The organism is Kitasatospora sp. NPDC056446 (genome assembly GCF_042796115.1).
In the GTDB taxonomy this organism is placed as follows: domain Bacteria; phylum Actinomycetota; class Actinomycetes; order Streptomycetales; family Streptomycetaceae; genus Kitasatospora.
In genome coordinates this window covers 1-57,133 of sequence record NZ_JBHTRF010000015.1, presented here as the reverse complement: position 1 = coordinate 57,133, position 57,133 = coordinate 1, and the positions used below count along the sequence as shown (strand labels likewise).

Here is a 57,133-nt window from a genome sequence, read left to right as displayed (position 1 = left end):
GCGGCGGCCCGCCGTGCCGGGGGCCGGGGCGCCGGGGCCGGGGCGGTGAACGGCGGGCTCCGGCGGGCCTCAGCGGGCCCCGGTCACACCAGGCAGCGGCCGATCACCAGCTCCGGGCGGATCCGGATCCGTACCGCGTCGGGGGCGGTCGCGGTGGCGGGGCGGACCTGGGCGCGGCCGAGGACGGTGACGAACCAGCCGGAGCCGTCCCGCCCGTCCACCTCGTCGGCCTCGAAGGCGATCACGGCGCCGTCGACCGCCCGGGCCAGTTCGGAGTCGGCGGGCGCGGAGACCAGCACGCCGCCGGGCACCAGCCGGAACGGCACCGGCAGCACGGCCGGGAGGGCGTCGACGGTGTAGACGACCCGTCCGACGGCGGCCCGGCCCAGCAGCTCCATGGCCCGCTTCCGGTCGAGTTCGCGGAGCCCGGGCAGCTCGGCCGGGACGGCCGGCTCGGACCGGACGGACAGTCGGGGCCGGCCGGAGGAGGCGGGCCCGGCGGACGAGGAGGGCCGGGGGGACGGGACGTGATCGCGGTTCATGCGAGCGATGCTCACCCGGGGCGCGGCCCGGTCACGAGGGCCGATGGTCCCGCCGGGGGCCCCGGGTGCGCCCGGCCTACGGGCCGTCGGGCCCGGGCCGGTCGGCCGGGCCCACCACCGGGCTCGATCCTCAGTCGGCGGGCCTCAGCCCCACCCGCCGCGCAGCGGGGACGGCTGGGCGGCGCTCTGGCGCAGTTCGGTGGCGATCAGGGCCGCCTGCACCCGCCGCTCCACGCCGAGCTTGGCGAGCAGCCGGGAGACGTGGTTCTTCACCGTCTTCTCGGCGAGGTAGAGCCGTTCGCCGATCTGCCGGTTGGTCAGGCCCTCGCCGATCAGGGCCAGCACCTCCTGCTCGCGCGTGGTCAGCCCGGGGCCGGTGGTGACCGGCTGGGCGGGTTCGGCGTCGCTGCGCAGCCGGTTGAGCAGGCGGGTCGCCGCGCCGGGGTCGAGCATCGAGCGGCCGGAGGCCACGGTGCGGACGGCGGCGACGAGGTCCGTCCCGCTGATCTGCTTCAGCACGTACCCGGCGGCGCCCGCCATCACGGCGTCCAGCAGTGCTTCCTCGTCGTCGAAGGAGGTCAGCATCAGGCAGGCCAGGCCGGGCATCCGGGAGCGCAGCTCGCGGCAGACCGAGACGCCGTCACCGTCGCCCAGCCGGACGTCGAGCACCGCGACGTCCGGGCGCAGCGCCGGTACCCGGACCAGCGCCTGCTCGGCGGTCGCGGCCTCGCCGACCACCTCCAGGTCCGGCTCGCCGTCCAGCAGGTCGTGCACCCCACGGCGCACCACCTCGTGGTCGTCCAGCAGGAACACCCGGACCGGCGCCGTGGCGTCGGCACCCTCCGTCTTGGTCGCCATCACGCGGCTCCACCTTCGTCACCCCCGCACACTCCCAGCGGGGCCCAGGGCATCATCGCCCACCTCGCGTCCCGGTCCCAGGGCCGAACGGCCCCATTGCGCCGGGCCGGGGGGTGTCTAACGCCCCTGCCGCCGCACGTTCCCCAGTCCCACCAGCAGGAACCCGAGCGCGACGGCGGCCCCGCTCACGCCCGCCAGCACCGCGCGCGGGCCGACTCCGCCCCCGCCGGAGAGCAGGATCGCCACCGCTCCGAGCGAGGCGACGGCCGAGCCGACCACCAGCCAGCCCGCCAGCGCGACGGCGAGCGGGCGGCCGGTGCGCGGCAGGGGTCCGGCGTCCAGCGCGGCCCACCGCGCCGCCGTGTCCCGCACCTCCCGCCGCCGGTCCAGCAGCGCCCGGACGCGCAGGGCCGCGCCGCCGACCAGTCCGGCGAGCGCGATCTGCGCGGCGGGCCGCCAGTCCGGTACGACGAGGAGCAGTCCGCCCGCCAGGGCGAGCGCCGCCCACCACAGCACGCAGGCCGCCGCGGCGGTGCGGGTGGAGCGGGGGCGGTCGGCGCCGGCCTGGAGGTCGGCGATGGCGGGCAGGTACCAGACACAGCCGCTCGCGGTGAGGGCAGCGGTGCCGATGGCGAGAACGGTGTGGTTCACGACCCGGCCTTCCTGGTCACGAAGGGGTGAGGGGGCGGAGCAGGGCTGAACGGAGGGGCCGTCCCCGCCCGCCCGGGGGCAGCGGCACGGGCGGGGACGGCGTTCGGGGGGCGGCCTCAGCCGCCCGAGGGGGGCGGGTCGGCGGGGCCCGAGGGAGCCGAGGAGGCCGAGGAGGCCGACGCCAGCCGTGCCCGGTCCGCCCGGCTCAGCGGCCGGTCGTACTTCGCCGGCACGACGTCGCCCAGGTGCGTGGCCGGCTTGCCGCTGTTCTGCAGCACGTCGAGGGCGGCGATGTCCGGGTGGTGGAGGTCGAAGGCCGGGGATTCGGAGCGGATCCGGGGCAGCTTGACGAAGTTGTGCCGGGGCGGCGGGCAGGAGGTGGCCCACTCCAGCGAGCGGCCCCAGCCCCACGGGTCGTCCACGGTGACCTTCTCGCCGTACTTGGCGGTCTTCCAGACGTTGTAGAGGAACGGCAGGATCGACAGGCCGAGCAGGAACGAGCCGATGGTGGAGACGGTGTTCAGGGTGGTGAAGCCGTCCGAGGCCAGGTAGTCGGCGTAGCGGCGGGGCATGCCCTCGGCGCCGAGCCAGTGCTGCACCAGGAAGGTCGAGTGGAAGCCGATGGTGAGCGTCCAGAAGGTGATCCGGCCGAGCCGCTCGTCGAGCTTCTTGCCGGTCATCTTCGGCCACCAGAAGTGGAATCCGGCGAACATCGCGTACACCACGGTGCCGAACAGCGTGTAGTGGAAGTGGGCGACGACGAAGTACGAGTCGGTGACGTGGAAGTCGATCGGCGGGGCCGCGAGCAGCACGCCGGTGAGGCCGCCGAAGAGGAAGGTGACCAGGAAGCCGACGGTCCACAGCATCGGCGTCTCGAAGCTCAGTGAGCCCTTCCACATGGTGCCGACCCAGTTGAAGAACTTCACGCCGGTCGGCACGGCGATCAGGAAGGTCATGAAGGAGAAGAACGGCAGCAGCACCTGCCCGGTGGCGTACATGTGGTGCGCCCACACCGTCACCGACAGGCCCGCGATGGCCACCGTCGCGGCGATCAGGCCCGCGTAGCCGAACATCGGCTTGCGGCTGAACACCGGGATGACCTCGGAGACGATGCCGAAGAACGGCAGCGCCAGGATGTACACCTCGGGATGCCCGAAGAACCAGAACAGGTGCTGCCACAGCATCGCCCCGCCGTTGGCCGGGTCGAAGACGTGCGAGCCGAACTTGCGGTCGCACTCCAGCGCCAGCAGCGCGGCGGCCAGCACCGGGAAGACCAGCAACACCAGCACGGAGGTGAGCAGCACGTTCCAGCAGAAGATGGACATCCGGAACATGGTCAGTCCGGGGGCGCGCATGCAGATGATGGTGGTGATGAAGTTGACGGCGCCGAAGATGCTGCCGAAGCCGGAGAGCGTCACGCCCATGATCCACATGTCGGCGCCGACGCCGGGCGAGTGGATCGCGTCGGACAGCGGCGCGTAGAGGAACCAGCCGAAGTCCGCGGCCCCCTGCGGGGTGGCGAAGCCGGCGGCGGCGATCAGCGAGCCGAACATGAACAGCCAGAAGGACAGCATGTTCAGGCGCGGGAACGCGACGTCGGGCGCGCCGATCTGCAGCGGCATGATCCAGTTGGCGAAGCCGGTGAACAGCGGCATCGCGAACAGCAGCAGCATCACCGAGCCGTGCATGGTGAACGCCTGGTTGAACTGCTCGTTGGAGAGGATCTGCGTCCCCGGACGGGCGAGTTCGGCGCGCATGACCAGGGCGAGGATGCCACCGATCAGGAAGAACGCGAACGACGACACCAGGTACATGGTGCCGATCGTCTTGTGATCGGTGGTGGTCATCAGCCTGACCAGGGCCGAACCGGGCCTCCTGGCCCGAACCGCCGTGGCCGGCAGGGCCGTCGGCGGTCGTGTGGGGTCGCCCTGTGCCTGGGTGGCGCTCAAGGACCCGCTCCTTAGGAACGTCGTGCGAATGGATGGCGATCCATGATCCGAACAGGGCCGCCTCCCGCCCCAGGGCCCTTGGGCCCGCCCGGCCGGGGCCGCTGGGCCCGAGTTCCCGGGCCCCGACCGGGACCTCCCGACCGCCCGACCGGGGCCTCCCGTCCCGGCCGACGCCGCCGCCGCACCGCCCGTCCCGACCGCTCGGGCGCCGCTCACCCGGGCGCGGAGGCCCGGTCGAGAACCGCCGGAACCCGCCCCTCCTCCTGCCTCCGGGCGCCCGGGCGGCGGGCCCGCGCGCACCACCTCCGGACGGCGTCCCGTCGCCGCCGCCCACCCCGTCCGACCTGCCACGACGCCGTCCGCACACCCGTACGAGACACCCCGGCGATCCCACCACCCGGGGCCCGGAATGTGGCGGTGGCGTGAGCGAACCCGGACGATTCCGTGCCCTTCAGTGCCGATCCGCCGTCAAGTAGCCTGCGCCCACCGACGAACCGACGACGAACCGACGACGAGTCGCCACCGCCGCGCCGAAGGTCCCGCACCGCCGAAGGTCCCGCCCCGCCCTCGCCCCGGAGGTACGCCGATGCCCCTGGCCCCCACCGCCGCCCCCACCCGGCTGCGCCTCTCCGTCCTCGGCCCGCTGACCGGCGGGGCCGACGGCCGCCCGCTGGCCCTCGGACCGCTGAAGCAGCGACTGGTGCTGGCCGTCCTGCTGAGCCGCGCCAACACGGCCGTCCCGGTCGACCTGCTCACCGACGCGGTCTGGCCCGAGGAACCGCCGCGCACCGCCCGCAAGAACCTCCAGGTCTACATCTGCACCCTGCGCACCCTGCTCGGCCGCGGCGACGGGCCCGACCGGCTGGCCCACTCGGCCGGCGGCTACCTGCTGCGGGCCGCCGAATCCGAGCTCGACCTGCTGCAGTTCCGCGCCCTCGCCCGGGCCGGCCGGGCCGCCGCCGACGGCGGAGCGCTGGCCCCCGCCGCCCGGCTGCTGCGCCAGGCCCTGGACCTGTGGCAGGGCCCGCCGCTCGCCGACCTGCGCTCCTCCCCCGCCGTCGACGCCGAGGCCCGGCGCCTGGAGGCCCGCTGCCTGGGGGTCCACGAGGACTGGGCGGAGACGGAGCTGGAGCTCGGCAACGCCACGGCCGTGGCCGAGGAACTGGCCGAGCCCGCCGAGCGCCACCCGCTGCGCGAGCGGCTCCAGGCCGCCCGGATGAACGCCCTCCACCAGTCCGGCCGGCAGGCCGAGGCGCTCGCCGTCTACGACACCCACCGGCAGCTGCTCGCCCGCGAGTTGGGCCTGGAACCGAGCCCGGCCCTGACCGCCCGCTACCGCGAACTGCTCGCCCGCGGCCGCACCGGGCCGAGCACCGCCCGGCCGGAGCGGGCCGGCGCCGCGCACGGCGTCCTGCTGCCCGCCGACACCGCCGACTTCACCGGGCGGACCACCGAACTACGGGAACTCATCGACGCGTTGGGGGAGGGAGCCGGCCGCGTCGCGGTGCTCTCCGGCCCGGCGGGCAGCGGCAAGACCGCGCTCGCCGTGCACGCCGGGCACCTGCTCGCCGACCGCTTCCCGGACGGCCGGGTCCTGGTCCGGCTGCGCACCGGCGACGGCGCGCCGCGCCCGCTGCCCGAGGTGCTGGCCGAACTCGCCTCCCTCACCGGCAGACCGGACGCGGCCCCGGCGCCCGCCCCGGCCGACCCCGGCCGGGCCGCCGCCCTCTGGCGGGCCTCCCTCGCCGGGCGCCGGATGCTGCTGGTCCTGGACGACGCGCCGGACGAGGCCGCCGTCCGCGAGCTGCTGCCGGGCCACGGCCCGAGCGCCGTCCTGGTCACCTCCCGCAGCCAGCTGGCCGGCCTGGCCTCGGTGCACCGCGTCACCGTGCCCCCGCTCGCCCCCGGGGAGGCCCTGGACCTGCTCGGCCGCATCGTCGGCACCGGCCGGATCGGCACCGACCGCGCCGCCGCCGCCCGGATCGTGGACGCCTGCGGGCTGCTGCCGCTCGCCGTCCGGGTCGCGGGCACCCGGCTGGCCGTGCTGCGCCACCTCCCGCTGGCCGAGTACGCGGCCCGGCTGGAGGACCCGGCGGGCGCCCTGGACGAACTGGTCGCCGGGGACGTCACGGTCCGCGCCCGCCTCGACTCCGGCTGGGGCGACCTCACCGACCAGGGCCGACTCGCCCTGGCCCGGCTGGCCGCGCTGCCGCTGTCCCTGCTCTTCACCCTCCCCGAGGCCGCCACCGCCCTCGGCCGCCCCGAGCGGCTCGCGCTGCGCACCCTGGAGTCGCTGACCGACACCGGGGCGGTCACCTCGCCCAGCGGCGAGGTCACCGCGCACGCCGCGCTGTACGCGCTGCCCCGGCTCACCCACCTGCACGCCCGGGAGCGCGCCGCCGGGGCCGTCGACGACGGGCCCTTCGGCACCGCCTCCTGACGCCCTGCCGTGCCGTGCCCGGGGCCGGGCCGCTGCGGTGGGGGTGGGGCCGGGGCCAGGGCCGGGGCTGGGGCTGGGGCTGGGGCTGGGGCTGGGGCTGGGGCTGGGGCCGGGAGGTGGGTCAGCCGAGGGTCAGCAGGTCCAGCAGGTTCCCGCGTTCCTCCTCCAGCCCCCACAGCCCCAGCAGCACCCCGGCCGCGCCCGTGTGCAGGTCGGCCGAGAAGCGCCGCAGCCGCATCCCCGGCACCAGCAGGCCCTCCGGCCGTGCCACCAGGTGCCACTGCAAGCGCTCGACCTGCCCGGCCACGGCCCCCGGCCCAGCCGGACCGGCCGGCCCGTCCAGCCCGTCCAGCCCGTCCAGCCCGTCCAGCCCGTCCAGCCCGTCCAGCCCGTCCAGCGCCAGCGTCAGCCCGACCCGCCCGCGGAACAGCCCCGGCTCCCGGACGAACCCGGGCGCGCAGACCTTCCGGACGTCCGCCAGGAACGCGTCCCCGCCCGGCAGTTCGGCGATCTCCAGGTACTCCCGCAGCACCAGCGCGATGCCGCTGCTCCCCCGGTCCAGGTACGCCAGCCGCCGTCCGGCCTCCAGCACCTGCAGCGAGCCGTCGGGCACCCGGACGCACTTCGCCATCGCCCGTTCCAGCGCGACCCGCGCCGAGTCCAGCAGCCAGGGCTCTCCGGTCCGGCGGTACAGCCGCAGCTGGAGCAGCGCGATGCCCGCCAGCCCGTACAGCAGCCCGGCCGCCGAGGGCGCGTCCAGCCCGTCCACCGTCTCGCCCCGGACCACCGCCGCCAGTTCGCGGGCGTCGGCCAACGCGTCGGCCAACGCGTCGGCCGGCGCGTCCGCCGGCTCCCGGGGGCCGCCCACCGTTTCCGCGAGCCGCAGCCGGGCCAGGGCGGCGCCGGCCCGGCCGCCGAACAGTCCGACCTCGCGCGCCGGGCGGGCCGCCCGCGCCCGGGCCAGCAGTTCCTCCGCCGCCTCCGGCCGCCCCAGCCGGGCCAGGACCACGGCCACGCCGAGCGGACCGTCGTACAGCCCGCCCGTGCCCGGCCGGGCCCCGCGCCGGCGCATCGCCGCGACCAGCCAGTCCGTGTACTCCTCCGGCCGCCCGGCGCCCGCCCGGTCCAGCGCGTACAGCACCCCGGCCGCGCCGTGCGCGACGCCCGTCCCGCCGTCGGCGAACCCGGCCACGTCCCCGGGGAAGAGCCGGTCCGGCCGGTCCGGGGTGGCGCCCGCGTGGATGCCCGCGACCAGTTCGCGCCGCGCCGGGGCCCAGCCGGGCCCGCCCAGCAGCTCCCGGCCGCGCCGCTCGCTCGCCGACTCCGTCGGCAGGGTCCTCGTCCCCGGCCGCACGGGCCCCTCCTCCGGTCCGAGCCCGAACCACTCCCGTGCCCGCCGCTCCAGCGCGGGCAGCTTGCCCGGGTCGCGGTCGGCCAGTTCCAGGACCGGCATCAGCAGCATCAGCCAGGTCGTCCACAGCATGAACCGGTCCGCCTCGGCCCCGTCCAGGCCGGGCGGGATCCGCAGCCCGGCCGCACCGGCCGTCGGCACCCGCCGGTCGTCCAGCGGCGCCGCGTACTCGAAGTCGACCAGCACCACCGAGCCGTCCGGCCGGAGCACCACGTTCGCCGGGTGCAGGTCCCCGAACCGCACGCCCCGCCCGTGCAGCGCGCCGAGCGCCTCCGCCAGCCCGGCGACCACCCCGGCGACCCACCGCGCGTACTCGGCGCGCTGTTCGGCCGTGCAGTCCTGGTGCACCAGCGGGTAGCGGCGGACGGCCTCGTCGAACAGCTGGACGCCCTCGATGTGCTCCTGTACCAGGAAGGTGTGCTCCCACACCGTCCGCACCTCGTGCAGCCGGGGCACGCAGTCCAGCCCGGCCAGCCGCTCCAGCGCCCACTGCTCGCGGCGCAGCCGGGCCGTCGCGTCCGCCCCGGCGGCGTCCAGCCCGGCGTACGGGCGGGCCTCGCGCAGCACCACCCGCTCGCCGGTGCCCGGGCGCTCGGCCAGGTAGATCCCGCCCGCGTTGGAGAACTGGAGCACGTCGAGGATCCGGTACGGCAGGTCCCCGGCGGCCGCCTCCCGCGCGGCCAGGTGCGGGCGCAGCACCTCGGGCGGCTCGACCCACCCGGGCAGCCGGAACACCGGCTCGCGCGAGTCGGGCACCAGCGTCCCGGCCGGGTCGCGCAGCGCGGGGACCGGGCGGCCCGTCCCGTCCTGGCACCACAGTTCGACGAACGCCCCGTAGCGGGCGTACACCGGGGCCGTGCCGATCCGCAGGTCGGTCAGCACGTACGGCCCGGGGCGGCCGTCCAGGGCCTGCGCCAACTCCTCGGCCAGGAGCGCGAACTCCTCCTCGCCGGCCGGGTAGACGGTGATGAACTTGCCGCTGCTCCCGCGCCCGGTGAACTTGCCGTCCACCACCCGCAGCGCCGCCGCGCTGCGCTGGAACTTGAACGCCGTGCGGTGCGCGGCGCAGATCCGCGCGACGACGGCCAGCGTCTCCTCGGCGCCGTCCTCGACGGCCGACACGTGCAGTTTCCAGCCCTGCTCCGGCAGCCGGACGCCCTCGGGCCGCAGCACCGTCCACAGGCCCCGCTGCTCCCGCCGCCAGCCCTCGGGGGGCTCGCCGAGCCCGAGGGCGTAGCGGCTCGCCCGGTCGCGCAGCCGTCCGGGGGTGTCGTAGTACAGCGGGTCGGCGAGGCAGTACAGCTGGGTCTCCTGGGCGCCGGCCATGGCGCGCCTCCTCTTCCGGGGCGAGGAATGCCTGGGGGTGGGTCAGACGGCGGCGGGGACCGGCGCCGGTCCGCGCCGGACCGGCGGCGCCCAGGTCACCACGGCCGCGCAGAGCGCGATGGCGAGCGCCAGCAGGGCGAAGGTGCGGCTGCCGCCGAGGGAGCCGAGCAGGGTGCCGCCCACCAGCGGGCCGAACGGCTGGATCAGGGTGGAGAGGAACCCGGCGGCGCTCTGCACCCGGCCGATCCGGTCCGGCGGCGCGGCGAGCAGCATGCCGGAGACGAAGCCGATGCTGGCGACGGTGGACAGGCACATGCAGACCGCGCAGAGCAGGCCGATCAGCAGCGGGATCCGGGTCAGCACCAGCACCCCGGCGGTCAGCGCGGAGGCCCAGCAGGCGATCGCGACCAGGCTGCCGTCCCGGGCCCGGGCGCCGAGCCTCGGGGCGAGCAGCGCGCCGGCCAGCGCCCCGGCGGCGGTGCAGGAGACGACCGTGCCGCCGCCGACCCCGGAGTGTCCGCCGTCGGAGGCGACGGCCAGGGTGGCGAACATCATCGCGCTGAACGCGAAGTTCATCCCCAGGCCGAAGATCAGCAGCAGGGTCCGCAGGTAGGGCTGCCGCCAGATGAAGGCCAGTCCGGCGGTCAACTCCTTGCGGCTGAACACCGATCCGCTCTTCTCGGCGGGCACCGAGCGGGTCCGCATCAGCGCCACGCAGATCGTGGACAGCAGCAGTCCGACGCCCTCGGCGAGGAACGGCAGCACCGGGTGCCAGGCGAACAGCGCGCCGCCGGCGAGCGGTCCGATCAGCCGGGCCGCCGCGCCGCGCGCCTGCATCCGGGAGGAGGCCTCGCGGGCCTGTTCGCGCGGTACCACCGCGCGCAGCAGGGCGCCGGTGGCGGGCCCGTAGACGCTGGAGATCAGCGCCCCGGCGGCGGCGACCAGCAGGACCAGGGGCAGCGGGGTGTGTCCGCGCAGCACGGCGACGACCAGGGCGGTGACCGCGAGCAGGCTGCCGACGTCGCAGACCCGCATCAGCCGGCGCCGCTCGATCCGGTCGGCGAGCACGCCGCCGGGCAGCATGGTGAGCAGCAGCGCGCCGACCGACACGGTGCCGATGGCGCCCGCGCGGGCGGCCGAGCCGGTCTCCCGCAGGACCAGCAACGGCAGGGCGATCGACGCGAGTTGGGAGCCGAGCGAGGCCAGTAGGCCGCCGACCCAGAGCAGCCGGAAGTCCCGGTTGCGGGCGAGCGGGGTGGGCTCCATGGCCGTCCTCCGTGGTGGGATGGGCTCCGGGGTGGGGTGGGCTCCGGGTGGGTGGAACACCGGGGCCGGGCGGTGGCATCGGGCCGGGGCGGCCCCGCCGTGTCGGCGGGACCGCCCCGGAAGCCGTGCTCCTCGGCCGGCGGCCGGGGGCGGTGGTGCGCCCACCCCCGTGCACGGCCGGGCGACCGGTACCGGTCAGGCGGAGGTCTCGGCGCCGGCGACGTAGCTGATCAGGCTGAAGCAGTTGCCGTCCGAGGCCTCGGAGAGGACCTTCATCGACTGCAGGTCCAGCACGTTGGCGGCGTGCGCCTCGACCTCCGGGGTCTCCTCGCCGTTCTCGCCGATGTTCTGCTCGATGTTCTCAGCCATGGTCGAACTCCCTTCCACACGTGGTCCGTTACGGTGGGAGCGGGCGGCTGCCCGTCCTGCCGAGAATGCTGCCGGGCCCCGGCTGCGCACGGCTTCGGCCCCGGTTGGCGCCCGGTATGGCCGCAGGTCGGGACGGTTGCGACGGCGCCCGCCGCCCCGCGCCGGCCGCCGCACCCCGCCGCCGCACCCCGTCCGGCCTGCGGCCATACCGATCGCAGGGCGTTCCCGAACCGGCCCCGAAGCCCCGCCCGGGACCCTGGCCCGAAGCCCCGCCCGGCCCCGGACCCCCGGCCCGGAACGCCCGCGCCCCGCGCGCCCCCGTACGCCCCGCACAGCGGAGGACGACCGAAGGACGGCCCTCATGCCCTGCCCACTCTGCGCCCAACTCGTCGCCACGAACGACCAGTTCTGCCCCTCCTGCGGCACCCCCCGGGGCGCCGCCCTCGACCTGGCCGGCGAGGAGCGCAAGCTGGTCACGGTGGTCTTCTGCGACCTGGTCGACTCCACCGCCCTGTCCGGCGCGCTCGACCCGGAGACCCTGCGCGAGGTGATCCTGCGCTACTTCGAGCGGATGCACCACCGGATCGAGGCGCACGGCGGCACCCTGGAGAAGTTCATCGGCGATGCCGTGATGGCCGTCTTCGGCGTCCCGGTGATCCGCGAGGACGACGCCCACCGGGCGCTGGCCGCCGCGCTCGCCATGCTGGAGGACCTGGAGGACCTCAACACCGAGCTGGACGCCACCCTCGGGGTCCGTCTGGACGTCCGGATCGGCGTCAACACCGGCCAGGTGGTGGCGGGTTCGGACGCCTCCGCGCGCCAGGCGCTGATCTCCGGCGAGACCGTGAACATCGCCGCCCGGCTGCAGACCCAGGCCGCCCCCGGCCAGGTGCTGATCGGCCCGCAGACCCTGCGCGCGGCCGGCCCGGCCGCCCAGGTGGACGAGGTCGGCCCGCTGCGGCTCAAGGGCAAGGCCGAGCCGGTGACCGCCTACCGCCTGGTCGGCCTGGACGAGGACGACCCGGAGCTGCTGCGCCGCTTCGACGTCCCGCTGGTCGGCCGCGAGCGCGAACTGGCCGGGCTGGACGCCGCGTTGGCCCGGGTGGCGGGCGGCTCGGGCGCCGAACTGCTGCTGGTGGCCGGCGAGGCCGGGATCGGCAAGACCCGCCTGGTCCGCGAGTGGCGCGAGCGGGTGGGCCGGCGCTCGGCGCGCTGCGGCACCGCCCGCTGCCGCAGTTTCGGCGAGCAGGGCGCGCTGGCGCCGCTCGCCGAGGCCGTCCGCACCCTGCTGGACGACCCGGAGGGCGCGGCCCCGGCCGAGGCGCTGGCCCGGCTGGACGAGGCGACCGCGCCGGGCCTGGGCACCGGGCAGTCGCTGGAGCTGCTGGCCGCGATCCTGCGCGGACGCACCGTGGAGCGCCCCGCCGTGCTCGTCCTGGACGACTGCCAGTGGGCCGGCCCGGCCCTGCTGGACGCCGCCGAGTGGCTGACCACCGCGCTCGGCACCGCCCCGGTGCTGCTGCTCTGCCTGGCCCGCCCCGAGCTGCCGGCCCTGCGCCCGGCACTGCCGGTGCTGCCGGTCGGCGGCCTGTCCTGGGACGAGTCCGCGCTGCTGGCCGCCCAGTTGACCGAGCTGAGCGCCCACCAGGACACGGTGCCCACCCGACTGCTGGAGCGCGCCGAGGGCAACCCGCTGCACCTGGAGGAGCTGCTGGCCGCGCTCACCGAGGCCGAGGGCCCCGCCCTGGCCGACGAACTCCCGCCCACCGGACGGGCGCTGCTCAGCGCCCAGATCGACGGGCTGGAGCGCGACGAGCGCGCCACGCTGGACCTCGCCGCCGTCCTCGGCCGTGCCTTCACCGCCGCCGAACTGGCCGAACTCGCCCACGGCGGCGCCGACCAGGACGCCTTCGCCGATCCCGAGGACGACGTCTTCACCGGCCCGATCGACGGCCTGCCGGTCGGCCCGCCCGCCGCCGGCGACACCACCCCGCCCCGGCTGCACGCCGCGCTGGCCCGGCTGGCCGAGCGCCGCCTGGTCGAACCGGCCGGCCTCGGCTACCGGTTCAGCAGTGGCCTCGTCCAGGAGTCGGTCTACCAGTCGATGTCCAAGCGGGCCCGCGCCGAGCGCCACGAGCGCGCCGCCGACCTGCCGGCCGTCCGCTCCGCCGGGCCCGCCGCCGTCGGCGGCCACCTGGAGCGCGCCCACCGCTACCGGCTCGAACTGGGCCTGCTGGACGCCCGCACCGACACCCTGCGCACCCGCGCGGCCGCCGCCCTCGGCGCCGCCGGGGCCCGCACCCTGGCCCGCGCCGACCTGCCCGCCGCCACCGACCTGCTGGAGCGCGCCGTCCGGCTGCACTACCCCAACGAGCGCGCCGCCGGCCCCGTGCTGCGCCGCCTCGGCGAGGCCCGGCTGGCGCTCGGCCGCGCCGACGAGGCCCTGCCCGTGCTCGCCCAGGTCCGCGACGGGGCCGCCGACCCGCTGGACGCCGCGCACGCCCGGCTCGCCCTCGCCGCCCGCGGCCTGCCGCCCGGCCAGGACCAGCCCGCCGCCACCGCCCGCGCCGTCCTGCCGCTGTTCACGGACAGCGGGGACGAGCTCGGCCGGGCCCGCGCCCTGCTGCGGCTGGCCGAGGAGCACCTGCTGGCCGGCCGGCACACCGAGACGGAGCGGCTGCTGGACCAGGCGCTCGGCCATGTCTCGCGCACCGACGCCGAACTGGACCGGGCGGCCGTGCTGGCCGCCCTGGCCGCCTCGCTGCTGGCCGGCCCCGAGCCCGTCCCCAACGCCACCTTCCGGCTGCGGGCCCTGCTCGCCGAGCACGGCGCCGGCCGCCGGACCGTCCGGGTCGCGCTGAACGGCCCGCTGGCCGTCCTGCTGGCCCTGCGCGACCGCCCCGAGGAGGCCGAGCTGCTGCTCGCCGAGGCCAACGGACTGGCCGGGGAGCTGTCGCTGGCCGAGGCGATGGTCGCGCTGCCGGCGCTGACCGCCCAGGCCGCGGCCGCCACCGGCCAGTCCGGCCAGGCCCTGGACCTGCTGGCCGACGCCGCCGAGATCGCCCGGCACCAGGGCAGCGCCGCCCCGCTGCCCCGGCTGGCCCTCACCACCGCCCGGGTCCTGCTGGACACCGACCGCCCGGCCCAGGCCGCCCGGCACCTGGACGGCGCGGACGCCGCCGCCGCGCTGCCGCCGGTGCTCGCGGTCGAGCTGGACGCGCTGCGCGGCCGGCTCGCCGCCGCCCGGGGCGAGCGCGCGCCGGCGCTGGACCTGACCGCGGCCGCCCTGCGCGCCGCCGAGGCCACCGAGTCGCTGCTGCTCCAGGCGCTGACCGCGCTCGACCGCGCGCACGCCCTGCTGCTGCTCGACCGCCCCGCCGAGGCGGCCGAGGCCGCCGCGACCGCCCGGGACCGCTTCGCCGCCAAGGGCCACCTGCCCGGCGTGCGGCGGGCCGAGCGGCTCGGGGGCACCCGATGAGCGGTGCGGCCGACCTCACCTGGAGCCTGCGCGACCGCGGCCCCGCCGACCTCCCGGTGCTCGCCGACGCCGTCGGGCCCGACTCCGGGGGCACCGGCAAGGGCGTACGGGTCTGCGTGGTCGACTCCGGCATCGAGCCCGACCACCCGCTGGTCGGCCCGCTGCAGGGCTCCTGGGCGGTGGTCAGGGACCCGGCGACCCGGGAGCTGACCGTCCGCCCGGACAGCGCCGGCGACACCTGCGGCCACGGCACCGCCTGCGCCGGCATCATCCGCCGCACCGCCCCGGACTGCGAGCTCTACAGCGTCCGGGTGCTGGGCGAACGCTTCACCGGCACCGGCGACATGCTGATCGCCGGGCTGCGCTGGGCCGTGCGGCAGGGCTTCGACGTGATCAACCTCAGCCTCTCCACCACCCGGACCCGCTTCCTGGAGGAGCTGCACTCGATCGCCGACGACGCCTTCTTCGGCCGCACCGCGATCGTCGCCTCCGCCCACAACACCCCGGTGGAGAGCTACCCCTGGCGGTTCTCCTCGGTCATCTCGGTGGGCAGCCACCAGGAGGACGACCAGGAGCTGCACCTGTACAACCCGACGCCGCCGGTCGAGTTCTTCGCCCCCGGCCAGAACGTCCGGGTGCCCTGGCTCGGCGGCACCACCATCCGCACCACCGGCAACAGCTTCGCCACCCCGTACGTGGCCGGGCTCTGCGCCCGCATCCTGTCCCGGCGGCCGTTGCTGACCATCTTCCAGCTGAAGAGCGCGCTCTACCTCACCGCGGCCAACGTCCAGGTCCCGACCACCCCCACCCCGGAGGCGCCCGATGACCCTCAGCACTGACCCCGCCGTCGACCCGCTGGCCCGCGAGCTGCTGCAGTCCGTGGTGGACGTCGCCCGGGCGATCTTCGGCGCCCAGGCCGGCTCGGTCTGCCTGCTCGACGAGGCCGCCGGGGAGCTGGTCTTCCAGGCCGTCTCCGGGCGCGGCGAGGAGTCCCTGGTCGGCCGCCGCTTCCCGGCCGGGCAGGGCATCGCGGGCTGGGTCGCCGCCTCGGGCGAGCCGATGGTGGTCGACGACCTGGGTGCGAACCGCACCTTCGACCGGGACTTCGCCGAGTCCACCGCGTACGTCCCGGACGCCCTGATGGCCGCGCCGCTCACCCACGGCAGCCGGGTGCTCGGCGTCCTGGAGGTCCTCGACCCGGCCCCGCAGGCCCGGGCCAGCCTGCCCGAGCTGGACCTGCTGGCGATGTTCGCCCGACAGGCCGCCGCCGCCCTCCGGATCGCCGAGCGCTCCCCCGCGCCGGAGCCGGTGCCCGACCGGGCCGCCGCCCTCGGCCTGCTGGCCGACCTGGAGGAGCTGCTGCGCCGTCAGCCCTGAGCGCCCAGCCGGGCGATCTGGCCGCGCTCCAGCGCCGCGTACACCGTGCCGTCCGGGGCGACCGCGATGCCGTGCGGCTCGGCGCCCCCGCCGGGGACGGGGTACCCGTCGAGCCGTCCGTCCGGGGTGAGCACGCCGATCCGGCCGGCGCCCCACTCGGTGAACCAGAGCCGGCCGTCCGGCCCGGCCGCGATCGCGTGCGGCCGGGCCGCCCGGTCGGCGAGCGGGTACTCGGTCACCGCGCCGTCCGGGGTGATCCGCCCGACCAGTCCGCCGCCGATGCCGACGTACCAGAGCGCGCCGTCGGCCCCGGCGGTGATCCCGACCGGCGCGGTGCCGCCGGTCGGCAGCCGGTGGACGGTCGCCTCCCCGTCGACGGTGACCCGGGCGACGGCGTCCGCCTGGTTGAGCGTGCACCACAGGGCGCCGTCCGGCCCGGCCGTGATCAGCGAGGGGAAGGCCCCGGCGACCGGCAGCGGGTACTCCGTCACCTCCCCGTCCACGGTGATCCGCCCGACCCGGTCCGCGTTGAGCTCGGTGAACCAGAGCGCCCCGTCCGGCCCGGCGGCGATCCCGTACGGCCCGGCGTCCGCGGTCGGCAGCGGGTACGAGCGCGCCGTCCCGTCGGCGTCGATCCGCCCGATCCGGTGGTCCCGCATCCGGCTGAACCACATCGCCCCGTCCGGCCCGGCCGTGATCACCGCGGGGCCGCACCGCGGCGCCCCGAGCCCGAAGCGCCGGACCGTCCCGTCGGCGGCCAGCCGTCCGACCTCCCCGGCGTGCACCAGGGTGAACCAGACGCTCCCGTCGGCCGCCAGGGCGACCCCGTACGGGCCCGCTTCCCCGTCGGCCACGTCGAACAGTTCCACGCACACCCTCCCCGGCGCTATTGCGACTAATTTCGCATTAGTGATGCTGCCATGCCCGCCCGGACCCCGACAAGCGCTTTACGCACCGCGCCCCGGCACACCGCGCAGCACCGAGACGACGCCCATGCCCGCCGCGCAGACCGGGACGGCGAGCAGGGCCCCGATGATCCCGGCGATACCCGAACCGGCCACCACGGCGACCATGATGGTGGCCGGGTGCAGCTCGACCGTGCGGCTCTGGATCACCGGCTGCAGGATGTTCCCCTCGATCATCTGCACGGTGAGCACCACCCCGAGGGCCCACAGGGCCGTACCGAGGCCGCCGTCCGCCAAGGCGACCAGGACGGCGACGGTGCCGGACAGGAAGGCACCGACGAAGGGGATGTAGGCGCCCATGAAGACCAGCGCGCCGAGGCCGGGCGCCCCGGGCACGCCCAGCGCGATCAGGCCGATGGTGATGAAGCCCGCGTCGATCAGGGCGATCAGGGTGGTGCCGCGCATGAAGCCGGCCATCCCGTCGAAGGCCCGCTCCAGGCAGGCGATGACGGTCTCGGCGCTGCGCCCGGGCAGGTAGGAGCGGATGGCGTCGCCGGTGCGGTGGCCGTCCCGGAGGAAGAAGAAGACCAGGGCGAGGGCCAGCACCCCTCCGGTGATCAGCTGGGTGAGCAGGCCGAGCCCGGACAGCACGCCGCTCGTCAGCATCGAGACCAGCGAGTTCGTCTCACCCTTGGCGTTGTCCAGGGCGTGCCGGATCTTCACCCCGACCGGCCCCAGCCAGTCGGCCAGCCGCTGCCCGGCCTCCTGCAGCGAGGTGGCGATCTGCGGGGCGCTGTGCACCAGGGAGTTGACCAGCAGCGCGATCACCCCGGCGACCGCGACCACCAGCACCGCGCAGGTCAGCCCCGCCGCCAGGCTCCGGCTCACCCCCCGCCGCACCAGCCACGGCACCACCGGGTACAGCAGCGAGGCCCCGAGCAGCGCGAGGACGATCGGCACCGTCGCCGCCCGCAGCTCGACCAGGGCGAAGACCGCCAGCGAGGCCACGGCGATCAGCAGGATCACCGCCGCCGACCAGGCCGCCGTCTGCCGCAGCGCGGGCGGCAGCATCTCGTACGGCCTGCGCTGGTCGGCCTGTCCGCCGGGCGGGCGCTCCACCGACACGGTCACCTCCGCCGGGGGTCGTCGGGTCCGAACCGCCCCAGCTCAGCAGAGCGTCCGACGACGCGCCCGTCGAGTCACCGCCAAACACCCGAACGGCTCAGCGGGCGGGCCCGGCGCTCCCGCCGGGCGCCCCGGTCCGACGCGAGGTGCCGGACCCGCCCTACCCCGCCGCCTCGATCCGCACCGACCCGCCCGCGCCGGCGCGGGCGAAGGCCAGCACCCGCTCCGCCTCGGCCTCCGCCGCCTGCCGGTCGGCCCGCCGCAGCGGCGCGAACGGCCTGACTACGACCTCCCGTTCGTCCGTCAGCCGCCAGACGCCGGCCACCAGCCCGTCGACCAGCAGCGTCCCGAGCACGATCCCGTTCTGCGACATGACCCGCCCCCGGTACTCCTCGGGCAGCACCCGGGTGCGGTCCGCGTGCGAGAGCAGCAGGTTGTCGAACGGCGCGACCAGCCGCACCGGCGCCGGCACGGACTCGTCCGGCCGGGGCGCCTCCGGCAGGTCGTACAGCGGCCGGCCCCGCTCGTCCCGGAAGGTCAGCAGCCGGGGCGCGAGCCGCCCCAGCACCGGGCCGAGCCGGCTGAGCCCGCACCATTTCTGCAGGTCGGCGACGGTGGCCGGGCCGAAGGCCGCGAGGTAGCGCAGGACCAGGCCGTCGGCCGCGGGCGCCGGGTCGAGCGGGCGGCCGAGCCAGGCCTCGGCGGTGGTGTGCGCGGCCGGGCCGCCACGCCCCCACAGGCCGCGCGGCGGCACCTGCACCAGCGGAAGCCGGCAGCGGGCGGCCTGGGCGAGCGCGGCCGGGTCGCGGTCCGGGCGGGCCGCGGCGAGCAGCGCGCCGAGCTGCTGGAAGGTGCGCGGCTCCTCCTCGACCAGGGCCCGGGCCTCGGCCGCCAGTGCGTCGAGGTCCAGCCCGGCGAGCCGTCCGCCGTAGGTGGTGCGCAGCGCCCGGTCCAGTACGGGCTGGAGCAGTGGGCGCAGCGTCAGGCAGTCCTCGGCGGTGACCAGGTGGATGGTGCCGCGCTGGAGGGCGATCCGGACCGCCGCCCGTTCCTCGAGGAGGACGCTCAGCCGCTCGGGCGTGAAGCCGTCGAGCCGGGCGAGCAGCCCCAGGTAGGGCGGCTGGGGCGCGGCCTGGGCCTGGAGGCCGCCGAGGTGGTGGATCAGCGCGGCGGGCTCCAGGCGGGTGCGGGCGAGCAGGTGCTGACGGGCCAGCAGGGCGCGGCCGAGCGCCCGCTGTCCCAGGACGGGCGGCGTCACCGGCCGGGCTCCGTCACCGGTGGCCGTCCAGCACCGAGCACAGGACGCCGATCCGGTTGGTGGTGATCGAGGCGACCCCGGTGTCCCGCAGCCGGCGCATGGTGCGGCGCAGGTCGGCGGTCCAGGTGGAGACGGCGAGCCCGGCGTCCGCCGCGGCGGCGGTGAACTCGGGGGTGACCAGGCCGAACGGCGGGTTGAGGTAGCGCGGGCGCAGGTCGTCGAGGAGGGCGCGGACGGGCAGCCGCGGCTGCTTCCAGGTGAGCGCGATCTCGGCGTCCGGGGTCAGCTCGCGGACGGCGAGCATCGCGGTGGCGGGGCCGCAGAAGGCGACCAGCCCTTCGGCGCCGAGCCCGGTGACCGCGGACCAGGTGGCGGCGGCCGGCCCCGGATCGTCCAGGTCGATCAGCAGCCGGCGGCCCTCGACGGCGGCGACGGCCTTGACCGCCTCGGCGAGCGTGGGGACGGCGAGCGGGCCCCGGCGCAGTTCGTCGAGCTGCCCGGCGGTGACCCGGTCGATCGGGCGCGGGTCGCCCCAGAGCCGCTCCAGGGTGCTGTCGTGCAACAGCACGGGCACCCGGTCGCGGGTGAGCCGGACGTCCACCTCGACGGCGTCGGCCCCGGCGGCGAGCGCGGACTCGACGGAGGGCAGGGTGTTCTCGCGGTACCGGTACGGGTCGCCGCGGTGGGCGACGGCCAGCACCGGACGGCGGTCGGCGGGGATACGGTCGGCGGGGTGACGGTCGGCGGGGTGACGGTCGGCGGGGATACGGTCGGCAGGGTGACGGTCGGCGCTCATCGGATCAGTCCAGGAAGGCGGGGGACGGGGGCGGTCGGCGTGGTGGTCGGCAGGTGCGGCGGTGGCATCCGGGCCTCTCGTTCCGTTCCGGTCGTTCGGTTCCGGGTCTCGTCGGTGGGGCGTCAGCGCCGTTCGATCATCACATTGGTGGACTTGATGACCGCCGTGGCCGGTGCCCCGGGGACGAGGCCCAGCTCCTCCGCGGACTCCCGGCTGATCAGCGACACCACCCGGAACGGCCCGGCCTGGACCTCCACCTGCGCGGCCACGTCGCCGAGCACCACATGGGTGACGATCCCCGGGAAGCGGTTGCGGGCCGAGGACGGGCGCCCCTCGGCCTCGGCGCTCTCCGGCCGGGCCAGCTCCCGGGCGAAGGCGGCGAGTTCGGCGCCGGGGATGATCCGGTGCCCGTGCTCGTCCCGGACGGCCGCGACCTTCCCGGCGTCCACCCAGCGCCGCATGGTGTCCGCGCTGACGCCGAGCAGCGCCGCGGCCTCGCCGATCCGGTACGGGTTGACCGGTGCCTCGGCCTGGCCCATGTTCGACTCCTGACGGTGGTTCGAGGGACGGGGGTGTCCGCGGTGCGCGTCCCCGCCGCCATCCTGCCGTACCGGGGGCGGCGACGGGAAAGCCGAGCGGGCCAGGCCCGAAAGTCAGGGCCTACGGCTCGCCGAACAGGTCGCGGCGCACCGCGTCCCCGGCGGTCAGCACCGCCCCGGCGAGCACCGCGCCGCCGCCCGCCGTACCGGCCCGCACCTCGGTGCTGAGCGGGGACAACCGGGACAGCCGGCGCTCCACCCGGCCGGCCAGCTCGGCGCCGCCGGCCCGGCCGATCTCGCCGCCGAGCACCACGCAGCCGGGGTCGAGCACCACGCAGACGCTCGCCGCGCCGATCGCGATCCGCTCGGCCAGCTCGTCCAGGAAGCGCCCGGCCGCGCCGCCCGCCTCGCCCTCTTCGCCCTTCTCGCCCGCCTCCGCCGGTACGGCCGCCACCGCCGTCACGGCCGCGCGCACGGCGGCCTCGGCGGCGGGGGCGTCACCGGCCGGGCCGGCGGGCAGGCCGTGCGCGCGGGCCAGCGCGCAGATCGCCGCGCTGCCGACCAGGCCGTGGAAGCCGCCCTCGCAGCTGTCGGCGCTGGGCAGCCCGACGGTGCCGGGGACGGGCAGGAAGCAGATCTCGCCGCTGCCGCCGGAGAAGCCGCGGCGCAGCCGCCCGTCCAGGATGACGGCGGCGCCGACGCTGTGGCCGAGCCACAGCAGGACGAAGGTGTCCCGGTCGCGCGCGGCGCCGACCCGGTACTCGGCCCGCCCGGCCAGGTTGACCTCGTTCTCCAGGATCACCTCGGTGCCGGGCAGCTCACGGAGCGCGGCGAGGAGTTCGGCGTGCCAGGCGGGGAGCTTGCCGGTGCTCTGGAGCCGGCCGGTGGCGGGGTCGACCAGTCCGGGGGCGCCGACCGCGACGGTGTGCAGCCGTTCGACGCCGGCGCCGCGCGCGGTCTCCAGCAGGGTGGCGGTGATCGCCGCGGCGGTGCCGGGCCGGCCGCCGCCCTCGACCGGGACGTCGGCGGCGGCCAGGCCGCGTCCGGCGAGGTCGGCGACGACCAGGCTGACGCCGCCGGAGCGGACGTCGAAGGCGGCGATGTGCGCGCGGGAGGCGACGAGTGCGTAGACCCTGGCGTTGGGGCCGCGCCGCTGTTCGCCGCGCTCGCCGGCCAGGGCCACCAGGCCGGTGCGCTGGAGGCGGTCGAGCAGGTCGGCGACGGTCGGCCGGGACAGGCCGGTGAGGTCGCGCAGCTCGGTCGCGGTCAGGGGTCCCTGTTCGAGCAGGAGGTTGAGCGCCAGCCGGTCGTTGATCGCCCGGGCCGTGCTCGGCGTGGCCGTACGCGCGGTGGTCATGGCCGTCCATCCTTCCAGAGTGTTTCTATCAGGGTCCCTTCCTGATAGTTTATCGAACCGTCCGCCGGACAACCGCCTCCGCCGCGGGCCGGTCCAATCGCACCCGACTGCGCTTGACTACCGGCAAGGCCACCCACAGGGCACTGTCGCGCCGCGCCGCGCGACCGGGAGGGAACGCCGATGAACCGCACCACCGCACCGCCGCCGGAACCGCTGGCCTCACCGCGCCGGGCCAGGGCCGGCATCGCCCTGGTCTTCGCCGTCCACGGCGCCGTCAGCGGCAGCTTCGTCACCCGCATCCCGTGGATCCACGACCGCCTCGACCTGTCCGCCGGCCAGCTCGGGCTGGCCCTGGTCATGCCCGCCGTCGGCTCCTCCCTCGCGATGCCGCTGGCCGGCCGCTTCGTCCACCGCTACGGCGGGCGGGCCGCCGTCCGCGGACTGATCGCCCTGTGGTGCCTGGCCCTGGCCCTCCCCGCGCTCGCCCCCTCGCTGCCGGTGCTGTGCGGGGTGCTGCTGGTGTACGGCGCCACGGCCGGGATGGCGGACGTCGCGATGAACGCGCAGGGCGTGGAGATCGAGGAACGGCTGGGCCGCTCGATCATGTCCGGCCTGCACGGGATGTGGAGCGCCGGCGGCCTGGTCGCCTCCGGCTTCGGCATCCTCGCCGCCCACCTCGACCTCGACGCCCGGCTCCAGCTGGCCGTCACCGCCCTGGTCCTGCTCGTCCTCGCCCAGCCGGTCTGCCGGGCCCTGCCCGACCTGCGGGCGCACGAGGGCGCGGAGGAGCCGCCGCGGTTCGCGCTGCCGCCGCGCAGCTCGCTGGTCATCGGGCTGGTCGGCTTCTGCGCCGTCTTCGCCGAGGGCGCGTCGATGGACTGGAGCGGCATCTACCTGCGGGACGTCACCGGCGCCTCGGCCACCGTCGCGGCCGCCTCCTACACCGCGTTCTCGCTCACCATGGCGGTCAGCCGCCTCGCCGGGGACGCCGCGATCCGCCGCCTCGGCGCCGTCCGCACCACCCGCCTCGGCGGCGCCGTCGCCACCGCCGGCGGCCTGCTGGTGGTCGCCGCCGACAGCCCCGCGCTGGCCATCCCCGGCTTCGCGCTCATCGGCATCGGCATCGCGGTCATCGTGCCGCTCGCCTTCGCCGCCGCCGGCCGGATCGGCACCAACGCCAGCCAGGCCATCGCGGGCGTCGCCACCGTCACCTACACCTCCGGCCTCGTCGCCCCCGCCGTCATCGGCGCCCTCGCCCAGGCCACCTCGCTGACCGTCTCCTTCGGGCTGGTCACCGCGCTCACCTTCGCCCTGCTGCTGAGCGCCGGTGCGCTGCGGCTGGCCGAACGGGGTTCCACCGCCGGGACCGTGACCGCTCCCGAGTCCGCGGGCTCCGCCGGGAAGGACCTCTCCACACGCTGACCGGTGGCTCCGGAGGAAACTCCCCGGAGCCACCGGCACCACCGCAACCACCGGCACCACCGACCGCCGGGCGCAGCCGCGCCCGGCGGTTCCCGTGCGCCCGCGTCCGGCGCGGCACCCACCGCACCGGGACCCCCTTACGACTTCTTCACTTTCCCCGGCTCACCGCACAACTTCTTCGAACCCTCGTCCGTCGAACACTCCGTCGCGGCCCGGGAGCCCTGGCTTCTCCTGCCGGGTCCCCTCGCCGGACCGCGTCGACCACTGCCCGCCGCCGTTCCGTCGATCGAACACTCGTTCGACCGTCATCGCCACACCCCAGGGGGAACCCATGGCCGCAGCACCCGACCGAAGCCGTCTCCGAACCACCGCCGGCGCGCTCGCCGCCGCGGGCGCCCTGGCGCTCGCCCTGGCCGCCCCGGCCCACGCCGACACGGTCATTCCCGGCTCCGATGGAATCCCCCGGGAGTTCGTGAACGGGGCCACCAACAAGTGCCTGGAGGTCGCCGACTGGCGCACCGACGACGGCGCGCCCGTCCGCCAGTGGACCTGCACCGGTGGCGCCAACCAGCAGTGGATCTGGGGCGGGGACGGCCGGCTCGTCAACGTCCACAGCGGCAAGTGCCTCGACATCCCCGGCTACAGCACAGTGTGGGGCACCCAGGCCGACCAGTGGACCTGCGACGGCGGGACGAACCAGCAGTGGCTGATGATCATCCCGCCGCGCTCGGCCTACTTCGCGCTGGAGAACAACGCCAGCCGGCTCTTCCTCGACGTCAACGGCGCCAGCACCGCCGACGGCGCGGCGGTCATCCAGTGGCAGCCCACCCAGTCGGCGCCCAACCAGTCCTGGCGCTACGACCCGCCGTGGCGCTAGCCACGCCGGGGCCCTGGCCCCACCGGGGCTCTGACCCCACCGCCGGGCCCGGCGCGTCCCGCCCGGGCCCGGCCCCTGCCGCCACCGACCGCGACCTCGACCTCGACCTCGACCCCAGGGGGACCCGTGACCACGCCCACCGCCCACCGCCTCCGAGCCACCGCCGGCGCCCTCGCCGCCGCCGGCACCCTCGCCCTCACCACCGCGGCCCCGGCCCACGCCGACCTGCCGCCCAACGCCGGCATCCAGCGGCAGATCGTCAACGCCGCCACCGGCAAGTGCCTGGAGATCGCCGACTGGCGCACCGAGGGCGGCGCGCCGGCCCGCCAGTGGACCTGCACCGGCGGCGACAACCAGAAGTGGATCTGGAGCCAGAACGGCCAGCTCATCAACGTCCACAGCGGCATGTGCCTCGACATCCCCGGTGCCAGCACCGTCTGGGGCACCTACGCCGACCAGTGGGAGTGCGGCCCGGACGCCAACCAGAAGTGGCGCCAGACCTACGTCCCCGGCACCACCGACTTCACCCTGGTGAACTACGCCAGCCGACTCGCCCTCGACGTCTACGGCGGCGGCACCGCCGACGGCACCCCGGTCATCCAGTGGGAGGACAAGGGCACCGACAACCAGCGCTGGCACTACCGGACCTCCGTCGGCTGATCCCACCGTCCGGCACCGCCCGGACCCACCCGTCCTAGGGGGAACCATGACCACCGCACCCGCCCCGCACCGCGCGACCGTCCCGCCCACCGCGACCCGCCGCCTGCTCGCCACCGCCGCCGTCGGGCTCGCCACCGCCCTCGCGACGGTGCTCCCCGCACCGTCCGCCTCCGCCTACCAGGCCGGCGTCTACCAGATCGTCAACGCCGCCACCGACAAGTGCCTGGAGGTCGCCGACTGGCGCACCGACAACGGCGCGCCCGTCCGCCAGTGGACCTGCACCGGCGGCGACAACCAGAAGTGGACCAACGGACCGGGCCTGACGATCGTCAACGTCCACAGCGGCCGCTGCCTGGAGATCCCCGGCTTCAGCACCACCTGGGGCACCCAGGCCGACCAGTGGACCTGCAACGGCGGCAGCAACCAGGACTGGCTTTTCGACGGCGACGGCCACCACGCCTACACCCACTCCTACCGGAACGCGAACAGCGGGCTGCAACTGGACCTGTACGGCGCGAACCCGGCGGACGGGACGGCCGTGGTCCAGTGGGGCTGGAACAGCGGCGGCAACCAGCACTGGCGCTACGACCCGTACATCAACCCGGTGCCCTGGTAGCCCCCGGCCCCGGAGCAAGGGGGAGGCGCTAGGCTCGGCCGGGTGTCCGAGCCCGATGCCGCCCCCGCACCCCCCGCCGCACCGCGTTCGCCCTGGTGGCGGTTCGCGCTGCTGGTCGCGCTGCTCGGCGCGGCGGCCGGGTCGCTGCTGCTGTGGAACCCGACCGAGCTGCTGACCGGCGGACTGGCCGACCGGATGCCCGGCTACTGGTTCGGCCCCCTGTTCGCCCTGGTGTACGCGGTGGGGACGCTCGCGTTCGTGCCCCGGCCGGCGCTGAACGCGGCGGCCGGGCTGCTGCTCGGCATCCAGCAGGGCACCGCGCTGGCGGTCCTCGGCACCACCGCGGGGGCCGCCATGGCCTTCGGCCTCGGCCGCGGGCTCGGGCGGGACGCGCTGCGCCCGTACCTGCACGGGAAGGTGCTCGGCGCCCTGGACCGGCGGTTCACCGAGCAGGGGTTCCGCAGCGTGCTGCTGCTGCGGCTGCTGCCCGGGATGCCGTTCCAGGCGGGCAACTACGGCGCCGCCTTCTCCGGCGTCCGCTTCTGGCCGTTCCTGTCCGCCACCGCGATCGGCGTGGTGCCGACGACGGCGGTGTACGTGACGGCGGCCGCCAGCGCGGGCGAGCCGGGTTCGGTGGCGTTCCTGCTGTCGGCGGGCGTGATCGTGCTGCTGGGCCTGGGCACCCTGGCCGGGCTCTGGCGGGCGGCCAGGTCCCGCCGCCGGGCGACCGCCGCCTGAACCCGGGGGGGCGCCCCCAGCCAGGAGCGCCCCGACCAGGAGCGCCCCGACCAGGAGCGCCCCGGCCGGGAGCGCCCGGTCAAAATCGCTCGCGCCCGCCCGGCGGCGGGCGCCAGGATGGCCGGTATGACCGAACCGGACCCGCGGGTCGACCCGCCGATGGCCGTCGACGAGACCGCCACCCTCACCGCCTTCCTCGACTACCACCGCGCCACCCTGGCCCTCAAGTGCGAGGGGCTGACCGACGACCAGCTGCGGCTGCGCTCCGTCCCGCCGTCGGCCCTCTCGCTGCTCGGGCTGGTCCGGCACATGGCCGAGGTCGAGCGGTACTGGTTCCAGGGCATCCTGCTCGGCGAGGAGTTCGACACCGGGCGCTACTGGACGAAGGCCGACCCGGACGGCGACTTCGGCAACGTCGACACCGCCGACGTCGCCGCCGACTTCGCCGTCTGGCGCGCCGAGATCGAGGCCGCCCGCCGCGCCTGCGCCGGCCTGCCGCTCGACACCGTCGGCAAGCGGCCGCGTCGCGGCCGGGAAGTGACGCTCCGCTGGATCCTCGCCCACATGGTCGAGGAGTACGCGCGACACAACGGCCACGCCGATCTTCTGCGCGAATCGGTGGACGGCGCGACCGGCGAGTGAATCGCCGGGTGAAATCGTTTCCGCATTGTTGACAGAAGGTCAATTACGCGGTGACCGCGACCGATATGGTCTACGCGCGCAACCGTACGGAGCTCCGCCGCGTCTGCTCTCTTTGCCCGGGTCCGCCCGGGTTTCCGGCGCGGCACGACTCGTACGGGGGTCGCGAGCGGGCACGGGACCGGTGAACAGTGCGATACTCGGACAGTTCCGACGAGTGGATGACGTGTCAAGAACGGCACGCGACCCCGGGGGACCAGGACGGGACGAGGCAGGGAGGCGCGGCACATGGGAGCACTTCGCGACGAGCACCACAACGGGTGGCTGATGCCCTCGGGGAACTACCCGGCCGCGGTGTACGACGACGAGTGGGTCGATCAGGAGACGGTGCCGTCCTCCCCCGCCCCCGCGAAGATCGTCTCCCTGCGGCCGACGGGCTTCGAGGCGGCGCGAACGGTCGGTGAGCACATCCGGGCGAGCATCCCGGTGGTCATGGACCTGACCGAGATGCAGGAGGCGGAGGCCAAGCGCATGGTCGACTTCGCCTCCGGGCTGATCTTCGGCACCCAGGGCGGCATCGAGCGGATCGCCCGGCGGGTCTTCCTGCTCACCCCGGCGGACGTCGAGGTCATGGTGATCGACCGCCCGCTGGACGAGACCGGCTTCTACAACCAGAGCTGACCGGGCCCGACGGGCCCCGGACGCTCCACAGCGGCACCCCGACCGGGGACGGTACCCACCGTCCCCGGTTTTCTGCTGTCCGATCCCCGATGGTCGGCGATTCATTTGAGACTCGAAAAATAATTCTGAGACACCAGTGTCTCAAGTGGCGTAACCTAGGCTCATGGCCACCGACCGCGACACCGTCCTCGAAGCCGCCGTCGGCGTGCTGTCCCGCCGCCCGACCGCGCACCTGGACGAGATCGCCCGCGCCGCCGGCATCAGCCGCGCCACGCTGCACCGGCTCTTCCCGGGCCGTGACGCGCTGATCCGCGAGGTCGGCCTGCTCGGCCTGCGCCGGTTCGCCGCCGCGCTGGACACCGCCGGGGTCGAGGAGGGCGACGCCGGGGCCGCGCTGCGCCGCCTGGTCGACGCCTCCGTCCCGGACGCCATGCTCTGCGCCTTCCTGGCCGGCGAGAACCAGCTCTACGAGAACGAGGACATCAACGACCTCTGGGAGCTCCAGATCGCCCGGCTGCACGCGCTCTTCCTGCGCGGCCAGCAGCAGGGCGTGTTCCGCATCGAGCTGAGCGCCGCCTGGCTGAGCGAGGCGTTCTTCGACCTGGTGGCCGGCGTCGGCTGGTCCATCCAGGACGGCCGGCTCGCCCCGCGCGACGCCGCCTTCTCGCTCGCCGAGCTCTTCCTCGGGGGCGCACTGCGCAGACCGGACGCCCCCGTCGCCGCCGACACTCCCCCTGCCGACACCCGCACCACCGCGGACCCCAGCACCACCGACCCCAGGCCGGACACCGATACACCATGAACACGCCCCTGACCGCCCGCCAGCGCTGGACCGGCCTCGCCGTCCTCGTCCTGGCCGTCACCGTGGTCGCCCTCGACGCGACCGTCCTCTCCCTCGCCATCCCGTCGATCAGCGAGACGCTGCGGCCCAGCGGCACCCAGCTGCTCTGGATCGGCGACTCCTACTCCTTCGTCCTGGCCGGCCTGCTGGTCAGCATGGGCGCGCTGAGCGACCGGATCGGCCGCAAGCGGCTGCTGCTGGCCGGGGCCACCGCCTTCGGCGCCGCCTCGCTGCTGGCCGCCTACGCGCCGAGCGCGGGCTGGCTGATCCTGGCCCGCGCGCTGCTCGGCGTGGCCGGGGCGACGATCATGCCGTCCACCCTGTCGCTGATCCGCAGCCTCTTCCCGGACGACCGGGAGCGGGCCACCGCGATCGGCATCTGGGGTGCGGCCGCCACCGCCGGCGCCGCGCTCGGGCCGGTCGTCGGCGGGGTGCTGCTGGAGCACTTCTGGTGGGGCTCGGTGTTCCTGCTGAACATCCCGGTGCTGCTCCTGCTGCTGGGCTTCGGCTACTGGCTGCTGCCGGAGTCCAAGGACCCGAAGCCGGGCCGCTGGGACGTGCTGAGCGTCGTCCTGTCGATGGCCGGCGTGATCGGCGCGGTGTACGCCGTCAAGGAGGCCGCCGCGCACGGCGTGGGCCGCTGGGACGTCCCGGTCACCTTCCTGCTGGGCGCCGGTGCGCTCACCGTCTTCGTCCGCCGCCAGCTGCGGCTGGAGACCCCGCTGCTCGACGTCCGGCTGTTCCGCGACCGCCGGTTCACGGCGGCGGTCTCGGCCTCGCTGATCTCCCTGGTCGGCCTGTCCGGCGTGATCTTCGTGGTCTCGCAGTACCTCCAGCTGGTCCGCGGCTACCAGCCGCTCCAGGCGGGCCTGGCCGAGCTGCCGGCCTTCGCCGGCTCGGTGGCCGGCGGTCTGCTGACCGCCCGGGTGGCCCGGCGCTTCGGCGCCCGCAAGGCGCTCTCGGCCTGCCTGCTGGCGATGGGCCTGGGCGTCGGCGCGCTCGGCTGGCTGGGCCAGGACACCACCTACCTGCTGCTCGCCGCCTCCTTCCTGCTGGTGGGCACGGCCGAGGGCGTGGTCTACACGCTCGGCGCCGACCTGGTGCTGACCGCCGCGCCCGCCGACAAGGCCGGGGCCGCCTCCGCGGTCTCCGAGACGGCCTACGAGCTGGGCACCGCGCTCGGCATCGCGCTGGTCGGCTCGGTGGTCGGCTCGATCTACGCGAACGGGCTGGTCGTCCCGGCCGGGACGGACCCGGCCGCGGCGGCCCGGGCCGGCGAGTCGCTGGGCGCGGCCGTCGAGACCGCGCACGGCCTGCCGTCGGAGGTGGCGCAGCCGCTGCTGGCGAGCGCCAAGGAGGTCTTCGTCAGCGGCATGAACACCGCCGGGCTGCTGGCCGCCGCGCTGCTGGTCGGCGCGGCCGTGCTGGCCTGGCGGCTGCTGCGCGGGCTGTCCGAGCCGGGCCCGGCGGCCCGGACGACCGAGGTCAAGGCCGCGGAGGACGTGCGCGCCTGACCGGCTCCCGGTGCGGTACTCCCTCCGCGAGGCAGCCCCCCGCGAGGCCGGAACGGCCGTTCTCCTGGCGAGAACGGCCGTTCCGGTCAGGAGAACAGCCGTTCCGGTCGCACTGCTCCGCCCCCGGGGCCTACTTGGCCCCGAACGGCAGCTCCAGCTCGGCCCAGACCACCTTGCCGTCCCGGGTGAGCCGGCTGCCCCAGCGCTGCGCCAGCTCGCTGACCAGGAACATCCCGCGCCCGCCCTCGTCCTGCTCGGCGAACGGGCGCAGCTGCGGGGTCTGGCCGCCCGCGTCGGAGACCTCCAGGGTGAGCACCCGGTCGCGGAACAGCCGCAGCCGGCGCGGGGCGTCGGCGTGCAGCAGGGCGTTGGTGACCAGTTCGCTGACCAGCAGCTCGGCGTAGTCGGTGAGCGCGGCCAGGCCCCAGGCCTCCAGGGTGGCGCGGGTGAAGCGGCGGGCCTTGCCGGGCACCCGGCCGCCGCCGCTGAGCGGCAGGGTGGCGATCCGGTCGGAGGGCAGCGGCAGCACCCTGGCCATGATCATCGCGATGTCGTCCTCGGTGCCGTCGGTGACCAGCGCGGCCAGGACGGCGTCGCAGCTCTCCTCCAGAGTCCGGCCGGGCCCGGCGAGGGTGCGGGCGAGCCGGTCGATCCCGGCGTCCAGGTCCTGGCCGCGCCGCTCGACCAGGCCGTCGGTGTAGAGCGCGACCATGCCCCCCTCGGGGATGGTGAACTCGACCGACTCGAAGGCCACCCCGCCGACGCCCAGCGGCACGCCCGGGGGCACCTCGACCCGCTCGGAGGTGCCGTCGGGGGCGACCCGGACCGGCGGCAGGTGCCCGGCCGAGGCGATCTGGACGGTGCGCTCCAGCGGGTCGTAGACCGCGCAGACGCAGGTGGCGAACTGGCCCTCGCCGATCCCCGAGGCGGTCTCGTCCAGCCGGGTGAGGACCTGCTCGGGCGGCATGTCCAGGGTGGCGAGGGTCCGGGCGACGGTGCGCAGCTGGCCCATCGTGGCGGCGGCCCGGATGCCGTGGCCCATCACGTCGCCGACCACCAGGGCGACCCGCCCGCAGGACAGCGGGACGACGTCGAACCAGTCGCCGCCGACCTCGCTGACCACGCTGCTGGGCAGGTAGCGGTAGGCGATCTCCAGGCCCAGGGTGCGGTGCACCTCCTGCGGCAGCAGGCTGCGCTGGAGGGTGAGCGCGGTCTCCCGCTCGCGGCGGTAGAGCCGGGCGTTGTCGAGCGCCAGCGCGGTGCGGGCGACCAGTTCCTCGGCGAGGGCGACGTCGGCGGCGGTGAACGGCTCGGGGTTGCGCATCCGGATGAACTCGGAGCCGCCGAGCACCATGCCCCGGGCGGTGATCGGCACCATCAGGTACGAGTGGATGCCCGCCGCCATACCGGGGGCCACCCGGTCCTCGCTGGAGACCAGCCCGCGCAGCACCTCCTCGTCCACCCGGGCCCGCAGCAGCGGCTTCCCGCTGCGCAGGCACTGGGTGTAGCTGCGGTCCGGGGCGTACTCGGAGGTGTCGCCGATGACGTCGACGGCGTGCGCGAGGCCGGTCTCGTAGGACTCGCCGACGGCGACGGCGCGCAGGGTGACGGCCCGGTCGGAGGGGATCGGGGTGGGCTCGGCGCCGCGCAGCACCGGTTCCAGCAGGTCGACGGTGGCGAAGTCGGCGAACCGGGGGACGACGGCCTCGATCAGTTCCTCGGCGGTGCGCTGGAGGTCGAGGGTGGTGCCGATCCGGGCGGTCGCCTCGGCGATGGTGGCGAGGCGCTCCTGGGCCCGGGCGGCCCGGGCCTCGGCCTGGAAGCGTTCGGTGACGTCGATGATCGAGGAACAGACGCCGAAGACCCGGCCGGTGGAGTCCTCCAGGCGGAAGTAGGAGGCGGACCAGGCGCGGTCCCGCTTGGGGTCGCCGGGGACGCGGCCGTGCGAGCGGGCGTCCACCACCGGCTTCCCGCTCTTCAGCACCTGACGCATGATCTGCTCGATCTCGGTGCTGTTGATGCCGGGCAGGACCGCCGATATCCGGCGGCCGAGGTGGGCGGCGACCGGTACGCCGTTCATCCGGGCGAGCGCCTCGTTGATCCGGGCGTAGCGCAGGTCGGTGTCGTAGACGGCCATGCCTATCGGGGAGCGGCCGAAGACGCCGTCCAGCACGGCGAGGTCGGCCTCGACGGCGTGCAGGGCCCGGGTGTCGGAGGCGGTGGCGAGCAGCAGCAGGGTGCCGCCCGGGCCCGCGATGGGGTAGGTGCGGAACTCCAGGTCGACCTTGTGGCCGTCGCGGTGCCGGACCGGGAAGACGCCGGACCAGCCGGTGCCGCCCATGATCCGCTCGAAGAGGCCCAGCACCTCGGTGCGGTCGCCGCCGTCGGTGAGCAGCCGGGCGGCATAGCTGCCGACGGCCTCCTCGCTGGTGTAGCCGAGCAGGGCCTCGGCGTCCTCGCTCCAGTGCAGGATCAGGCCGTCGTCCTGGAGCAGGGCCGTCGCGAGCGGGACGAGCCGGTGGCCTTCGGGGCGTGCGCCCTCGGGACGCGCCGGGGCGCGGCCCGGTGCCGGGCCGGCGGCGGCGGTCGCGTCCCACTCGTGTCCGTGCATGATCAGGCAGCACCCCGGTTCGGCTCGTGCCCGGCCGGGTGGGCCTCGCGGTCCGTGCCGGCCGGGGTTCTTCTCCAGACTGCACGGACATCGGCCGCCCGGCGACCCCTTGGTCAGGGGTTCTCCGGCCGCTCCGGGTGTACGGGCGTCATGGGCGTACCGGCCGCAGCGTACTCTCCAGAACGCCCGCCCACTGCCGGATCACTCCGGATCGTCGAAGGCTGTCGTCGGTGAGCAGGTTGGCCAGGCCCAGCCCGCGGGCGAGGTCCAGCGTGGCCTGCACCGACTCGCGCACGCCGGGGCGGGTCTCGTCGGCGTCCAGGAACTCCACGGCGGCCCGGTGGGCCTCCCGGCCGACGTGTCCCTCCAGGGCGATGATCCGTTCGCGCAGCGCGTCCTCGGTGGCGGCGGCGGTCCACAGGTGCAGGGCGGCGCGGAACAGCGGGCCGGTGTAGAGGCGGACGATCATGTCGACCACGGCCCGGGTGCGGTCGGGTCCGGCGGCCGGCAGCTCGTCCGCGTGGGCGCGGACGGCCGCCAGCCGCTCGGCGGTGACGTGCTCGACGGCCGCGGTGAAGAGGTCCTCGCGGGTCGGGAAGTGGTGCTGGGCGGCGCCCCGGGAGACGCCGGCCCGCTCGGCGACGACGGCGACGGTGGAGCCGTTCCAGCCGAGGTCGGCCAGGCAGTCCACGGCCGCCGCGAGCAGCCGGGCCCTGGTCGCGCGGCTGCGGTCCTGCTGGGGGGTGCGGGCGGCGGCGTGGCTGGTCATGGCTGCGGGCGGCTCCTGTTCCGGTGGGGGCGCGGCGGGTCGATCCTCACAGACGGGCGCCGGCCGCCGCCCTCCGGGGCCCGGGCGGGCGGTGGCACCGCGCCGGGCCCGCGCGGCGGTGCCGCCCGGGCGGCCGGTCGGCGGCGGGCCGCTCAGCCGACGGCGGCGCGGCCGGCCTCGCGGGCGCGCAGCTCGCGGCGGAGGATCTTGCCGGCCGCGGACTTGGGGACGGCGTCCACGAACTCGACCGCGCGGACCTTCTTGTAGGGGGCGACCAGCGCGGCGACGTACCCGGTCACCTCCTCGGCGGTCAGCGCGCTGCCCGGCGTCCGGACCACGAAGGCCTTGGGACACTCCGTGCCGTCGGCGTCCGGGACGCCGATCACGGCGGCGTCGGCGATCTGCGGGTGGCCGAGCAGTACCGCCTCCAGCTCGGCGGGGGCGACCTGGTAGCCCTTGTACTTGATGAGCTCCTTCACCCGGTCGACGATGTGCAGGTAGCCGCGCTCGTCGACGAAGCCGACGTCGCCGGTGTGCAGCCAGCCCTCGGCGTCGACCACGGCGGCGGTCTCGGTGGGGCGGCCGAGGTAGCCCTTCATCACCTGCGGGCCGCGGATCAGCAGCTCGCCGCGCTCACCTGCGCCGAGGTCGCCGTCGGAGCCGTCCAGGGCGGCGATCCGCAGCTCGGTGGAGGGGACCATCCGGCCGACCGAGCCGCGCGGGGGCTCGCTCTCGCGCGGGGAGACCACGTGGGTGACCGGGGAGAGCTCGGTCATCCCGTAGCCCTGGAGCAGGTGCCGCAGGCCCAGGCGCCGGGCGCAGGCGTCGGCGAGCTCGTGGTCCAGCGGGGCGGCGGCGCACAGCAGGTACTCGACGGAGGAGAGGTCGAAGCGGTCCACGGCCGGGTGCTTGGCCAGGGCGAGGGCGATCGGCGGCGCCACCACCAGGGCCTGGACCCGGTGCTCCTCGATGGCCCGGCAGAACTGCTCCAGGTCGAAGCGGGGCAGCACGACGACGGTGGCGCCGCAGCGCAGCGGCTGGTTGAGCAGCGCCGCGAGGCCGTAGATGTGGAAGAACGGCAGGACGGCGAGCACCCGCTCGCCCTCGGCGGGGCGGTAGAGGGCGTCGCACTGGGCGAGGTTGGTGGCGATCGAGCGGTGGGTGAGCATCACGCCCTTGGGCAGGCCGGTGGTGCCGCTGGAGTACGGCAGCACGGCGACGTCCTCGCCCGGCTCGATGGCGATGTCGGGGGCGGGGCCGGGCTCGGCCAGCAGGTCGGCGAGCGAGCGGTGGCCGTCGGCGCCGTCCAGGACCAGGATCTCGGTCAGCGGGTGGCCCTGCTCGGCGAGCAGGGCGGCGGCCGTCCGGGCGGTCGGCAGGAACGGCGAGACGGTGACCAGCCGGCGGGCGCCGCTGTCGCGCAGCTGGCCGGCCAGTTCGGCGGGCGTGGCCAGGGAGGAGACGGTCGTGACGGTGGCGCCGGCCCGGGTGGCGCCGAAGTAGGCCATCGGGTAGGCGGTCGTGTTGGGGCTGAAGAGCGCGATGACGTCGCCCCGGCGTACTCCCGACCCGGCCAGGGCGGCGGCGACCCGCTCGACGGCGGCGGCGAGCTGCGCGTAGCTGACCTGCTCCCCGGTGAGGCCGTCGATCAGGGCCGGCCGGTCGCCGTGGCGGGCCGCGGCGCCGAGGACCGCGTCATGGATCGGCAGGTCGACCACGGGGACGTCCGGGAACTCGCTTCGGAACACCAAGGTAAGCCTCCAGTAACGAAGTTGACGCGGCAACAAAACCTGCGAGGGCGTGTTCAGGAGCATACGGACAGTCAGGGGTGGGGCTGCGCCATTGTGGGGAACCGGGTGCGGAGCTCGCGTGGCACAGTTGCTCCCGGGGGCGCCCGATCGGACCGTGTTTCACCACGGCCGCCCGCCCCCCGGGTGCGGCCCCGAGCCTGGAGCACCCACCGTGCGAACCTCCTCCCCCGCTCTGCCCTCGGCCCGTCGGCTGCTCTCCGCCGGCGCCGCGGCCCTCGTCCTCGCCCTCGGCGCGGCGCCCGCCGCCCTGGCCGCGCCGGGCGACAACGGCGACGTCAAGATCCACAACGACACCACTCCGGTGAGCGACACCCGCGACGAGCCCAAGGTCTGCAAGTTCTACCTGGACGCCTTCAACTTCGACACCCTCCAGGTGGTGAACTGGACGATCGAGCAGCAGCCGCCGACCGGCACCGCGCAGGTGCTGGCCGGCTCGATCGTGTTGACCGGCGGCACCGGCGCGACCCAGACGTACAGCCTTCCGGACGGGCACTACAAGCTCGAATGGACGTTCGTGGGTGAGACCGGCAACGCGAAGCAGAAGGTCTTCGAGGTCTCCTGCGCCACCTCCTCGCCCTCGCCGTCCTCGTCGCCGTCGTCCTCTCCGTCATCCTCGCCCTCCTCGTCACCGTCATCCTCCTCCTCGCCGTCCTCCTCGCCGAGCGGCTCCGCCGGGCCCTCGCCCAGCGCCTCCCCCTCGACCTCCCCCGGCGGGTCCCCGGGCGCCTCGCCCAGCGGCGGGCCGCACGGCGGCGTGGGCACCGGTGGCGGCGGCACCTCCTCCGGCACCGACGCCGGCGAGGTGATCGGCGGCCTCGCGCTGGTCGTCGGCGCGGGCGCGGTCGCCGTCCGCGCGATGCGCCGCCGCCCCGGGCGCAATGCCCAGTCCTGACCGCCCCACCCGCGCGCCGCGCGGCGTCCCCGGCCCCGTGCGGGCCGGGGCCGTCGCGCTGCTGCTCGCGGCGGGCGGCCTCTGGCTGGTCCACGACGGCACCGCCACCGGGACCGGGCCGCCGCTGCCGCCCGCGCCCTCGGCACCCGCCGCGCCGACCGCTCCGGCTCCGGCGCCCGCCCCCGCACCCACCCCTCCCCCGCCGCCGGGCGCGCCGCCGCTGCCCGCCTCGGTGCCGACCAGGGTCCGGATCCCCTCGATCAAGGTCGACGCCCCGGTGACCGGCCTCGGCCTCACCCCCGCGCGGCAGCTCGCCACCCCGCCGATGGACCAGCGCAACCTGACCGGCTGGTACCGGGACGGCGCCGCGCCCGGGGCCGCCGGGACCTCGATCGTCATCGGGCACGCCGACAACCGCAGCGGCCCGGCGGTCTTCTACCGGCTCGGGCTGCTGCGCCCCGGCGACACCGTCGAGGTGGCCCGCAAGGACCGGCACACCGCCGTGTTCACCGTCGACTCCGTGCGGGTCTTCCCCAAGCGGGACTTCCCGGACGCCCTGGTGTACGGCGGCGGCACCGGCCGCGCGGAGCTGCGGCTGATCACCTGCGGCGGGAAGTTCGACCGGAAGACCGGGTACGAGTCCAACACCGTGGTGTTCGCGCACCTGTCCGGATCGCGCTGACCGCCGGCCGGGCCCGTGCGCGCGGCCTGGCTCGGCCCGGCCCGGTGTGCGGCCCGGCTCAGTACGACTTCGGCAGGCCGAGGGTGTGCTGCGCCACGTAGTTGAGCACCATCTCGCGGCTGACCGGGGCGACCCGGCCGACCCGGGTGGCGGCCAGCAGCGCGCCCAGCCCGTACTCCTGGGTGAGGCCGTTGCCGCCGAGGGTCTGCACCGCCTGGTCGACGGTCCGGGCGGCGGCCTCCCCGGCGGCGTACTTGGCCATGTTGGCGGCCTCCCCGGCGGCGAGGTCCTCGCCCGCGTCGTAGAGCAGCCCGGCCTTCTGCGTCATCAGCCGGGCCAGCTCGATCTCCACCGCGCACTGGGCGAGCGGGTGGGCCAGGCCCTGGTGGGCGCCGATCGGGGTGGACCAGACCGTACGGGTCTTCGCGTACTCCACGGCCTTGCCGAGCGCCTGGCGGGCCAGGCCCAGCGAGAAGGCGGCGGTGAGGATCCGTTCGGGGTTGAGACCGGCGAACAGCTGGAGCAGGCCCGCGTCCTCGTCGCCGACCAGGGCGTCGGCGGGCAGCCGCACGTCGTCCAGGAAGACCTGGAACTGCTTCTCGGGCGCGACCAGCTCCATCGGGATCGCCCGGTACTCGAAGCCGGGGGTGTCGCGCGGGACGACGAACAGGCAGGGCTTGAGCTTGCCCGAGCGGGCGTCCTCGGTGCGGGCCACGAACAGGACGGCGTCGCAGTGGTCGATGCCGGAGACGAACACCTTGCGCCCGGTCAGCAGCCAGTCCTCGCCGTCGCGGCGGGCCACGGTGGAGATCCGGTGCGAGTTGGAGCCCGCGTCCGGCTCGGTGATGCCGAAGGCCATCCTGCGGCTGCCGTCGGCGAGGCCGGGCAGCCAGCGCTGCTTCTGCTCCTCGCTGCCGTAGCGGGCGATCACGGTGCCGCAGATCGCCGGGGAGACGATCAGCAGCAGCAACGGGCAGCCCGCGGTGCCGAGTTCCTCCAGGACGATGGCGAGGTCGGTGATGCCGCCGCCTCCGCCGCCGTACTCGGCGGGCAGGTTGACGCCCAGGTAGCCGGCCTTGCCGGCCTCCGCCCAGAGTTCGTCGGCGGGCTCGCCGGCCCGGGCCTTGGCGAGGTAGTAGGTGGAGCCGTAGCGGCGGCCGAGGTCGCCGACGGCCTTGCGCAGGTCGCGGCGTTCGGGGGTTTCGAGGAGCTCACTGCCGATGGCGGACATGCGGGGGTCCTTCCTCAGGCCTCTCGGGCGGACTTGACGACGGCCAGCAGGGTGCCGAGTTCGACCTGCCGGCCGGGGGTGGCGCGCAGTTCCACGAGGACGCCGTCGGCGGGGGCGGTGATGCGGTGCTCCATCTTCATCGCCTCCAGGACGAGCAGCGGCTGTCCGGCGGTGACGGTGTCCCCGACGGCGGCGGTGGTGCGGACGACGGTGCCGGGCATCGGCGCCAGCAGGGCGCCGGGGTCGGTGCGGGCGGCGGGGTCGGGGAAGCGCGGGAGGACGGTCAGCGCGGTGCCGCCGGCGGGGGTGTCGACGTACACCCGGTCGCCGTGGCGGGCCACGAGGTACGTGCGGCGCAGTCCGCCCTCGCGCAGGACGACCCGGTCGGGGGCGGACTCGACCAGCTCGACGTCCGGGTGCCCCTCGGCCAGCAGGCCGGTGCGGGTGATCCGGTAGCGGACCTCGGACTCGGTGCCGTCATCGGCCCGGTAGCGCTTCAGCTGCGGCTGGGAGGGCAGGTTGCGCCAGCCGGAGGGGAGCGCGGTGCGACGGGCGGCGGCGTCGGCCAGGGCGGCGGCCAGCGCCGCGCGCCCGGTGCCCCCGCTGTCCGGCGCGGTGAGTCCGGCCGCGTGTTCGGCGAGGAAGCCGGTGTTCAACCGCTCGGCCAGGAAGGCCGGGTGGCGCAGCGCGCGGACCAGCAGGTCCCGGTTGGTGGCGGGTCCGTGGATCCGGGCGCGGGCCAGTGCGTCGGCCAGTCGGCGGGCGGCGGCGGCGCGGGTCGGCGCCCAGGCGATCACCTTGGCGAGCATCGCGTCGTAGTGCGGGGTGACCTCGGTGCCGGGGCCGACCCCGGTGTCGAGCCGCACTCCGCTGTCGAGGCGCGCCCCGGTGCCGGTGAACTCCTGGTGCGGGACGGTGAATTCCAGTCGGTGCAGGGTGCCGGTGGCGGGCTGCCAGTCCTTGGCCGGGTCCTCGGCGTACAGCCGGGCCTCGATCGCGTGGCCGCGTCCGGCCGGCGGCTCGGGCGGCAGCGCCTCCCCTTCGGCGACGGCGAGTTGGAGCGCCACCAGGTCCAGTCCGGTGACCGCCTCGGTGACCGGGTGCTCGACCTGGAGGCGGGTGTTCATCTCCAGGAACCAGAACCGGCCGTCCTCGGCGAGCAGGAACTCGGCGGTGCCGGCGCCGACGTAGCCGATCGCCTTGGCGGCGTTCACGGCGGCCGTGTGCAGTTCGGCGCGGACGGCCGCCGGGAGGCCGGGGGCCGGGGCCTCCTCGATCACCTTCTGGTGCCGCCGCTGGAGCGAGCAGTCGCGGTCGCCGAGCGCCAGGACCGTACCGTGCGCGTCGGCCAGCAGCTGCACCTCGACGTGCCGCCCGGCGGGCAGGTAGCGCTCGCAGAACACCTCGTCCGAGCCGAACGCCTTGGCCGCCTCCGCGCGGGCGGACGCCAGTGCGGCGGGCAGGTCGGCGAGGCGGCGGACCACCCGCATGCCCCGGCCGCCGCCGCCCGCCGCGGCCTTGACCAGGACCGGCAGGTCGGCCTCGGCCGGCTCGGCGAGCGCGCCCAGCACCGGCACGCCGGCCTCCGCCATCAGGAGCTTGGCGGCCGTCTTGGAGCCCATCGCGGCGATCGCGTCCGGCGGCGGGCCGACCCAGAGCAGTCCGGCGTCCAGCACGGCCCGGGCGAAGGAGGCGTCCTCGGACAGGAAGCCGTAGCCGGGGTGGACGGCGTCGGCCCCGGCGGCGAGCGCCGCGGCGACGATCAGGTCGGCGCGCAGATAGGTGTCGGCGGGCGCGGCGCCGGGCAGCCGGACGGCGGCGTCGGCCTCGCGCACGTGCGGGGCGTCGGCGTCCGGGTCGGAGTGGACGGCGGTGGTCGCGATGCCGAGGTCCCGGCAGGTGCGGAAGACCCGGCGGGCGATCTCGCCCCGGTTGGCGACCAGCAGGTTGCCGATCGATGTCCTGGAAGTCATTCGTGGCTCCGTCACAGGGGGCTGGCTCACATCCGGAAGACGCCGTAGCCGCGCGCGCCCTCCACCGGCGCGTTGTGGATCGCGGACAGGCACAGGCCGAGCACCGTACGGGTGTCGCGCGGGTCGATCACGCCGTCGTCGTAGAGCCGGCCGGACAGGAACACCGGCAGCGACTCGGCCTCGATCTGCTGCTCGACCATCGCCCGGATCGCCGCGTCCGCGTCCTCGTCGTAGGGCTGCCCCTTCGCCGCCGCCGACTGCCGGGCGACGATCGAGAGCACCCCGGCGAGCTGCTGCGGGCCCATCACCGCGGACTTGGCGCTCGGCCAGGAGAACAGGAAGCGCGGCTCGAACGCCCGGCCGCACATGCCGTAGTGGCCGGCCCCGTAGGAGGCGCCCATCAGCACGGACAGGTGCGGGACCGTGGAGTTGGCGACGGCGTTGATCATCATCGCGCCGTGCTTGATGATGCCGCCCTGCTCGTAGTCCTTGCCGACCATGTAGCCGGTGGTGTTGTGCAGGAACAGCAGCGGGGTGTTCCGCTGGTTCGCCAACTGGATGAACTGGGCGGCCTTCTGGGACTCGGCGCTGAACAGCACGCCCTGCGCGTTGGCCAGGACGCCGACCGGGTAGCCGTGCAACCGGGCCCAGCCGGTGGCCAGGCTGGTGCCGTAGAGCGGCTTGAACTCGTCGAAGTCGGAGCCGTCGACGAGCCGGGCGATCACCTCGCGCGGGTCGAAGGGGACCTTGAGGTCGCCGGGGACGATGCCCAGCAGGTCCTCCTCGTCGTACCTCGGCGGCTCGGCGAGCGGGTCCGGGCCGGGGCCGGGCTTGCGGTGGTCCAGCCGGGCGACGATCCGGCGGGCCAGGCGCAGCGCGTCCGCCTCGTCCACCGCGACGTGGTCGGCCAGGCCGGAGGTGCGGGCGTGCATCTCGGCCCCGCCGAGCGACTCGTCGTCGGCCTCCTCGCCGGTGGCCATCCTCACCAGCGGCGGGCCGCCGAGGAAGACCTTCGCGCGGTCCCTGACCAGCACGGTGTGGTCGGACATCCCGGGGACGTAGGCGCCGCCGGCCGTGGAGTTGCCGAACACCACGGCCACGGTGGGGATTCCGGCGGCGGACAGCCGGGTGAGGTCCCGGAAGATCGCGCCGCCGGGGATGAAGATCTCCTTCTGGCTGGGCAGGTCCGCGCCGCCGGACTCCACCAGGTTCACCAGCGGGAGCCGGTTGTGCAGGGCGATCTCGTGGGCGCGCAGGGCCTTGCGCAGAGTCCAGGGGTTGCTGGCGCCGCCGCGGACGGTGGGGTCGTTGGCGGTGATCACGCACTCGACGCCCTCGACCACGCCGATGCCGGTGACCAGCGCGGCGCCCACCGGGAAGTCGCTGCCCCAGGCGGCCAGCGGGGACAGCTCCAGGAACGGCGAGTCCTGGTCGACCAGCAGCTCGATCCGCTCCCGGGCCGGCAGTTTGCCGCGCCCGCGGTGGCGGTCGAGGTAGCGGGGGCCGCCGCCGGCCAGCGCCTTGGCGTGCTCGGTGTCCAGGTCGGCGAGCTTGGCGAGCATCGCGGCGCGGTGCTCGGCGTACTCGGGCCCGGCCGGGTCGACGCGGGTGGGCAGGACGGTCACAGCAAGGCCTCCGGAATGTCGAGGTGGCGCGAGCGCAGCCACTCCCCCAGGGCCTTCGCCTGCGGGTCGAAGCGGTGCCGGGCCGCGACGCCCTCGCCGAGCAGGCCGGTGAGGGTGAAGGAGACCGCCCGGAGGTTCGGCAGCAGGTGCCGGGTGACGGGCAGTCCGGCCGTCTCGGGCAGCAGTTCGCGCAGCCGGTCGACGGTGAGGGTGTGCGCCAGCCAGCGCCAGCCCTCCTCGGTGCGGGCCCAGACGCCCAGGTCAGCGTCGCCGCCCTTGTCGCCGCTGCGGGCGCCGAGCACCAGGCCGAGCGGGGCGCGGCGGGTCGGGCCCGGGGGCAGCGGCTCCGGCAGCTCATGCCGTACGGCCACCGGTCGGCCGGTGACCGGCAGGGGTGCGCCCGTCACCGGCACGGGCGGGGCGGTGACCGGCACCGGCGGGACGGCGATCCGGCGGCCGTCCGGGAGGACGGCGGTGTGCTCGACCAGTTCGGCGTCCACGTACGCGGCGGTGAACACCCCGTAGGGCGAGCCGGGGCCGGGCGGGGCGGTGAGGTGGAAGCCGGGGTACCCGGCGAGGCCCAACTCGACGGCGGCCTTGCCGAGTTCGCGGCCGACCTTGGCCGGATCACGGTCCCGGGCGGTCAGCCGGAGCAGGGCGGAGGCGGCCTCCTCGGTGTCGGCGTCCGGGTGGTCGGTACGGGCGAGCGTCCAGCGCAGTTCGGCCGGCCGGGCCTGCGGCGGCAGGGCGGCGGCGAACTGCTCCCGCACCAGGGCCGCCTTGGCCTCGATGTCCAGGCCGGTCAGGACGAAGACCACCTCGTTGTGGTGGCCGCCGAGGGAGTTGAGGCCCACCTTGAGCGTGGGCGGCGGGGCCTCGCCCCGGACGCCGTCGATCCGGACCCGGTCCGGGCCGTCCGGGGTGAGCCGGACGGTGTCCAGCCGGGCGGTGACGTCCGGGCCGAGGTAGTGCGGTCCGCCGGTCTCGTACAGGAGTTGGGCGGTGACGGTGCCGGTGGTGACGGCGCCGCCGGTGCCCGGGTGCTTGGTGATCACGCTGGAGCCGTCGGCGTGCAGTTCGGCGACCGGGAAGCCGGGGCGGGTCACGTCGTGCTCGCGGAAGAACGCGTAGTTGCCCCCGGTCGCCTGGGCGCCGCACTCCAGGACGTGCCCGGCGACCACCGCCCCGGCGAGGGCGTCCAGGTCCGCGGGCGTCCAGCCGAAGCGGGCGATCCCGGGCCCGACGACCAGCGCCGCGTCCGTCACCCGACCGGCGACCACCAGGTCGGCGCCCTCGCGCAGACAGGCCGCGATGCCGAACGCCCCCAGATAGGCATTGGCGGCCAACAGGCCCTCGGGGAAGCCGAGTTCCGCTCGGCGCGGCAGCAGGTCGTCACCCTCGACGTGCGCGACGGCCGCCTCCACGCCCAGGCGCCCCGCCAGCTCCCGCAGTTCGGCGGCCAGTCGGGCCGGGTTGAGGCCGCCCGCGTTGACCACGATCCGCACCCCGCGCTCGCGCGCCAGGCCGAGGCACTCCTCCATCTGCCGCAGGAAGGTCCGGGCGTAGCCGCGCGACGGGTCTTTCAGCCGGTCCCGCGCCAGGATGAGCATGGTCAGTTCGGCCAGGTAGTCCCCGGTGAGCACATCCAGCGGCCCGCCGGTGAGCATCTCGCGCACCGCCGAGAAGCGGTCCCCGTAGAACCCCGAGGCGTTGCCGATCCGCAGTGCCGCCCGTTCGTGCGCCAAGACGCCTCCCCTGCCGGTGAGTTGGCGACGCCCCCGCACGAGCGCCGTCAGGCAGCAGCGTGGCACCGCCCGCAGAAAAAAGCAATCACGCCTGCTTGTTTCTCCCCGTCCCGCAGCCGACGAACGGACAGCGGAAACCCGCTGGACCGGGGACCGCCGGCCGGTCAGGATGACCCCCATGCCTGAACTGCCGTGCTCCGCCGCCGAGGACGACCTGATCCGGCGCCTGGCCGCGTGGGCGGCGGAAACGGCGCGCGAGACGCTCGCACCGACAGCCGCGCCCGCGACCCTGGAGTGCGCCGAGGAGGTCTTCGGGCTGCCCCTGCCGCCGCTGCTCCGCAGGGTCTACGGGGAGATCGGGAACGGCGGATTCGGGCCCGGGTTCGGCCTGACGCCCCTCTTCCACGTCGGGTTCGGAGCCGTCGACAGCTACCCGGCCAGGATCGGCTCCCGCTCCGGCGGCCGGTCGTGGTGGCCACGCGGTGTGCTGCCCGTGCTGCACCGGGGAAGCGGCCGGCATGCCGCGGTGGACTGCACCGGCCCGCAGGGGACGGTCCTGGACTACTCCCCCGGAGCAGCGGCCGGGGCGGCCGACACCTGGCTCGTGGAGTCCGAGAGCCTGGCCGAGTGGCTGGAGTCCTGGATGGACGGCAGCCGTTGGCAGCGGAAGGCGGGAGCCCGCAGCCGCGCCCTGGCCGGTCCGACCGTGTGGGACGCCCTCGACGCCAGGCTCGGCCCGGCCGGCTGAGCATCCGTCGCACCGGGAGGGCCACCGAGAGGGCGACCGGGGGCGCTCCGTGGTACGGCGGAGCCGTCAGGCCGCCCGCCGATGGCGGACAGCCTGACGGGCCGGCCCTACTTCAGGTGCCGGTCGTAGAACCGGCCCCCGTCCTCCAGCTCGAACCACGGGGTGCCGACGTGCCCGCCCAGGTTGGCGTGCAGCGTCTTCTCCCTGCTGCCGAAGGCGTCGAAGAGGTCCAGCGCCCGCTGCCGGGGGTTGCCTTCGTCGTCCCACTGCAGCAGGAACAGCAGCGGGACGGTGACCTGCCGGGCCTCCTCGCGCTGGGCGTGGGGCACGTAGCCCCCGGCGAACAGGCCGGCGGCCCGGATGCGCGGGTCGGCCACGGCCAGCCGGATGCCGACGGCCGTCCAGCCCGAGTACCCGACGGGGCCGCCGATCTCGGGGAGCGCGAGGAGGGCGTCCAGGGCGGTCTGCCAGTCCGGGACGGCCTTCTCGACCAGCGGACCGATGAAGGACTCGAAGATCCCGTCGACCGGCTCGCCGGCCCGCATCGCCCTGCGGAGGTCGGCGCGGGCCTGCTCGTCGGCGGCGGAACGGGGCCGGGAACCGCACCCGGCCGCGTCGATGCTGGCCACCGCGTAGCCCTGCGCGGCGGTGTACCGGGCCCGGGCCACCAGGCGGGGCTCCCCCTTGGGCAGGCCGTTGTTGTGGGCCATCAGGATCAGCGGAGCCGGTTCGGTGCCGGGCGTCCACAGGGTGCCCGGGATCTCGCCGAGGGTGAATTCGCGTTCGAGGACGCCGTTGTCGAGGCGCTGCTCGGAAGTGAAATGCATGGTCGTGCCTTTCGGGAGTGCACGTGAACGGCGCTCCCGGACGACCTATCGCCCGGCCGTGACCCCGGAGGGGAGCACCCATGTCGTTACTGCGTTCACGGGTACCACCTCCTCGTTCTGTCGCACGGCCTCGGACAAGATAGCAGTGGCCGCCGTGGTCCGCCACGCGGTTTCCCCGGCGCCCCAGCTCCTGCCCGCTGGACCGGTCGGGGCCACCGTCGGGACGGGTCGGGGCCGCCGTCCGGACCGATCAGGATCGGAGAAGCGCCCCCGCCCGGGCCGCGCCTAGCGTTGCGGTCATGAGCGACATCACCATCCACTGGACCTTCCTCCCGCACACCGACCCCGAGGCCTCCCTCGTCTTCTACCGCGACCTGCTCGGCTTCGAGGTCCGAAACGACGTCGGCGGCGGCGCGATGCGCTGGATCACCGTCGGCCCCGCCGACCAGCCCGGCGTCTCCCTCGTGCTGGAGCCGCCGGCCATCGACCAGGGCATCACCGAGGACGAGCGCAAGACCGTCACCGAGATGATGGCCAAGGGCACCTACGCCCGGCTCGTCCTGGGCACCCGCGACCTGGACGGCGTCTTCGACCGGCTGAAGTCCGGCGGCGCCGAGCTGGTGCAGGAGCCGGCCGAGCAGCAGTGGGGCGCCCGCGACTGCGCCTTCCGCGACCCGGCGGGCAACCTGATCCGCTTCAACGAGGTCCGCTGAACCACCGCCGGCAGTGAACCCCCGGGCCCGTCCCGCGGCGGGCGGCCGGACCGGATCCGCTCGATTCTGGTTGGATCGAGCGGATCCGCAGCCGACCGTGACCGCGGGGACGGGCCCGCCGATCGACAGGGAGAGACGAGAACCATGCCCAAGAGGACGGACGCGCTTCCCGCGCCGCACGCCGCCGACAGCCACGACCTGATCCGCGTCCACGGCGCACGCGAGAACAACCTCAAGGACATCAGCGTCGACCTCCCCAAGCGGCGGCTGACGGTGTTCACGGGCGTGTCCGGCTCGGGAAAGAGCTCGCTGGTCTTCGACACCATCGCCGCCGAGTCCCAGCGCCTGATCAACGAGACCTACAGCGCCTTCGTCCAGGGCTTCATGCCCACCCTGGCCCGCCCCGAGGTGGATGTCCTGGAGGGCCTGACCACCGCGATCATCGTCGACCAGCAGCGGATGGGCGCCGACCCGCGCTCCACCGTCGGCACCGCCACCGACGCCAACGCGATGCTGCGCATCCTCTTCAGCCGACTCGGCACCCCGCACATCGGCTCGCCCAAGGCGTTCTCCTTCAACGTCCCCTCGATCAGCGGCGCGGGCGCCGTCACCGTCGAGCGGGCCGGGAAGACCGTCAAGGAGCGGCGCAGCTTCAGCATCACCGGCGGCATGTGCCCGCGCTGCGAGGGCCGCGGCAGCGTCTCCGACATCGACCTCACCCAGCTGTACGACGCCTCCAAGTCGATCTCCGAGGGCGCGTTCACCATCCCCGGCTGGAAGACCGACAGCTGGTGGACGGTCGGCGTCTACGCCAACTCGGGCTTCCTCGACCCGGACAAGCCGATCCGCGAGTTCAGCAGGAAGGAGATGCAGGACTTCCTGTACCGGGAGCCGACCAAGGTCAAGGTCAACGGCGTCAACCTCACCTACGAGGGCCTGATCCCCAAGATCCAGAAGTCGATGCTCGCCAAGGACAAGGACGCGCTGCAGCCGCACATCCGCGCCTTCGTGGAGCGCGCCGTCACCTTCACCTCCTGCCCCGACTGCGGCGGCACCCGGCTCAGCGAGGCGGCCCGCTCGTCGAAGATCGCCGGGATCACCATCGCCGACGCCTGCGCGATGCAGATCAGCGACCTGGCTGCCTGGGTCGGCGGGCTCGACGAGCCCTCGGTGGCACCGCTGCTCACCACCCTCCGGCAGGCCCTCGACTCCTTCGTGGAGATCGGCCTCGGCTACCTGTCACTGGACCGCCCGTCCGGCACCCTCTCCGGCGGCGAGGCCCAGCGGGTCAAGATGATCCGCCACCTCGGCTCCTCGCTCACCGACACCACGTACGTCTTCGACGAGCCCACCACCGGCCTGCACCCGCACGACATCGACCGGATGAACACGCTGCTGCTGCGCCTCCGGGACAAGGGCAACACGGTGCTGGTGGTCGAGCACAAGCCGCAGACCATCGCGATCGCCGACCACGTGGTCGACCTCGGCCCCGGCGCGGGCACGGCGGGCGGCACCGTCTGCTACCAGGGCGATGTCGAGGGGCTGCGGACCAGCGGCACCGTCACCGGCCGACACCTGGCCGACCGGGCGCCGCTGCGGGAGAGCGTGCGCAAGCCCACCGGGGCGCTGGAGATCCGGGGCGCGAACACCCACAACCTGCGCGACGTCGACGTGGACGTGCCGCTCGGGGTGCTCACGGTGGTCACCGGGGTGGCCGGCTCCGGCAAGAGCTCGCTGATCCACGGCTCGATCCGGGCGAGCGACGGCGTGGTCTCGGTCGACCAGGGCGCGATCCGCGGCTCCCGGCGCAGCAACCCGGCGACCTACACCGGGCTGCTCGACCCGATCCGCAAGGCCTTCGCCAAGGCCAACGACGTGAAGCCGGCCCTGTTCAGCGCCAACTCCGAGGGCGCCTGCCCGACCTGCAACGGCGCCGGGGTGGTCTACACCGACCTGGCGATGATGGCCGGGGTGGCCGCCACCTGCGAGGACTGCGAGGGCAAGCGGTTCCAGCCCGCCGTACTGGAGTACCTCCTGGGCGGCCGGAACATCGCCGAGGTGCTGGCGATGCCGGTGGCCGAGGCCGAGGAGTTCTTCGGCTCCGGCGAGGCCAAACTCCCGGCCGCGCACCGGATCCTGGAGCGGCTGGCGGACGTCGGGCTCGGCTACCTCAGCCTCGGCCAGCCACTCACCACGCTCTCCGGCGGCGAGCGGCAGCGGCTCAAGCTGGCCACTCACATGGCGGACAAGGGCGGTGTCTACGTCCTGGACGAGCCGACCACCGGGCTGCACCTGGCCGACGTCGAGCAGTTGCTCGGGCTGCTGGACCGGCTGGTCGAGTCCGGCAAGTCCGTCATCGTGATCGAGCACCACCCGGCGGTCATGGCGCACGCCGACTGGATCATCGACCTCGGTCCGGGCGCCGGCCACGACGGCGGGCTGGTGGTCTTCGAGGGCACCCCGGCCGAGCTGGTCGCGGCCCGCTCCACGGCGACCGGCGAGGCCCTGGCGGCGTACGTCGGCTGACCGGACGGGTCCACTGATCCACTGATCGGCTTGTCCGGTGCCCCTCCCGGGGCGTCAGTCCAGCGGGAGGGCCATCTCCAGGATCCGGGCCGAGGCGTCCAGCGCGTACGGCGTCTCGCCGCCGGTGTACGCGAACCCGCGCCGCAGGTAGAAGGCGGCGGCGCGGGGGTTGGCCTCGTGCACCCCGAGCAGCATCCGCCCGGCGCCCCGGTCGCGCGCCCAGGCGAGCACGGCGTCGAGCAGGGCGTCGGCGACGCCGCGCTCGCGGCCTCGGTGTGCCGGGTCCACCCAGACGCCGATCAGGTCGACCGTGCCGGGGTGGTCCCTGGTGGCGGTGGACAGCATGGTGCCGACCCACTCCCCCTCGGCGTCCACGGCGACCAGGCCGACCTTGTCGGGCTCGTTGACCCAGTTCGTCCGGGCCCGCCAGTTGCCCTCGCCCTGGTTGCTCGCGTACTCGTAGGTCTCGCCGAACGCCAGGGGCGTGTCAAGGAGTTGGGCCAGCCGCACCGTCCGCAGCCGCTGCCAGTCCTCGCGTCCGATCCGCTCGATCCGGTACCCCACGCTGTCCCCCACGCTGTCCCCCGTCGCACGACGCCGCCTCCGCCGCCGGTGATTCCGGCAGCGGAGGCAGGATAGCCGCAGGTCAGGACCCCGCTCGACGCAGGCCGGGCCGGGCCCGTCGCGCGTCAGGGCCCGCTCGCGGGACGGGTCACGGCTTGATCCGGACCACCTGCGGGTCGTGGTCGCTCGCCTGCCGGGCGAACTCGGAGTTGATGTGCACCACGTCGTACTTGGCGTAGCCGACCTCGGGGCTGACCAGGATGTGGTCCAGCACCTGGGAGTTGCCCTGGTAGACGTAGGAGTACTGCTCGGTCTCCGGCAGCTCGTTCACCAGGTCGCGCAGCACGCCGCCCTTGGTGAGCGCGGCCAGGGCGGGCGAGAACTGGTAGTCGTTGAAGTCGCCGAGGGAGACGACCCGGGCGCCCTTGTCGGCGGCCAGCAGCTTGGCGACGAAGGCCTGCTCGACGGTGGCCTGCTTGATCCGCTGCACCTCGGAGCTGCGGGTCGGGGCCTGGAAGCGGCTGTCGATGCCCTGGTCGCCGCCCTTGCTGTTGAAGTGGTTGGCGATCACGAAGACCTTCTGGCCGCGGAAGACGAACTGGCCGACCAGCGGCTTGCGGCTGTTGGTCCACGCCTCGTCGTTCGGCTCGATCCGGCCGGGCGAGGCGGTCAGCGCGGTGGCGGCGCCGGTGCCGGTGACGCCGACGGCGGTGGTGGCGTCGCCGCCCGCGATGTCGGTGAAGGAGACCCGCTGCGGGTTGAACAGGAAGACCTGGCGGATGTTGCCGCCGGGCTCGCCGCCGTCCTTGCCGTCCTGCGGGTCGATCGAGCGCCAGTCGTAGGCCGGGCCGCCGGCCGCCTTGATCGCGGCGATGAACTTGGCGACGGTCTGGCTCGCGCCCACCGTGCCGTCGTTCTTGTTGCCGTTGTCGTCCTGGATCTCCTCCAGGGCGACGACGTCGGGCGAGCGCAGGTTGGTGACGACGCCCTGGGCCAGCTCGGCGAACTTGGCGTCCGGGTTGTTGGGGGCCAGGTTCTCCACGTTGTAGGTGGCGAGGGTGAGTTCGCGGTCGGTCGGCTGCGCGGTGACCTCCCGCTGGAGGTGGTTGTCCTTCAGCGTGCCCATGGTGCCGGCGACGAGGGTGTAGCCGCCGAAGTTGTTGTAGTCCAGCGGGCCGGTGGTGGTGCCGGTCAGCTCGTCGCCGACGTTGGCGACCGGGAAGGGCTGCTGGGAGGTCGGGGCCTGCTGCTGGACCATCAGGCGGCCGACGTTGGGCTCGCGGTAGGACTCGTACAGCACGCCGCCGCGCTTGCTGCGCTGGTCCTGGCGGTCGGCGGCGACCCACAGCTCGTTGTACTTGTCGGTCGCCTGGATCACCCGGACGTCCTTGACCTGGACGAGCATGCCCTCCAGGGACTCGTAGAAGTCCAGGGTGTACTTCTCCGGGTCGAGCCGGCCGCCGTCGATGGAGCCGTCCGGGCCGGCCGGCGGGGCGTAGGTGCCGGGGATGTTGCGGGTGTCCACGACCACCGGGGCGGGCAGCGGGTTGCCGGCGGACAGGACCGTGGTGGCCGGGGCGGTGATCTCGGTGACGGACTGCGAGCCGCCGCCGAGGTTCGGGTAGTACTCGGTGACCTTGCCGCTCACCAGCACCGAGTCGCCGACCTTGACGGTCGGGTTGCCGCCGGTGAAGACGAAGATGCCCTCGCTGGTGGCGGGGTCGGCGTCCGGGTTCGGGTCCTGGATCCAGAAGCCCTTGGCACTGCCGTACGCGCGCAGCCCGGTGACGATCCCGGGCACTCCGGTGACGGGCTTGCCGGCCTGCGGGGATATCCGGGTGGTGCCCTGGATGTCGTGGATCCGCAGCGGGCCGGCCTCGGTCGGGGCGGGGGTCGCGGGCGCGGCGGCGTTCGCCACCGGCAGCGGGACGAGCACCAGCGAGGCGGCCAGCGAGGCCGGGATCAGGGCGGCGCGCAGCAGGGCTCTGCGGGGGCGGGGAGCGGGGGCGGTGGTCACCGGGGCAGGACTCCTAGCTCCGCCGTGCGGCACGATCGTGGCACGGCGGTCCGGGCGGAGGCACGCTTCGAGCGCGCGCTACTCGCGTAGAGAAGAAGCGGGGGAAGGACGCCCACCCCCGCGGCGCCCCTCAAGATACGCGCGTAGAAAATGCCCCGACAAGACCTCGTCAGTGAACTGTCGGTTCCGCCCGGGTGACTTGACGCCCGGTCAGTCCAGCCTGCTCACAGGCCGCTCCCAGCGGACTCCCAGGAAGCGCCGATCCGCTCCACCACCAGCTCGCACAGCTCGTGGGTGCGCAGCGCGTCATGGGCGTCCAGGGTCCGCCCGGCCCGGACGGCGTCCAGGAAGGCGAGCACGCACTGCTCGATGCCGCGCTGACGGGCGACCGGCACCCAGTCGCCCCGGCGGCGCACGGTCGGCTGGCCCCGGTGGTCGACCACCTCGGCCAGATTGCGCACCTCCCGCTTGGAGTCCCCGCCGGAGACCTCCAGCACCTCCTCGGTCGAACCGGACAGCCGGTTCATGATGCCCAGCGCGGTGAACCCCTGCCCGCCGAGGGTGAGCACCACATGCTCGACCAGGCCGTCCTTGCAGCGGGCCCGGACATCGACGTGCTCGATCTCGCCGGGGGCGAGGAAGCGCAGCAGGTCCACGACGTGGATGAAGTCGTCATAGACCAGGATGCGGGCGGCCTCGGGCAGGCCCTCCCGGTTCTTCTGCAGCACGATCAGGTCGCGCGGACGCTCCTTCGCCTGGACGTAGCCGGGCGCGTGGCGGCGGTTGAAGCCCACCATCAGCGAACGGCCGGTGCGGTCCGCGAGGTCGACCAGGCGCCGGGCGCCGTCCAGCGTGTAGTCGAGCGGCTTGTCCACGTAGACATCCACCCCGGCGGTGAGCAGCTGCTCGACGATCGGGACGTGCTGGTCGGTGGCGGCGTGCACGAAGGCCGCGCGGATGCCGGAGCCGATCAGGTCCCCCAGGTCGGTGAACCGGTGCCCGGGCGCGATCCGGTGGGCGTCGCCGATCCGGTCGAGCTTGGCCGCGTCCCGGGTCATCAGCCGCAGGTCCAGCCCCGGCAGCGCGGTGAGCACGGGCAGGTACGCCTTCTGCGCGATGTCACCGAGACCGATCACCCCGACCGGGAGCGAACCGCCAGGAACCGAGGCCGAACTCATGCGAATCTCCATACGTCAGACGCCAAGACCATCCACGCCCCACCCTATTCACCGGCTCGCACACCCCACCACGCACACCCCACCAACCCGCCGTCGGCCCCGTGACCGCCGGCGGCCGAAGGCCAGGCCCTCTCTCGCCCGAGGAGGTCCTCGATCTGCCGGGGGGTGGTATCGCGGGAAACCTTGCCGGCCGGAAGATCTTCGGAATCGGGGACGACAGGATCGAGGGGATCGTGGTCGCCGGAGGGTACGCGCACGATGAGACCGACGGCGAGTTCTGGGAGCCGAGCGAGTTGTTGAGGTTCGGCGACTGAAAGGCCGGGCCTCAGGCGGCCAGGAGGGATTCGGCGATGGTGCGGGCGCGCCAGGCGGCGTCGGGGGTGCCTTCGCGCAGGGCGGTGACGATGGCACCGTCCATGAGGAGGGCGAACTGCTTGGCCCGGTCGGCGGGGTGGGGGATGTCGGCGGTCCGCAGGAGTTGTTCGAGCAGGTCGATGACGCGGGTCTTGTGCAGGGCCGCCATCAGGCGGGCGGGGCTGGCCGGGTCGGCGATCTCGGTCATGGTGGTGATCGCGACGCAGCCGCGGTAGTCGGGGGCCGCGAACCGTTCGGCGAGGGCGTCGAAGACGTGCAGCGGGTGGCCGCCGTGGGCGGCGACGCGTTCGGAGAGCCAGGCGCGCCAGCGTGCCCAGCGGCTGCACGGCCGCCCGGGCCGGGACGCCCCGCCGAGCACGACGGCGGAGCCGCCCGGCCCGGGACGCCGAGCAGCCGCCGAACCGTTTCCGGGCGTCCGTCGACCGGACGCGCCCCGGTCAGGCGCTCGCGGCGGCCGCTTCGGCGAGGACGTCGAGGACCGGACGGATCAGCGGGTGCCCGTCGGCGCCCGCCCGGACGGCCGCGAACACCCGGCGGGTGGCGAGTTCGCTGTCCACCGGGCGGACAGCGACCTGCCCGAGGTCGACGCCGCGCAGCGCCGAGCGCGGGACCAGCGCCACCCCGGCGCCCGCCGAGGCCAGCGCGACGACGGCCCGGAAGTCGTCCGAGGAGTGCAGGAGCCGGGGCTGGAACCCGGCGTGCTCGCAGGCCAGCAGGACGACGTCGTGACAGGGGTTGCCCGGGTAGGGCCCGATCCACGGCTCGTCGGCCAGTGCAGCGACGGCGAGCGGTCCGGTCTCGCCGGCCAGCCGGTGGCCGAGCGGCAGGACGGCCTCGAAGGGCTCGGCGTACAGCGGCACCCGGGTCAGCCGGGCGTCGTCCGCCCGGAGCACGCCCCGGTACTCGACGGCCACCGCGAGGTCGGCCCGGCCGTCCAGCACCATCGGCAGGCTGGCGTCGCCCTCGGCGTCCAGCACCTTCAGCCGCAGCCCGGGCGCCCGCCCGGCGAGCAGGCCGATGGCGGGGGCGAGGACGAGCCCGATGCCGGTGGCGAAGGACGCGACGGTGACCTCCCCGGACACGCCCGCGCTGTAGGCGGCGAGGTCGGCCTCGGCGCGCTCCAGCTGGGCGAGCACGACGTCGGCGTGGCCGAGCAGGATCTCCCCGGCGGCGGTCAGCCGCACGCCCCGGCCCTCGCGGGCGAGCAGGTGGTGCCCGGTCTCCTGCTCCAGGGCGGCCAGCTGCTGGGACACCGCGGACGGGGTCAGGTAGAGGGCGGCCGCCGCGGCGGTCACGGTGCGGTGGTCCGCCACGGCCCGTAGGGTCCGCAGCCGTCGTGCGTCGATCACAGGCCAATTCTGCCAGCGCGGCGGAGCGGTCCGGACGGAACGGTCCGAACGGGGCGGTCCGAACGGGGCGGTCCGAACGGGGCGGTCCGGCAGGGCGCCGGCAGCGGACCGGCAGTAAACCGGCAGGACACCGGCAGCAGCCCGGCACCACAGCGGCGGCGGCCCGGCAGCGCACCGCCCCGGGGAGCGTGATCGCGTCCGCAGGTACCACCGGTGGCGTATTTCCGGACGAGATCGCTTCACTTCGTTGACCGCCCGGCCGCCCGGCGCTTGGCTCGTGCCGAACCGGGCCGCGGGGGTCGAACGGGCCCGGCACCGTCATCTGGGGAGGATGATCGATGACCACCGCACGCACCCGCCGCCGACTGGCCAGGACCGCCTGCGTCCTGGCCGTCGTCACGGCGGCCGCCGTCGTGACGCCCGCCGCCGAGGCCCGCCCGCCCAAGGGCGACACCGCCCGGGTCAGCGAGGGCCCCAAGGGCGAGGGCCTGGACCGCGACTCCTTCGCGCGCGGCCTGAGCGGCGACGGCCGCCTGGCCCTGTTCGAGTCCACGGCGACCAACCTGCTGCCCGGCGGCCACGGCAGCGCGGGCGACACCTACGTCCGGGACCTGCGCAACGGGCACGTCCAGCGGATCGACGGCGGCGTGGACGGCGCCCCGCTCGACGACGGCACCGGAAGTGCCAGGATCAGCGGCAGCGGCCGGTTCGTGGTGTTCAGCACCCGCGCCACCAACGTGGTGCCCGGCCAGCGGAAGCACGTGAACGACCTCTACGTCCGGGACCTCTGGACCGGCCGCACCGACCTGGTCACCGCCGGCGACGGCAGCTCAGGCGCGGGCGACGACCAGACCATCCACGCCGCCTACGACCCGGCGATCAGCTGGGACGGGCGCTACGTCACGTACTCCTCCGACCGCACCGACCTCGCCCCCGGCGTGCACCGCGGCAAGTTCAACATCTTCCTCTCCGACCGCTGGACCCACACCACCACCGTGGTCTCCACCGGCGCGGACGGCAGCCCGGCGGACAACAGCTCCTTCAGCCCGACGATCAGCGCCGACGGCAGCCGGATCGGCTTCACCTCGCGGGCCGGCAACCTGCTCCCGCCCCCTGCCACCACCCCGGCCGGCACCGCCGGCACGACGGACGGCGCGAGCACGACGGGCGGCGCAGGCACGACGGATGGCGCGAGCGCGACGGACGGCGCGGGCACCACGGACGGCACCGACCCGGCTACCGCCGCCGCGAGCCCCCGGCTGACCGGGCTGCGCGCCTACCCGTACTACGTGCGGGACACCCGCACCGGAAAGACCATCGGCGTCAGCCTGGACGAGTCCGGGCAGCTGGCGGGCAGCGGCTCCGACGGGACGATCAGCCCCTCCGGCCGCTACGCCGTCTACTCCCTCTTCCAGCCGGGCGGCCGCCCCGGCTCGCACGGCCGCCACGAGGAGGTCTACCTCCACGAGCTGGCCACCGGCAAGGTCACCAAGGTCAGCAACCCGCTGCCCGGCACCACCGACATCGAGTCCTCGTTCGACGCCACGATGACCCTGGACGACCGCTCGGTCTTCTTCGTGTCCTCCGCCTCCGTGCTGGTGCCCGACGACACCAACGGGCAGGACGACATCTTCCGCTACGGCGTGCGGACCGGGCGGATCGACCGGGTCAGCCTCACCCAGGACGACGGACAGAGCACCGCCTCGTCCTACTACCCGCAGGTCGACGCCTTCGGCACGACCCTGCTGTTCAGCGCCGACGACGGCAACCTCGTCCCGGGCGACGACAACCAGAACGCGGATGTCTTCCGGCGCCGCCTCTGACGGCCCGGCCCGCGGCCGGATCCCGCGACCCCTGAACCGCAGCCCCTGGTCCGCGACACCGGCCCGCGCCTCCGGCCCGCCACCCGTGACGGCCTGACTCCCGTACGGAATACGTTTGTTGGCGTATTTTCGGGCGGGATCACCGGCGGCCGTTGACCACCGCGCCTCCCGACGATTGGCTCTCCTCCGAGCCCGTCGCCGGGAGGGAGCCCGGCGCAGGGGCGATCACAGGGGAGGGACCGACCTCATGACACGCAGCAGCACCCGCACCACCCGCGCCCGGTGGCTGGCGGGCGGCGGCAGCATCCTGGCGGCCGCCGCCGTGCTCGCCGCCACCGCCGCGCCCGCCCAGGCCGCACCGGCCCTGCGCGGCACCACGCAGCTCAGCGTCGGGTTGAACGGCGCCGCGCCCGACAACCAGTCGTTCAGCCAGGGCATCAGCGCGGACGGGCACTACGCCCTGTTCACCTCCTGGGCCACGAACCTGGTGGCGCAGCCCGCGAACACCGCCCGCGACGCCTACGTGCGAGACCTGCGCACCGGCCGTACCGAGCGGGTCAACCTGTCCGACTCGGGCGAGGCACTGGCCGGCTCCACCGACTACGTCGCGATCAACGGCGACGGCCGCTACGTCGCCTTCGACAGCGACGCCGACAACGTGGTGCCCGGCAAGCAGGTGCAGGGCCGCACCGAGGTGTACGTCCGCGACCGCAGGACCGGCCGCACCGAGCTGATCAGCGGCGGGCTCACCAGCACCGACAGCGACCGGTTCCACTCCTCGTACGCGCCGTCGATCAGCGCCAACGGCCGGTACGTGGTCTTCGTGTCCTCCCGCAAGGACCTCGTCCCGGGTTTCGAGGACCCCGCGCCCTCGCTCGCCAGGCCCTACACCTGGCTCTACAACATCTTCGTCACCGACCGCTGGACGGGGACGACCAAGCTGGTCTCCCGTGGCGTGGACGGCAAGCCGGGCGACAGCCTCTCCCTCCACCCGACGATCAGCGCGGACGGCCGCACCATCGGGTTCAGCTCCCTGTCGGGCAACCTGCGCCCGGCCGATCCGGCCGATCCGGCCGACTCTCCCACCGCCGCGGCGACCGGCCCGGCAGCCGACGTGGAGCTCGCCCCGGGCAGCGGGGCTCCCCTGCCGACGGCGGCCAAGGCGAACCTGGCCCGCCCGACGACCGCCGTCTACTACACGTACGACGTACCCACCGGGAAGCTCTCCCCGGTGAGCCTCGACCAGGACGGCAAGGTCGGCTACGCGAGCTTCGACGCGACGATCAGCCCGGACGGGCGGCGCGCGGTCTACGCCCTGCCCGAGCCCGGCGGCTCGACCGACGGCCACCGGTACCACCTCGTGCTGTACGTCCGTGACCTGAAGAAGGGCACCCTGACGAAGGTCAGCGGCGGCCTGCCCGGCACCAGCTCGGTCGGCACCTCCGACCACGGCTCCATCACCGCCGACAACCGCTGGGTCTACTTCTCCTCCCGGGCCGACAACCTGGTGGCCGGGCCGCAGCACGCGGGCTGGGACGTCTACCGTCACGACCTGCGCACCGGCCGCACCGAGCGGGTCAGCACCGCTCCGGACGGCTCGCTCGGCAACGGCTCCTCGACCGACCCCTTCGTGGACGCCTCCGGCCGCACCGTGGTGTTCGGCTCGACCAGCGGCAACCTGGTGGCCGGCACCGATGCCCCGGCGGGCGAGGGCTCCCAGGTCTTCGCCAAGCCCGCCAGGCACCACCACGGCAACGGCCAAGGCAACGACCAGGGCCAGGACCAGAACGACAGCCAGGGCGACGGCCAGGGCCAGGACGAGGACTGACCCGGAGGACCCGGCAGGCCCGACCGGCCCCGGGAACCGCTACGGGAACCGCGACGGGGGCGGGACGTCGGCCGGGCCGGCGTCCCGCCCCCGCAGCGGGAGGGTGGGGCAGGTGGTGGTGCGCCGTGGGGGGGGGGGGGGCCGGAGGGGCGCCGCCCCCCCCCGGGGGGGGGTTGCGCGGGGGGGGGGAGGACCCCGGGACGCGCGGGCC

46 protein-coding genes and 1 pseudogene are annotated in these 57,133 nt (G+C 75.1%); 21 read left to right on the top strand and 26 right to left on the bottom strand.

From position 1 onward, the window contains the following. Window positions 1-83 precede the first annotated feature (83 nt). From ACFQ6N_RS12155 to ctaD, 4 genes are all read right to left on the bottom strand, one after another. Window positions 84-542 carry a pyridoxamine 5'-phosphate oxidase family protein gene (locus tag ACFQ6N_RS12155; protein WP_380648713.1) on the bottom strand — a complete coding sequence of 153 codons (459 nt, stop codon included), beginning with the start codon at window positions 540-542 and terminating at the stop codon, window positions 84-86. A 144-nt stretch (window positions 543-686) separates the two neighbouring features. Continuing rightward, window positions 687-1,400 carry a response regulator gene (locus tag ACFQ6N_RS12150; RefSeq protein WP_380648712.1) on the bottom strand — a complete coding sequence of 238 codons (714 nt, stop codon included), beginning with the start codon at window positions 1,398-1,400 and terminating at the stop codon, window positions 687-689. Window positions 1,401-1,517: 117 nt separating this feature from the next. Next, complete coding sequence (locus tag ACFQ6N_RS12145; protein WP_380648711.1) at window positions 1,518-2,051, bottom strand: hypothetical protein; 534 nt, start codon at window positions 2,049-2,051, stop codon at window positions 1,518-1,520. Between the two features lie 116 nt (window positions 2,052-2,167). Further along, a complete protein-coding gene (ctaD, locus tag ACFQ6N_RS12140; protein WP_380648710.1) occupies window positions 2,168-3,898 on the bottom strand; it encodes a cytochrome c oxidase subunit I in 1,731 nt (576 codons plus the stop codon). A gap of 688 nt (window positions 3,899-4,586) precedes the next feature. Here ctaD and ACFQ6N_RS12135 point away from each other — a divergent pair. After that, entirely contained in the window at window positions 4,587-6,440 is a 1,854-nt protein-coding gene (locus tag ACFQ6N_RS12135) for a BTAD domain-containing putative transcriptional regulator (RefSeq protein WP_380648709.1), read from the top strand. Window positions 6,441-6,561: 121 nt separating this feature from the next. Here the strand turns inward: ACFQ6N_RS12135 and lanKC are convergent, their stop codons facing one another. From lanKC to ACFQ6N_RS12120, 3 genes and pseudogenes are all read right to left on the bottom strand, one after another. Then, window positions 6,562-9,177: a class III lanthionine synthetase LanKC gene (lanKC, locus tag ACFQ6N_RS12130; protein ID WP_380648708.1), complete on the bottom strand. Its 2,616-nt coding sequence runs from the start codon at window positions 9,175-9,177 to the stop codon at window positions 6,562-6,564. Further along, a pseudogene (locus tag ACFQ6N_RS12125) lies at window positions 9,177-10,443 on the bottom strand (MFS transporter); the annotation flags it as partial. The gene lanKC and the pseudogene ACFQ6N_RS12125, both read right to left, overlap by 1 nt. 195 nt (window positions 10,444-10,638) lie before the next feature. Continuing rightward, window positions 10,639-10,812 carry a hypothetical protein gene (locus ACFQ6N_RS12120; protein WP_380648707.1) on the bottom strand — a complete coding sequence of 58 codons (174 nt, stop codon included), beginning with the start codon at window positions 10,810-10,812 and terminating at the stop codon, window positions 10,639-10,641. A gap of 361 nt (window positions 10,813-11,173) precedes the next feature. Here ACFQ6N_RS12120 and ACFQ6N_RS12115 point away from each other — a divergent pair, with 361 nt between their 5' ends. Genes ACFQ6N_RS12115 through ACFQ6N_RS12105 form a run of 3 tightly spaced genes read left to right on the top strand, consistent with a single transcriptional unit; the run spans window position 11,174 to window position 15,667 of the window. Then, window positions 11,174-14,290 carry an adenylate/guanylate cyclase domain-containing protein gene (locus ACFQ6N_RS12115; RefSeq protein WP_380648706.1) on the top strand — a complete coding sequence of 1,039 codons (3,117 nt, stop codon included), beginning with the start codon at window positions 11,174-11,176 and terminating at the stop codon, window positions 14,288-14,290. After that, the gene (locus ACFQ6N_RS12110) at window positions 14,287-15,129 is read left to right on the top strand and encodes a S8 family serine peptidase (RefSeq protein WP_380648705.1); all 843 of its coding nucleotides are present in this window, start codon (window positions 14,287-14,289) and stop codon (window positions 15,127-15,129) included. The genes ACFQ6N_RS12115 and ACFQ6N_RS12110 overlap by 4 nt, the downstream gene beginning before the upstream one ends. Next, a complete protein-coding gene (locus ACFQ6N_RS12105; RefSeq protein ID WP_380648703.1) occupies window positions 15,113-15,667 on the top strand; it encodes a GAF domain-containing protein in 555 nt (184 codons plus the stop codon). The genes ACFQ6N_RS12110 and ACFQ6N_RS12105 overlap by 17 nt, the downstream gene beginning before the upstream one ends. Here ACFQ6N_RS12105 and ACFQ6N_RS12100 read toward each other — a convergent pair. From ACFQ6N_RS12100 to ACFQ6N_RS12075, 6 genes are all read right to left on the bottom strand, one after another. Beyond that, window positions 15,658-16,542, bottom strand: coding sequence for a virginiamycin B lyase (locus ACFQ6N_RS12100; RefSeq protein ID WP_380648702.1), 885 nt, complete (start codon window positions 16,540-16,542; stop codon window positions 15,658-15,660). The genes ACFQ6N_RS12105 and ACFQ6N_RS12100 overlap by 10 nt on opposite strands. A gap of 72 nt (window positions 16,543-16,614) precedes the next feature. After that, window positions 16,615-17,697 carry an AI-2E family transporter gene (locus ACFQ6N_RS12095; protein ID WP_380648700.1) on the bottom strand — a complete coding sequence of 361 codons (1,083 nt, stop codon included), beginning with the start codon at window positions 17,695-17,697 and terminating at the stop codon, window positions 16,615-16,617. A gap of 160 nt (window positions 17,698-17,857) precedes the next feature. Next, window positions 17,858-18,955: a winged helix DNA-binding domain-containing protein gene (locus ACFQ6N_RS12090; RefSeq protein ID WP_380648699.1), complete on the bottom strand. Its 1,098-nt coding sequence runs from the start codon at window positions 18,953-18,955 to the stop codon at window positions 17,858-17,860. A 13-nt stretch (window positions 18,956-18,968) separates the two neighbouring features. Then, complete coding sequence (locus tag ACFQ6N_RS12085) at window positions 18,969-19,751, bottom strand: glycerophosphodiester phosphodiesterase (protein ID WP_380648698.1); 783 nt, start codon at window positions 19,749-19,751, stop codon at window positions 18,969-18,971. A 122-nt stretch (window positions 19,752-19,873) separates the two neighbouring features. Further along, window positions 19,874-20,290 carry a molybdopterin-binding protein gene (locus ACFQ6N_RS12080; protein WP_380648697.1) on the bottom strand — a complete coding sequence of 139 codons (417 nt, stop codon included), beginning with the start codon at window positions 20,288-20,290 and terminating at the stop codon, window positions 19,874-19,876. Between the two features lie 121 nt (window positions 20,291-20,411). Then, a complete protein-coding gene (locus ACFQ6N_RS12075; protein WP_380648696.1) occupies window positions 20,412-21,647 on the bottom strand; it encodes an ROK family transcriptional regulator in 1,236 nt (411 codons plus the stop codon). 180 nt (window positions 21,648-21,827) lie between these two features. On the opposite strand from ACFQ6N_RS12075, the gene ACFQ6N_RS12070 reads away from it, so the two are divergent. The 9 genes from ACFQ6N_RS12070 to ACFQ6N_RS12030 all read left to right on the top strand — a co-directional run bounded on the left by ACFQ6N_RS12070 (window position 21,828) and on the right by ACFQ6N_RS12030 (window position 29,635). Then, on the top strand, window positions 21,828-23,069 hold the full coding sequence (locus ACFQ6N_RS12070) for an MFS transporter (protein WP_380648695.1): 1,242 nt from the start codon (window positions 21,828-21,830) through the stop codon (window positions 23,067-23,069). A gap of 331 nt (window positions 23,070-23,400) precedes the next feature. Continuing rightward, window positions 23,401-23,946: an RICIN domain-containing protein gene (locus ACFQ6N_RS12065; RefSeq protein WP_380648694.1), complete on the top strand. Its 546-nt coding sequence runs from the start codon at window positions 23,401-23,403 to the stop codon at window positions 23,944-23,946. A 126-nt stretch (window positions 23,947-24,072) separates the two neighbouring features. Further along, window positions 24,073-24,606, top strand: a complete 534-nt coding sequence (locus tag ACFQ6N_RS12060; RefSeq protein WP_380648693.1) for an RICIN domain-containing protein — start codon at window positions 24,073-24,075, stop codon at window positions 24,604-24,606. Between the two features lie 46 nt (window positions 24,607-24,652). Then, window positions 24,653-25,222, top strand: a complete 570-nt coding sequence (locus ACFQ6N_RS12055; RefSeq protein ID WP_380648692.1) for an RICIN domain-containing protein — start codon at window positions 24,653-24,655, stop codon at window positions 25,220-25,222. A 42-nt stretch (window positions 25,223-25,264) separates the two neighbouring features. Further along, window positions 25,265-25,960 carry a TVP38/TMEM64 family protein gene (locus tag ACFQ6N_RS12050; RefSeq protein ID WP_380648691.1) on the top strand — a complete coding sequence of 232 codons (696 nt, stop codon included), beginning with the start codon at window positions 25,265-25,267 and terminating at the stop codon, window positions 25,958-25,960. A gap of 117 nt (window positions 25,961-26,077) precedes the next feature. Next, on the top strand, window positions 26,078-26,602 hold the full coding sequence (locus ACFQ6N_RS12045) for a DinB family protein (protein ID WP_380648690.1): 525 nt from the start codon (window positions 26,078-26,080) through the stop codon (window positions 26,600-26,602). 285 nt (window positions 26,603-26,887) lie between these two features. Beyond that, window positions 26,888-27,280, top strand: coding sequence for a cell division protein SepF (locus tag ACFQ6N_RS12040; RefSeq protein WP_380648689.1), 393 nt, complete (start codon window positions 26,888-26,890; stop codon window positions 27,278-27,280). 163 nt (window positions 27,281-27,443) lie between these two features. Further along, window positions 27,444-28,082, top strand: coding sequence for a TetR/AcrR family transcriptional regulator (locus ACFQ6N_RS12035; RefSeq protein ID WP_380648688.1), 639 nt, complete (start codon window positions 27,444-27,446; stop codon window positions 28,080-28,082). Beyond that, window positions 28,079-29,635 carry an MFS transporter gene (locus tag ACFQ6N_RS12030; RefSeq protein WP_380648686.1) on the top strand — a complete coding sequence of 519 codons (1,557 nt, stop codon included), beginning with the start codon at window positions 28,079-28,081 and terminating at the stop codon, window positions 29,633-29,635. The genes ACFQ6N_RS12035 and ACFQ6N_RS12030 overlap by 4 nt, the downstream gene beginning before the upstream one ends. 130 nt (window positions 29,636-29,765) lie before the next feature. Here ACFQ6N_RS12030 and ACFQ6N_RS12025 read toward each other — a convergent pair whose 3' ends face one another. The 3 genes from ACFQ6N_RS12025 to ACFQ6N_RS12015 form a co-directional block, all read right to left on the bottom strand. Then, window positions 29,766-32,246 carry a SpoIIE family protein phosphatase gene (locus ACFQ6N_RS12025; protein WP_380648685.1) on the bottom strand — a complete coding sequence of 827 codons (2,481 nt, stop codon included), beginning with the start codon at window positions 32,244-32,246 and terminating at the stop codon, window positions 29,766-29,768. A gap of 148 nt (window positions 32,247-32,394) precedes the next feature. Next, a complete protein-coding gene (locus tag ACFQ6N_RS12020; RefSeq protein WP_380648684.1) occupies window positions 32,395-33,015 on the bottom strand; it encodes a TetR/AcrR family transcriptional regulator in 621 nt (206 codons plus the stop codon). A gap of 152 nt (window positions 33,016-33,167) precedes the next feature. Continuing rightward, entirely contained in the window at window positions 33,168-34,766 is a 1,599-nt protein-coding gene (locus ACFQ6N_RS12015) for an AMP-binding protein (protein WP_380648683.1), read from the bottom strand. Between the two features lie 211 nt (window positions 34,767-34,977). On the opposite strand from ACFQ6N_RS12015, the gene ACFQ6N_RS12010 reads away from it, so the two are divergent. Together ACFQ6N_RS12010 and ACFQ6N_RS12005 are read left to right on the top strand one after the other, a co-directional pair. Next, the gene (locus ACFQ6N_RS12010; RefSeq protein WP_380648682.1) at window positions 34,978-35,718 is read left to right on the top strand and encodes a hypothetical protein; all 741 of its coding nucleotides are present in this window, start codon (window positions 34,978-34,980) and stop codon (window positions 35,716-35,718) included. Then, window positions 35,705-36,400, top strand: a complete 696-nt coding sequence (locus ACFQ6N_RS12005; protein WP_380648681.1) for a class F sortase — start codon at window positions 35,705-35,707, stop codon at window positions 36,398-36,400. The genes ACFQ6N_RS12010 and ACFQ6N_RS12005 overlap by 14 nt, the downstream gene beginning before the upstream one ends. A 58-nt stretch (window positions 36,401-36,458) precedes the next feature. Here ACFQ6N_RS12005 and ACFQ6N_RS12000 read toward each other — a convergent pair whose 3' ends face one another. From ACFQ6N_RS12000 to ACFQ6N_RS11985, 4 genes are read right to left on the bottom strand one after another with little or no spacing between them, the layout of a single operon-like run. Then, a complete protein-coding gene (locus ACFQ6N_RS12000; protein WP_380648680.1) occupies window positions 36,459-37,631 on the bottom strand; it encodes an acyl-CoA dehydrogenase family protein in 1,173 nt (390 codons plus the stop codon). A gap of 14 nt (window positions 37,632-37,645) precedes the next feature. Then, window positions 37,646-39,604, bottom strand: a complete 1,959-nt coding sequence (locus tag ACFQ6N_RS11995; RefSeq protein ID WP_380648678.1) for an acetyl/propionyl/methylcrotonyl-CoA carboxylase subunit alpha — start codon at window positions 39,602-39,604, stop codon at window positions 37,646-37,648. Window positions 39,605-39,630: 26 nt separating this feature from the next. Beyond that, window positions 39,631-41,229, bottom strand: coding sequence for an acyl-CoA carboxylase subunit beta (locus ACFQ6N_RS11990; protein WP_380648677.1), 1,599 nt, complete (start codon window positions 41,227-41,229; stop codon window positions 39,631-39,633). Continuing rightward, complete coding sequence (locus ACFQ6N_RS11985; protein WP_380648808.1) at window positions 41,226-42,896, bottom strand: acyclic terpene utilization AtuA family protein; 1,671 nt, start codon at window positions 42,894-42,896, stop codon at window positions 41,226-41,228. The genes ACFQ6N_RS11990 and ACFQ6N_RS11985 overlap by 4 nt, the downstream gene beginning before the upstream one ends. A gap of 256 nt (window positions 42,897-43,152) precedes the next feature. Here ACFQ6N_RS11985 and ACFQ6N_RS11980 point away from each other — a divergent pair, with 256 nt between their 5' ends. Then, window positions 43,153-43,722 carry an SMI1/KNR4 family protein gene (locus tag ACFQ6N_RS11980; protein ID WP_380648676.1) on the top strand — a complete coding sequence of 190 codons (570 nt, stop codon included), beginning with the start codon at window positions 43,153-43,155 and terminating at the stop codon, window positions 43,720-43,722. 107 nt (window positions 43,723-43,829) lie between these two features. On the opposite strand, the gene ACFQ6N_RS11975 is transcribed toward ACFQ6N_RS11980, so the two are convergent. After that, window positions 43,830-44,549, bottom strand: a complete 720-nt coding sequence (locus ACFQ6N_RS11975) for a dienelactone hydrolase family protein (RefSeq protein WP_380648675.1) — start codon at window positions 44,547-44,549, stop codon at window positions 43,830-43,832. Between the two features lie 299 nt (window positions 44,550-44,848). Here ACFQ6N_RS11975 and ACFQ6N_RS11970 point away from each other — a divergent pair, with 299 nt between their 5' ends. Then, the gene (locus ACFQ6N_RS11970) at window positions 44,849-45,262 is read left to right on the top strand and encodes a VOC family protein (protein WP_380648673.1); all 414 of its coding nucleotides are present in this window, start codon (window positions 44,849-44,851) and stop codon (window positions 45,260-45,262) included. Window positions 45,263-45,406: 144 nt separating this feature from the next. Further along, window positions 45,407-47,788, top strand: a complete 2,382-nt coding sequence (locus ACFQ6N_RS11965; protein ID WP_380648672.1) for an ATP-binding cassette domain-containing protein — start codon at window positions 45,407-45,409, stop codon at window positions 47,786-47,788. A 54-nt stretch (window positions 47,789-47,842) separates the two neighbouring features. On the opposite strand, the gene ACFQ6N_RS11960 is transcribed toward ACFQ6N_RS11965, so the two are convergent. From ACFQ6N_RS11960 to ACFQ6N_RS11950, 3 genes are all read right to left on the bottom strand, one after another. Then, window positions 47,843-48,364 (bottom strand): GNAT family N-acetyltransferase, encoded by a 522-nt coding sequence (locus ACFQ6N_RS11960; protein WP_380648671.1) that lies wholly within the window; start codon window positions 48,362-48,364, stop codon window positions 47,843-47,845. 136 nt (window positions 48,365-48,500) lie between these two features. Further along, complete coding sequence (locus ACFQ6N_RS11955; RefSeq protein WP_380648669.1) at window positions 48,501-50,369, bottom strand: endonuclease/exonuclease/phosphatase family protein; 1,869 nt, start codon at window positions 50,367-50,369, stop codon at window positions 48,501-48,503. 224 nt (window positions 50,370-50,593) lie between these two features. Then, window positions 50,594-51,547, bottom strand: coding sequence for a Gfo/Idh/MocA family protein (locus tag ACFQ6N_RS11950; RefSeq protein ID WP_380648668.1), 954 nt, complete (start codon window positions 51,545-51,547; stop codon window positions 50,594-50,596). Window positions 51,548-51,648: 101 nt separating this feature from the next. Here ACFQ6N_RS11950 and ACFQ6N_RS11945 point away from each other — a divergent pair, with 101 nt between their 5' ends. Beyond that, complete coding sequence (locus ACFQ6N_RS11945) at window positions 51,649-51,861, top strand: hypothetical protein (RefSeq protein WP_380648667.1); 213 nt, start codon at window positions 51,649-51,651, stop codon at window positions 51,859-51,861. A gap of 11 nt (window positions 51,862-51,872) precedes the next feature. Here ACFQ6N_RS11945 and ACFQ6N_RS11940 read toward each other — a convergent pair whose 3' ends face one another. Both ACFQ6N_RS11940 and ACFQ6N_RS11935 read right to left on the bottom strand, forming a co-directional pair. Beyond that, window positions 51,873-52,280: a hypothetical protein gene (locus ACFQ6N_RS11940; RefSeq protein ID WP_380648666.1), complete on the bottom strand. Its 408-nt coding sequence runs from the start codon at window positions 52,278-52,280 to the stop codon at window positions 51,873-51,875. A gap of 79 nt (window positions 52,281-52,359) precedes the next feature. Continuing rightward, window positions 52,360-53,271, bottom strand: a complete 912-nt coding sequence (locus tag ACFQ6N_RS11935; protein ID WP_380648665.1) for a LysR family transcriptional regulator — start codon at window positions 53,269-53,271, stop codon at window positions 52,360-52,362. Window positions 53,272-53,609: 338 nt separating this feature from the next. On the opposite strand from ACFQ6N_RS11935, the gene ACFQ6N_RS11930 reads away from it, so the two are divergent. Continuing rightward, on the top strand, window positions 53,610-55,094 hold the full coding sequence (locus ACFQ6N_RS11930; protein ID WP_380648664.1) for a TolB family protein: 1,485 nt from the start codon (window positions 53,610-53,612) through the stop codon (window positions 55,092-55,094). A 247-nt stretch (window positions 55,095-55,341) separates the two neighbouring features. Continuing rightward, complete coding sequence (locus tag ACFQ6N_RS11925) at window positions 55,342-56,922, top strand: TolB family protein (RefSeq protein WP_380648663.1); 1,581 nt, start codon at window positions 55,342-55,344, stop codon at window positions 56,920-56,922. Window positions 56,923-57,133 lie beyond the last annotated feature (211 nt).

Coding starts and splice junctions, on each gene's coding strand:
- ACFQ6N_RS12155 (WP_380648713.1), bottom strand. CDS start 542: ATGAACCGCGATCACGTCCCGTCCCCCCGGCCCTCCTCGTCCGCCGGG.
- ACFQ6N_RS12150 (WP_380648712.1), bottom strand. CDS start 1,400: ATGGCGACCAAGACGGAGGGTGCCGACGCCACGGCGCCGGTCCGGGTG.
- ctaD (WP_380648710.1), bottom strand. CDS start 3,898: ATGACCACCACCGATCACAAGACGATCGGCACCATGTACCTGGTGTCG.
- ACFQ6N_RS12135 (WP_380648709.1), top strand. CDS start 4,587: ATGCCCCTGGCCCCCACCGCCGCCCCCACCCGGCTGCGCCTCTCCGTC.
- lanKC (WP_380648708.1), bottom strand. CDS start 9,177: ATGGCCGGCGCCCAGGAGACCCAGCTGTACTGCCTCGCCGACCCGCTG.
- ACFQ6N_RS12120 (WP_380648707.1), bottom strand. CDS start 10,812: ATGGCTGAGAACATCGAGCAGAACATCGGCGAGAACGGCGAGGAGACC.
- ACFQ6N_RS12115 (WP_380648706.1), top strand. CDS start 11,174: ATGCCCTGCCCACTCTGCGCCCAACTCGTCGCCACGAACGACCAGTTC.
- ACFQ6N_RS12110 (WP_380648705.1), top strand. CDS start 14,287: ATGAGCGGTGCGGCCGACCTCACCTGGAGCCTGCGCGACCGCGGCCCC.
- ACFQ6N_RS12105 (WP_380648703.1), top strand. CDS start 15,113: ATGACCCTCAGCACTGACCCCGCCGTCGACCCGCTGGCCCGCGAGCTG.
- ACFQ6N_RS12085 (WP_380648698.1), bottom strand. CDS start 19,751: ATGAGCGCCGACCGTCACCCTGCCGACCGTATCCCCGCCGACCGTCAC.
- ACFQ6N_RS12080 (WP_380648697.1), bottom strand. CDS start 20,290: ATGGGCCAGGCCGAGGCACCGGTCAACCCGTACCGGATCGGCGAGGCC.
- ACFQ6N_RS12075 (WP_380648696.1), bottom strand. CDS start 21,647: ATGACCACCGCGCGTACGGCCACGCCGAGCACGGCCCGGGCGATCAAC.
- ACFQ6N_RS12070 (WP_380648695.1), top strand. CDS start 21,828: ATGAACCGCACCACCGCACCGCCGCCGGAACCGCTGGCCTCACCGCGC.
- ACFQ6N_RS12065 (WP_380648694.1), top strand. CDS start 23,401: ATGGCCGCAGCACCCGACCGAAGCCGTCTCCGAACCACCGCCGGCGCG.
- ACFQ6N_RS12055 (WP_380648692.1), top strand. CDS start 24,653: ATGACCACCGCACCCGCCCCGCACCGCGCGACCGTCCCGCCCACCGCG.
- ACFQ6N_RS12045 (WP_380648690.1), top strand. CDS start 26,078: ATGGCCGGTATGACCGAACCGGACCCGCGGGTCGACCCGCCGATGGCC.
- ACFQ6N_RS12040 (WP_380648689.1), top strand. CDS start 26,888: ATGGGAGCACTTCGCGACGAGCACCACAACGGGTGGCTGATGCCCTCG.
- ACFQ6N_RS12035 (WP_380648688.1), top strand. CDS start 27,444: ATGGCCACCGACCGCGACACCGTCCTCGAAGCCGCCGTCGGCGTGCTG.
- ACFQ6N_RS12030 (WP_380648686.1), top strand. CDS start 28,079: ATGAACACGCCCCTGACCGCCCGCCAGCGCTGGACCGGCCTCGCCGTC.
- ACFQ6N_RS12025 (WP_380648685.1), bottom strand. CDS start 32,246: ATGCACGGACACGAGTGGGACGCGACCGCCGCCGCCGGCCCGGCACCG.
- ACFQ6N_RS12020 (WP_380648684.1), bottom strand. CDS start 33,015: ATGACCAGCCACGCCGCCGCCCGCACCCCCCAGCAGGACCGCAGCCGC.
- ACFQ6N_RS12005 (WP_380648681.1), top strand. CDS start 35,705: ATGCCCAGTCCTGACCGCCCCACCCGCGCGCCGCGCGGCGTCCCCGGC.
- ACFQ6N_RS12000 (WP_380648680.1), bottom strand. CDS start 37,631: ATGTCCGCCATCGGCAGTGAGCTCCTCGAAACCCCCGAACGCCGCGAC.
- ACFQ6N_RS11995 (WP_380648678.1), bottom strand. CDS start 39,604: ATGACTTCCAGGACATCGATCGGCAACCTGCTGGTCGCCAACCGGGGC.
- ACFQ6N_RS11985 (WP_380648808.1), bottom strand. CDS start 42,896: ATGCTCACCGGCGGGCCGCTGGATGTGCTCACCGGGGACTACCTGGCC.
- ACFQ6N_RS11980 (WP_380648676.1), top strand. CDS start 43,153: ATGCCTGAACTGCCGTGCTCCGCCGCCGAGGACGACCTGATCCGGCGC.
- ACFQ6N_RS11975 (WP_380648675.1), bottom strand. CDS start 44,549: ATGCATTTCACTTCCGAGCAGCGCCTCGACAACGGCGTCCTCGAACGC.
- ACFQ6N_RS11970 (WP_380648673.1), top strand. CDS start 44,849: ATGAGCGACATCACCATCCACTGGACCTTCCTCCCGCACACCGACCCC.
- ACFQ6N_RS11965 (WP_380648672.1), top strand. CDS start 45,407: ATGCCCAAGAGGACGGACGCGCTTCCCGCGCCGCACGCCGCCGACAGC.
- ACFQ6N_RS11950 (WP_380648668.1), bottom strand. CDS start 51,547: ATGAGTTCGGCCTCGGTTCCTGGCGGTTCGCTCCCGGTCGGGGTGATC.
- ACFQ6N_RS11930 (WP_380648664.1), top strand. CDS start 53,610: ATGACCACCGCACGCACCCGCCGCCGACTGGCCAGGACCGCCTGCGTC.
- ACFQ6N_RS11925 (WP_380648663.1), top strand. CDS start 55,342: ATGACACGCAGCAGCACCCGCACCACCCGCGCCCGGTGGCTGGCGGGC.